This is a genomic window from Paraburkholderia strydomiana, assembly GCF_046030495.1.
Classification (GTDB): domain Bacteria; phylum Pseudomonadota; class Gammaproteobacteria; order Burkholderiales; family Burkholderiaceae; genus Paraburkholderia; species Paraburkholderia strydomiana_A.
On record NZ_JAQQCJ010000003.1, the window covers coordinates 55,888 to 112,153 of the forward strand.

General features: G+C 63.0%; 55 protein-coding genes (2 of these 55 running past the window's edge). 33 read left to right on the top strand and 22 right to left on the bottom strand.

The features are described from left to right. Both PQQ53_RS05500 and msrB read right to left on the bottom strand, forming a co-directional pair. On the bottom strand, positions 1-860 hold the start of the coding sequence (locus PQQ53_RS05500; protein WP_408323392.1) for a cytochrome c biogenesis protein DipZ. Its footprint begins 1,024 nt before the window's first position; the window shows 860 of its 1,884 coding nt (coding positions 1-860); it begins with the start codon at positions 858-860; its stop codon lies beyond the left edge, outside the window. Between the two features lie 44 nt (positions 861-904). After that, positions 905-1,417: a peptide-methionine (R)-S-oxide reductase MsrB gene (msrB, locus tag PQQ53_RS05505; RefSeq protein ID WP_408323393.1), complete on the bottom strand. Its 513-nt coding sequence runs from the start codon at positions 1,415-1,417 to the stop codon at positions 905-907. 251 nt (positions 1,418-1,668) lie between these two features. Here msrB and PQQ53_RS05510 point away from each other — a divergent pair, with 251 nt between their 5' ends. Beyond that, positions 1,669-2,418 carry a response regulator transcription factor gene (locus PQQ53_RS05510; protein WP_408139023.1) on the top strand — a complete coding sequence of 250 codons (750 nt, stop codon included), beginning with the start codon at positions 1,669-1,671 and terminating at the stop codon, positions 2,416-2,418. Beyond that, positions 2,415-3,908, top strand: a complete 1,494-nt coding sequence (locus PQQ53_RS05515) for a HAMP domain-containing sensor histidine kinase (protein ID WP_408323394.1) — start codon at positions 2,415-2,417, stop codon at positions 3,906-3,908. Before PQQ53_RS05510 ends, PQQ53_RS05515 begins: the two co-directional genes overlap by 4 nt. A 7-nt stretch (positions 3,909-3,915) precedes the next feature. On the opposite strand, the gene gabD is transcribed toward PQQ53_RS05515, so the two are convergent. Next, entirely contained in the window at positions 3,916-5,376 is a 1,461-nt protein-coding gene (gabD, locus tag PQQ53_RS05520; RefSeq protein WP_408152000.1) for an NADP-dependent succinate-semialdehyde dehydrogenase, read from the bottom strand. 87 nt (positions 5,377-5,463) lie between these two features. Next, positions 5,464-6,747: a 4-aminobutyrate--2-oxoglutarate transaminase gene (locus tag PQQ53_RS05525; RefSeq protein WP_408139019.1), complete on the bottom strand. Its 1,284-nt coding sequence runs from the start codon at positions 6,745-6,747 to the stop codon at positions 5,464-5,466. Positions 6,748-6,870: 123 nt separating this feature from the next. Between PQQ53_RS05525 and pdxR the strand changes: the two genes are divergently transcribed. Then, positions 6,871-8,403 (top strand): MocR-like pyridoxine biosynthesis transcription factor PdxR, encoded by a 1,533-nt coding sequence (gene pdxR, locus PQQ53_RS05530; protein WP_408323395.1) that lies wholly within the window; start codon positions 6,871-6,873, stop codon positions 8,401-8,403. Positions 8,404-8,433: 30 nt separating this feature from the next. Here pdxR and PQQ53_RS05535 read toward each other — a convergent pair whose 3' ends face one another. After that, positions 8,434-9,270, bottom strand: a complete 837-nt coding sequence (locus tag PQQ53_RS05535) for an EamA family transporter (RefSeq protein WP_408139015.1) — start codon at positions 9,268-9,270, stop codon at positions 8,434-8,436. A gap of 369 nt (positions 9,271-9,639) precedes the next feature. Further along, positions 9,640-10,602, bottom strand: a complete 963-nt coding sequence (locus PQQ53_RS05540) for a 2-hydroxyacid dehydrogenase (protein ID WP_408323533.1) — start codon at positions 10,600-10,602, stop codon at positions 9,640-9,642. Positions 10,603-10,879: 277 nt separating this feature from the next. Between PQQ53_RS05540 and PQQ53_RS05545 the strand changes: the two genes are divergently transcribed. The 4 genes from PQQ53_RS05545 (at position 10,880) to PQQ53_RS05560 (ending at position 14,781) form a co-directional block, all read left to right on the top strand. Next, entirely contained in the window at positions 10,880-11,638 is a 759-nt protein-coding gene (locus PQQ53_RS05545) for an SDR family oxidoreductase (RefSeq protein ID WP_408323396.1), read from the top strand. 54 nt (positions 11,639-11,692) lie between these two features. Next, positions 11,693-13,009, top strand: coding sequence for an MFS transporter (locus PQQ53_RS05550; protein WP_408323397.1), 1,317 nt, complete (start codon positions 11,693-11,695; stop codon positions 13,007-13,009). Positions 13,010-13,035: 26 nt separating this feature from the next. Then, positions 13,036-13,428, top strand: coding sequence for a VOC family protein (locus PQQ53_RS05555; protein ID WP_408323398.1), 393 nt, complete (start codon positions 13,036-13,038; stop codon positions 13,426-13,428). 108 nt (positions 13,429-13,536) lie between these two features. Beyond that, positions 13,537-14,781 (top strand): citrate/2-methylcitrate synthase, encoded by a 1,245-nt coding sequence (locus tag PQQ53_RS05560; protein ID WP_408139547.1) that lies wholly within the window; start codon positions 13,537-13,539, stop codon positions 14,779-14,781. 77 nt (positions 14,782-14,858) lie between these two features. Here PQQ53_RS05560 and PQQ53_RS05565 read toward each other — a convergent pair whose 3' ends face one another. Continuing rightward, a complete protein-coding gene (locus PQQ53_RS05565; protein ID WP_408323399.1) occupies positions 14,859-15,221 on the bottom strand; it encodes an HAD-IA family hydrolase in 363 nt (120 codons plus the stop codon). Positions 15,222-15,311: 90 nt separating this feature from the next. Between PQQ53_RS05565 and PQQ53_RS05570 the strand changes: the two genes are divergently transcribed. Together PQQ53_RS05570 and PQQ53_RS05575 are read left to right on the top strand one after the other, a co-directional pair. Continuing rightward, on the top strand, positions 15,312-15,722 hold the full coding sequence (locus tag PQQ53_RS05570) for a GFA family protein (protein WP_408323400.1): 411 nt from the start codon (positions 15,312-15,314) through the stop codon (positions 15,720-15,722). A 210-nt stretch (positions 15,723-15,932) separates the two neighbouring features. Further along, the gene (locus PQQ53_RS05575; RefSeq protein ID WP_408152006.1) at positions 15,933-16,535 is read left to right on the top strand and encodes a cysteine hydrolase family protein; all 603 of its coding nucleotides are present in this window, start codon (positions 15,933-15,935) and stop codon (positions 16,533-16,535) included. Positions 16,536-16,583: 48 nt separating this feature from the next. On the opposite strand, the gene PQQ53_RS05580 is transcribed toward PQQ53_RS05575, so the two are convergent. Continuing rightward, complete coding sequence (locus PQQ53_RS05580) at positions 16,584-16,748, bottom strand: hypothetical protein (protein WP_408323401.1); 165 nt, start codon at positions 16,746-16,748, stop codon at positions 16,584-16,586. A 13-nt stretch (positions 16,749-16,761) separates the two neighbouring features. Here PQQ53_RS05580 and PQQ53_RS05585 point away from each other — a divergent pair, with 13 nt between their 5' ends. From PQQ53_RS05585 to PQQ53_RS05600, 4 genes are all read left to right on the top strand, one after another. Next, positions 16,762-17,043 carry a hemagglutinin repeat-containing protein gene (locus PQQ53_RS05585; RefSeq protein ID WP_408323402.1) on the top strand — a complete coding sequence of 94 codons (282 nt, stop codon included), beginning with the start codon at positions 16,762-16,764 and terminating at the stop codon, positions 17,041-17,043. A 67-nt stretch (positions 17,044-17,110) separates the two neighbouring features. After that, positions 17,111-17,560: a hypothetical protein gene (locus PQQ53_RS05590; protein ID WP_408323403.1), complete on the top strand. Its 450-nt coding sequence runs from the start codon at positions 17,111-17,113 to the stop codon at positions 17,558-17,560. Between the two features lie 10 nt (positions 17,561-17,570). Then, positions 17,571-17,918 carry an immunity 8 family protein gene (locus PQQ53_RS05595; protein ID WP_408323404.1) on the top strand — a complete coding sequence of 116 codons (348 nt, stop codon included), beginning with the start codon at positions 17,571-17,573 and terminating at the stop codon, positions 17,916-17,918. Between the two features lie 23 nt (positions 17,919-17,941). Next, the gene (locus PQQ53_RS05600; protein ID WP_408323405.1) at positions 17,942-19,693 is read left to right on the top strand and encodes a ShlB/FhaC/HecB family hemolysin secretion/activation protein; all 1,752 of its coding nucleotides are present in this window, start codon (positions 17,942-17,944) and stop codon (positions 19,691-19,693) included. 320 nt (positions 19,694-20,013) lie between these two features. Here the strand turns inward: PQQ53_RS05600 and PQQ53_RS05605 are convergent, their stop codons facing one another. Continuing rightward, positions 20,014-20,430, bottom strand: a complete 417-nt coding sequence (locus tag PQQ53_RS05605) for a hypothetical protein (RefSeq protein ID WP_408323406.1) — start codon at positions 20,428-20,430, stop codon at positions 20,014-20,016. A 528-nt stretch (positions 20,431-20,958) separates the two neighbouring features. Between PQQ53_RS05605 and PQQ53_RS05610 the strand changes: the two genes are divergently transcribed. The 4 genes from PQQ53_RS05610 (at position 20,959) to PQQ53_RS05625 (ending at position 28,884) form a co-directional block, all read left to right on the top strand. Next, positions 20,959-22,002: a M14 family zinc carboxypeptidase gene (locus PQQ53_RS05610; protein ID WP_408138994.1), complete on the top strand. Its 1,044-nt coding sequence runs from the start codon at positions 20,959-20,961 to the stop codon at positions 22,000-22,002. Beyond that, on the top strand, positions 21,999-22,796 hold the full coding sequence (locus PQQ53_RS05615; RefSeq protein WP_408323407.1) for an alpha/beta fold hydrolase: 798 nt from the start codon (positions 21,999-22,001) through the stop codon (positions 22,794-22,796). The genes PQQ53_RS05610 and PQQ53_RS05615 overlap by 4 nt, the downstream gene beginning before the upstream one ends. A gap of 157 nt (positions 22,797-22,953) precedes the next feature. Next, a complete protein-coding gene (locus PQQ53_RS05620) occupies positions 22,954-27,795 on the top strand; it encodes an NAD-glutamate dehydrogenase (protein WP_408323408.1) in 4,842 nt (1,613 codons plus the stop codon). A gap of 168 nt (positions 27,796-27,963) precedes the next feature. Further along, positions 27,964-28,884 (top strand): cation diffusion facilitator family transporter, encoded by a 921-nt coding sequence (locus PQQ53_RS05625; RefSeq protein ID WP_408152013.1) that lies wholly within the window; start codon positions 27,964-27,966, stop codon positions 28,882-28,884. A gap of 67 nt (positions 28,885-28,951) precedes the next feature. On the opposite strand, the gene PQQ53_RS05630 is transcribed toward PQQ53_RS05625, so the two are convergent. Further along, positions 28,952-29,932 carry an aldo/keto reductase gene (locus PQQ53_RS05630; protein ID WP_408152014.1) on the bottom strand — a complete coding sequence of 327 codons (981 nt, stop codon included), beginning with the start codon at positions 29,930-29,932 and terminating at the stop codon, positions 28,952-28,954. A gap of 265 nt (positions 29,933-30,197) precedes the next feature. On the opposite strand from PQQ53_RS05630, the gene PQQ53_RS05635 reads away from it, so the two are divergent. After that, a complete protein-coding gene (locus PQQ53_RS05635; protein ID WP_408323534.1) occupies positions 30,198-31,271 on the top strand; it encodes a purine-nucleoside phosphorylase in 1,074 nt (357 codons plus the stop codon). A 263-nt stretch (positions 31,272-31,534) separates the two neighbouring features. Here PQQ53_RS05635 and PQQ53_RS05640 read toward each other — a convergent pair whose 3' ends face one another. Together PQQ53_RS05640 and PQQ53_RS05645 are read right to left on the bottom strand one after the other, a co-directional pair. After that, positions 31,535-31,846 carry a DUF4148 domain-containing protein gene (locus tag PQQ53_RS05640; RefSeq protein WP_408138982.1) on the bottom strand — a complete coding sequence of 104 codons (312 nt, stop codon included), beginning with the start codon at positions 31,844-31,846 and terminating at the stop codon, positions 31,535-31,537. A gap of 212 nt (positions 31,847-32,058) precedes the next feature. Continuing rightward, complete coding sequence (locus PQQ53_RS05645) at positions 32,059-33,063, bottom strand: LysR family transcriptional regulator (RefSeq protein ID WP_408138981.1); 1,005 nt, start codon at positions 33,061-33,063, stop codon at positions 32,059-32,061. A 174-nt stretch (positions 33,064-33,237) separates the two neighbouring features. On the opposite strand from PQQ53_RS05645, the gene PQQ53_RS05650 reads away from it, so the two are divergent. The 4 genes from PQQ53_RS05650 to PQQ53_RS05665 are packed head-to-tail and all read left to right on the top strand — an operon-like array spanning position 33,238 to position 40,225. Next, positions 33,238-34,092 (top strand): alpha/beta hydrolase, encoded by an 855-nt coding sequence (locus tag PQQ53_RS05650; protein WP_408152016.1) that lies wholly within the window; start codon positions 33,238-33,240, stop codon positions 34,090-34,092. A gap of 34 nt (positions 34,093-34,126) precedes the next feature. Continuing rightward, entirely contained in the window at positions 34,127-35,335 is a 1,209-nt protein-coding gene (locus PQQ53_RS05655; protein ID WP_408152017.1) for an efflux RND transporter periplasmic adaptor subunit, read from the top strand. Positions 35,336-35,391: 56 nt separating this feature from the next. Continuing rightward, positions 35,392-38,577, top strand: a complete 3,186-nt coding sequence (locus tag PQQ53_RS05660; RefSeq protein ID WP_408152018.1) for an efflux RND transporter permease subunit — start codon at positions 35,392-35,394, stop codon at positions 38,575-38,577. A gap of 13 nt (positions 38,578-38,590) precedes the next feature. After that, the gene (locus tag PQQ53_RS05665) at positions 38,591-40,225 is read left to right on the top strand and encodes an efflux transporter outer membrane subunit (protein WP_408152019.1); all 1,635 of its coding nucleotides are present in this window, start codon (positions 38,591-38,593) and stop codon (positions 40,223-40,225) included. Positions 40,226-40,237: 12 nt separating this feature from the next. Here the strand turns inward: PQQ53_RS05665 and PQQ53_RS05670 are convergent, their stop codons facing one another. Next, on the bottom strand, positions 40,238-40,585 hold the full coding sequence (locus PQQ53_RS05670; RefSeq protein WP_408138971.1) for a hypothetical protein: 348 nt from the start codon (positions 40,583-40,585) through the stop codon (positions 40,238-40,240). On the opposite strand from PQQ53_RS05670, the gene PQQ53_RS05675 reads away from it, so the two are divergent. The 6 genes from PQQ53_RS05675 (at position 40,584) to PQQ53_RS05700 (ending at position 47,498) form a co-directional block, all read left to right on the top strand. Continuing rightward, positions 40,584-41,438 carry a MetQ/NlpA family ABC transporter substrate-binding protein gene (locus tag PQQ53_RS05675; RefSeq protein ID WP_408323409.1) on the top strand — a complete coding sequence of 285 codons (855 nt, stop codon included), beginning with the start codon at positions 40,584-40,586 and terminating at the stop codon, positions 41,436-41,438. The genes PQQ53_RS05670 and PQQ53_RS05675 overlap by 2 nt on opposite strands. A 42-nt stretch (positions 41,439-41,480) precedes the next feature. Beyond that, positions 41,481-42,887 carry an LLM class flavin-dependent oxidoreductase gene (locus PQQ53_RS05680; RefSeq protein ID WP_408323410.1) on the top strand — a complete coding sequence of 469 codons (1,407 nt, stop codon included), beginning with the start codon at positions 41,481-41,483 and terminating at the stop codon, positions 42,885-42,887. Between the two features lie 13 nt (positions 42,888-42,900). Next, positions 42,901-44,064: a methionine ABC transporter ATP-binding protein gene (locus PQQ53_RS05685; protein WP_408323411.1), complete on the top strand. Its 1,164-nt coding sequence runs from the start codon at positions 42,901-42,903 to the stop codon at positions 44,062-44,064. After that, on the top strand, positions 44,057-44,713 hold the full coding sequence (locus PQQ53_RS05690) for a methionine ABC transporter permease (RefSeq protein WP_408323412.1): 657 nt from the start codon (positions 44,057-44,059) through the stop codon (positions 44,711-44,713). Before PQQ53_RS05685 ends, PQQ53_RS05690 begins: the two co-directional genes overlap by 8 nt. A 192-nt stretch (positions 44,714-44,905) precedes the next feature. Next, entirely contained in the window at positions 44,906-46,108 is a 1,203-nt protein-coding gene (locus PQQ53_RS05695) for an acyl-CoA dehydrogenase family protein (protein WP_408323413.1), read from the top strand. Between the two features lie 61 nt (positions 46,109-46,169). Continuing rightward, positions 46,170-47,498 carry an Nramp family divalent metal transporter gene (locus tag PQQ53_RS05700; RefSeq protein WP_408139546.1) on the top strand — a complete coding sequence of 443 codons (1,329 nt, stop codon included), beginning with the start codon at positions 46,170-46,172 and terminating at the stop codon, positions 47,496-47,498. Positions 47,499-47,622: 124 nt separating this feature from the next. Here PQQ53_RS05700 and flhC read toward each other — a convergent pair whose 3' ends face one another. The 7 genes from flhC to PQQ53_RS05735 form a co-directional block, all read right to left on the bottom strand. After that, the gene (flhC, locus tag PQQ53_RS05705; RefSeq protein WP_408138960.1) at positions 47,623-48,192 is read right to left on the bottom strand and encodes a flagellar transcriptional regulator FlhC; all 570 of its coding nucleotides are present in this window, start codon (positions 48,190-48,192) and stop codon (positions 47,623-47,625) included. A 14-nt stretch (positions 48,193-48,206) separates the two neighbouring features. Further along, positions 48,207-48,527 carry a flagellar transcriptional regulator FlhD gene (gene flhD / locus PQQ53_RS05710; RefSeq protein WP_042324711.1) on the bottom strand — a complete coding sequence of 107 codons (321 nt, stop codon included), beginning with the start codon at positions 48,525-48,527 and terminating at the stop codon, positions 48,207-48,209. Positions 48,528-49,064: 537 nt separating this feature from the next. Beyond that, the gene (locus PQQ53_RS05715) at positions 49,065-50,288 is read right to left on the bottom strand and encodes a YeeE/YedE family protein (RefSeq protein WP_408323414.1); all 1,224 of its coding nucleotides are present in this window, start codon (positions 50,286-50,288) and stop codon (positions 49,065-49,067) included. A gap of 259 nt (positions 50,289-50,547) precedes the next feature. Beyond that, entirely contained in the window at positions 50,548-51,084 is a 537-nt protein-coding gene (locus PQQ53_RS05720) for a GNAT family N-acetyltransferase (RefSeq protein WP_408152024.1), read from the bottom strand. A gap of 102 nt (positions 51,085-51,186) precedes the next feature. Beyond that, positions 51,187-52,047 carry a helix-turn-helix domain-containing protein gene (locus PQQ53_RS05725; RefSeq protein WP_408323415.1) on the bottom strand — a complete coding sequence of 287 codons (861 nt, stop codon included), beginning with the start codon at positions 52,045-52,047 and terminating at the stop codon, positions 51,187-51,189. Positions 52,048-52,508: 461 nt separating this feature from the next. After that, positions 52,509-52,811 (bottom strand): addiction module antidote protein, encoded by a 303-nt coding sequence (locus tag PQQ53_RS05730; protein ID WP_408138952.1) that lies wholly within the window; start codon positions 52,809-52,811, stop codon positions 52,509-52,511. Next, on the bottom strand, positions 52,808-53,113 hold the full coding sequence (locus tag PQQ53_RS05735) for a type II toxin-antitoxin system RelE/ParE family toxin (protein WP_408138950.1): 306 nt from the start codon (positions 53,111-53,113) through the stop codon (positions 52,808-52,810). The genes PQQ53_RS05730 and PQQ53_RS05735 overlap by 4 nt, the downstream gene beginning before the upstream one ends. Positions 53,114-53,497: 384 nt before the next feature. On the opposite strand from PQQ53_RS05735, the gene PQQ53_RS05740 reads away from it, so the two are divergent. From PQQ53_RS05740 to PQQ53_RS05750, 3 genes are all read left to right on the top strand, one after another. Then, entirely contained in the window at positions 53,498-53,866 is a 369-nt protein-coding gene (locus tag PQQ53_RS05740) for a nuclear transport factor 2 family protein (protein ID WP_408138948.1), read from the top strand. A 28-nt stretch (positions 53,867-53,894) separates the two neighbouring features. Beyond that, complete coding sequence (locus PQQ53_RS05745; protein ID WP_408323416.1) at positions 53,895-54,341, top strand: hypothetical protein; 447 nt, start codon at positions 53,895-53,897, stop codon at positions 54,339-54,341. A 74-nt stretch (positions 54,342-54,415) separates the two neighbouring features. Beyond that, positions 54,416-54,880 (top strand): RbsD/FucU family protein, encoded by a 465-nt coding sequence (locus tag PQQ53_RS05750; RefSeq protein WP_408323417.1) that lies wholly within the window; start codon positions 54,416-54,418, stop codon positions 54,878-54,880. 20 nt (positions 54,881-54,900) lie between these two features. Here the strand turns inward: PQQ53_RS05750 and PQQ53_RS05755 are convergent, their stop codons facing one another. Then, positions 54,901-55,191, bottom strand: coding sequence for a hypothetical protein (locus tag PQQ53_RS05755; RefSeq protein ID WP_408323418.1), 291 nt, complete (start codon positions 55,189-55,191; stop codon positions 54,901-54,903). Between the two features lie 80 nt (positions 55,192-55,271). On the opposite strand from PQQ53_RS05755, the gene PQQ53_RS05760 reads away from it, so the two are divergent. Both PQQ53_RS05760 and PQQ53_RS05765 read left to right on the top strand, forming a co-directional pair. Then, positions 55,272-55,703, top strand: coding sequence for a DoxX family protein (locus tag PQQ53_RS05760; RefSeq protein ID WP_408138944.1), 432 nt, complete (start codon positions 55,272-55,274; stop codon positions 55,701-55,703). Between the two features lie 66 nt (positions 55,704-55,769). Then, positions 55,770-56,042 carry a hypothetical protein gene (locus PQQ53_RS05765; protein ID WP_408138942.1) on the top strand — a complete coding sequence of 91 codons (273 nt, stop codon included), beginning with the start codon at positions 55,770-55,772 and terminating at the stop codon, positions 56,040-56,042. 163 nt (positions 56,043-56,205) lie between these two features. Here PQQ53_RS05765 and PQQ53_RS05770 read toward each other — a convergent pair whose 3' ends face one another. Beyond that, on the bottom strand, positions 56,206-56,266 hold the 3' portion of the coding sequence (locus tag PQQ53_RS05770) for an MFS transporter (RefSeq protein ID WP_408323535.1). Its footprint extends 1,436 nt past the window's final position; the window shows 61 of its 1,497 coding nt (coding positions 1,437-1,497); its start codon lies off the right edge, out of view; it ends in the stop codon at positions 56,206-56,208.

Here is a 56,266-nt window from a genome sequence, read left to right on the forward strand (position 1 = left end):
GCGGAGGTGTCCACGGCGGTGGCGCTCGTGTCGGCATCGGCAGCAGTCGGGGTGGCGCTGCGCATCATCGCGCCGCCGGCGTCAGCGTTGGTGTCAGCGCCAGCGTCCGCGACGACCGGCTTTGCCCGCATCGCGCCGGGCGAGAGCCGGTCCACGAGTTTCTGTTCGAGACCGCCGGTGGCGACCGTCGATACCCTTGCCAGCACGCCGGTGTCGAGTCCGAGCGAGATCGCCACGACGCCCAGCAGCATCGCCGCGCCGATCCCACGGCGAATCCATTCGCCCGCGCCGAGCGAACGCTTCATCGCCGTGAACACCCGGCCGCCGATCAGCAGCGCCACCGCGAGCGAGGTCGCGGCGCCCGCGGCATAGGCCGCGAGCAACAGCGTCGTGCCGACGCTCGCGCCACGCAGCGCCGCGCCGGTCAGCACCAGCCCGAGGATCGGCCCGGCGCACGGCGCCCACAGCAAGCCGGTCGCGATGCCGAGCAGAAACGACGAACCTGCGCGGACCTGCTGGCCGTCGGCCTGCGCGAAATTCGACAGACGGTTGCCCGCGCTCACGAACGGGCGCATCAGATGATCGGCGAAACGCGGCAGCAGCAGCGTCAGGCCGAACACGGCGAGCAACGCGATGGCGAGCCAGCGGCCATACTGGTTGGCTTGCGTGACCCAGCCCCCGCCGACCGCGGCGAGCGTCGCGACGAGCGCGAACGTGAGCGCCATGCCGGCGAGCAAGGGCAGGCCGCTGCGCACGAAGGGCTGATCGGCGCGCGCGAAAACGAACGGCAGGACCGGCAGAATGCACGGACTGAGGATCGTCAGAGCGCCGCCGAGGTAGGCGAGAACGATGAGTAGCATGGCGATTCCGGACTTGATGGTGGTCGTTCAGTGGGCGTGCCGGATCAGGTGGCAGCCGGTGTAAAGGTCATCGCGACGCCGTTCATGCAGTAGCGCAGGCCGGTCGGCTGCGGGCCGTCGTCGAAGACGTGGCCGAGATGGCCGCCGCAGCGCCGGCAATGCACCTCCGTGCGCGACACGCCGAACGAGCGGTCCTCGCGGGTCGCCACCGCGTGATCGAGCGGCGCCCAGAAACTCGGCCAGCCGGTATGGCTGTCGAACTTCGTGCGCGACGCGAACAGGTCCCGCCGGCAACCCGCGCAAGCGAACACGCCGGGACGATGCTCGTCGTTCAGCGGGCTGCTGTACGGCCGCTCGGTGCCTTCGTGGCGGAGTACGGCATACTGGGCCGGCGTCAGCGACTCGCGCCATTGCGCGTCCGTGCGGATGATTTCGAAGCTTTCACCCGGCGCGGCGCTGTCCGCCGGCGCGGCGGCGAGCGGCCGCCAGCGGCTCGCGGCGGCCAGCGCGGCGAGCGCCGCCGCACCTGAAAAGAAGAAGCGCCTTCTGCTTTGCATGATGAGCCCCTCGATGGGTAATCGCGCGAGGTTGCGCGCGTGTCCTGAAAGTGGCCTCATCGTAGGGCGGCGCCGGTGTCGAAGTCCTCACGAAAAGTTAAATTAAATGTGATAACTCGCCGCCCGAAAATTTTGCACAATGACGGCACGGCCCGCGCCGGCTGAAGCGGTTTTCCGCCTGCGCGCCGAATCCTGCTCCCGCGTGTTCTCCGCGTGTTCCTATATGCTCCCGCAAGCACCCGAACCTTTCCATGGACCAACCAAAGCGCATCCTGATCGTCGAAGACGACGTCGACATCGCCAACGTCCTGAGCCTTCATCTGCGCGATGAACGTTATGAAGTGGTGCACAGCGCCGACGGCAACGAAGGGCTGCGCCTGCTGGAGCAAGGCGGCTGGGACGCGCTGATCCTCGATCTGATGCTGCCCGGCGTCGATGGTCTGGAAATCTGCCGGCGCGCGCGGGCAATGACGCGTTACACGCCGATCATCATCACCAGCGCGCGCTCGAGCGAAGTGCACCGCATTCTCGGCCTCGAACTCGGCGCCGACGACTACCTCGCCAAGCCGTTCTCCGTGCTCGAACTGGTGGCGCGCGTGAAGGCGCTGCTGCGGCGCGTCGAAGCGCTCGCGAAGGATTCGCGCGTCGACGCGGGCACCCTGCAGATCGCCGGCCTGACGATCGATCCGCTCCCGCGCGAGGCCGCGGTCGACGGCAAGCCGATCGAACTGACGCCGCGTGAATTCGACCTGCTGTATTTCTTCGCGCAGCATCCCGGCAAGGTGTTCTCGCGGATGGATCTGCTCAACGCCGTGTGGGGTTATCAGCACGAGGGTTACGAGCACACGGTGAACACCCATATCAACCGCTTGCGCGCGAAGATCGAGGCCGATCCGGCCCAGCCCGAGCGCATCCTCACCGTCTGGGGACGCGGCTACAAGCTGGCCGTGACCGGCGGCGACGCGCCGGCGCAGGCCGCCACGCACAAGGACGCGCCGTGAATCTGACGCTGACCCAGCGGCTCTCGCTCGTTTTCTCCGTGCTGTTGCTCGCGTGTTGCGGGGCGTCGGCGTGGCTGCAGATCCGTTCGAGCGATCTGCACGAAAAAGAAGTGGTGCAGAGCCTGTCGAAAAACCTCGCCGACCATATCGCGCACCGCACCACGCTGATGGACGCGAGCGGTCTGCGGCCCGACGCGGTGCGCCAGTTGTTCGGCCAGTTGATGATGGTCAATCCGAGCGTCGAGGTTTATCTGCTCGACAACCAGGGGCGCATCGAAGGCGACGACGCGCCCGCGGGGCACGTCAAGCGCGAGCAGGTGGACCTGACGCCGATCCGGCGCTTCATCGCGGGCGATGCGTTGCCGATCGTCGGCGACGACCCGCGCAGCGTCGACGGCAAGAAGGTGTTCAGCGCCGCGCCGCTGCAAACGAACGGGCAGCCGCCGTCCGGCTACATCTACGTGGTCCTGCTCGGTGAAGAGCACGACGCGCTCGCCGCGCGAGTCGCGGCCAGTTCGGTGCTGCGCACCACGTTGTGGTCGATGGCGCTGGTCGCGGCGCTGGGGTTGCTCGCGGGCTTGACCGCGTTCGGCTTGATCACGCGGCCGCTGCGCCGTCTCACGGAGGCGATGCGCCGCTTCGACGCGGACGGCGCGCCGGACGTGCAGCCGAGCGTGCCGCGCTCGGCGCCGGCCGGACAGCGCGACGAAATCGCCGTGCTCGAAACGACTTTCGCGCAGATGGCGCGGCGCATCGGCGACCAGTGGCGCGCGCTGACGCGGCAGGACCAGCAGCGGCGCGAACTGATCGCGAATATCTCGCACGATTTGCGCACGCCGTTGACGTCGCTGCACGGCTATCTGGAGACGCTGTCGCTGAAGGCCGACTCGCTCGGCGAACCAGAGCGCTCCCGTTATCTGGCGATCGCGCTCGCGCAGAGCGTCAAGGTGGGGCGGCTCGCACAGACGCTATTCGAACTGGCGCGGCTCGAACACGGCAACGTGCAGCTGGTGCTCGAACCGTTCTCGCTGGTCGATCTGGTGCAGGACGTATTCCAGAAATTCGAGTTGCCCGCCGAGGCGCGGCATATCCGCTTGCGGGCAGGCATTCCGCCGCGCCTGCCGAACGTGTGCGCCGATCTGGGGATGATCGAGCGTGTGCTGACGAACCTGCTCGACAACGCGATTCGCCACACGCCCGCCGAAGGCGCGATCGACGTCGATCTGGCTTACAAGGACGGCAAGGTGGAGGTGAGCGTCAGCGATACCGGACCGGGCATTCCGGCGGCGCAGCGCGAGGGTTTGTTCGAGCGTCCGTTCAGCGCGAGCGGCGCGCATCGTGGCGGCGGGCTCGGCTTGCTGATCGTGCAGCGCATGCTGCAACTGCATCACAGTCAGATACGTTTGCTCGATCGGGATGGACCGGGTACGACGTTCCGCTTCGAACTGCCGACGGCGGATCAACCGAGCGCCACCGGCGCCCGGTTCTAACCCGCGTTCAGATGCCGCCGACGCACAGGTACTTGATGACCACGTAGTCGTCGATACCGTAGTGCGAGCCCTCGCGGCCGAGGCCCGATTGCTTGACGCCGCCGAACGGCGCGACTTCGTTCGAGATGAGTCCGGTATTGATGCCCACCATGCCGTATTCGAGCGCCTCGGCGACGCGCCACACGCGGCCGATATCGCGGCTGTAGAAATACGATGCGAGGCCGAACTCGGTGTCGTTGGCGAGGCGGATTACTTCGGCATCCGATGAAAAGCGGAACAGCGGCGCGAGCGGCCCGAAGGTCTCGTCGCGCGCCACCTTCATGGCCGGCGTGACATCGGCGAGTACGGTCGGCTCGAAGAAGCCGTGACCGAGCGCATGACGCCGGCCGCCGGTGACGACACGCGCGCCTTGCGCGAGCGCGTCTTCGATATGCGACTCGACCTTGCGCACCGCCGCTTCGTTGATCAGCGGACCTTGCGTGACGCCGTCTTCGGTGCCACCGCCGACCTTCAATTGCTCGACGGCGACGCGCAGTTTTTCGGCGAACGCGTCGTAGACCTTGTCGTGCACATAGAAGCGATTCGTGCACACGCAGGTCTGGCCGCTGTTGCGATACTTCGATGCGATCGCGCCGGCCACCGCGGCATCCAGATCGGCGTCGTCGAACACGATGAACGGCGCGTTGCCGCCCAGTTCGAGCGACACCTTCTTGACCGTCGGCGCGCACTGCGCCATCAGCAGACGGCCGACCGGCGTCGAGCCGGTGAACGACAGTTTGCGCACGACCGGGTTGCCGGTCAGTTCCGCGCCGATCGCTTTCGGCTCGCCGGTCACGACGTTGAACACGCCGCGCGGCACGCCCGCGCGCTCGGCCAGCACGGCGAGCGCGAGCGCGGAGAGCGGCGTGGCCTCGGCCGGTTTGACGATGATCGGACAGCCTGCCGCCAGTGCCGGTCCGACCTTGCGGGTGATCATCGCGGCGGGGAAGTTCCACGGCGTGATCGCCGCGCAGACGCCGACCGGTTCCTTCGTCACCACGATGCGTTTGTCGCTCGCGGGCGTGGGAATGGTGTCGCCGTTCACGCGCTTGCCTTGTTCCGCGAACCATTCGAGAAACGATGCGGCGTAGTGGATTTCGCCTTTGGCTTCGGCGAGCGGCTTGCCTTGCTCGGTGGTCAGGATCAGCGCGAGATCGTCGGCGTTCTCCAGCATCAGGTCGTGCCATTTGCGCAGGATCGCGGCGCGCTGTTTGGCGGTGAGGGCGCGCCATGCAGGCCACGCGGCGTTGGCGGCGTCGATCGCGCGGCGGGTTTCCGCCGTGCTCATCTGCGGCACCTTCGCGATGGTTTCGCCCGTTGCCGGGTTGTCGACGTCGAACGTCGCGCCGTTGTCGGCGCTTTGCCATTCACCCGCGATGTACGCGCGCGTTTGCAGCAGAGTCGGGTCTTTCAGGGGCAAAGTGGTCATCTGTCGTTTGCTTTCGTGGTGAGCGTGTCGAGTCAGGTTGTCATGCGGAGACTGGAAAAGGCCTTGAAGCAGGCCTTGAAGCCGCCGTTAAACCGCCACCGCCACGCTTTCCTTCAACACGTCTTCGAGAATCGCCATCGCTTCGTCGAACACGGTGTCCTGAATCGTCAGCGGGAACAGGAAGCGCACCACGTTCGAGTAGACGCCGCACACCAGCAGCAGCAACCCGCGTTCGAGCGCGCGCGCCTGCACGCGCTTCGTGAAGTCCGCGTCCGGCTCCGTGCCGCCCGGCTTGCAGAACTCGACCGCCACCATCGCGCCCGGCCCGCGCACGTCGGCGATCTGCGGCACGTCGCGTTGCAGCGCGTTCAGCTTCGCCTTGACGCGTTCGCCGAGCACCGTGGCGCGCTCGCACAGCCGCTCTTCGTCGATGATGTCGAGCACCGCGTGCGCCGCCGCCAGCGCGAGCGGATTGCCCGCATAGGTGCCGCCGAGACCGCCCGGCGCGGCCGCGTCCATCACGTCGGCGCGGCCGACCACGCCCGACAGCGGCATGCCGCCCGCGAGGCTCTTGGCCATCGTCATCAGGTCGGGCACCACGTCGTAGTGATGCATCGCGAACAGCTTGCCGGTACGGGCGAAACCGGTCTGCACTTCATCGGCGATCAGCAGGATGCCGTGCTCGTTGCACAGCTTGCGCAACGCGCGCACGAACTCGACCGGCGCGGGATAGAAACCGCCTTCGCCCTGCACCGGTTCGAAGATGATCGCGGCCACGCGCTTCGGATCGATGTCGGCCTTGAACAGGAATTCGATGGCCTTCAGCGAGTCGGCGGTGCTCACACCGTGCAGCGGATTCGGGAACGGCGCATGGAACACGTCCGACGGGAACGGCCCGAAGCCGCTCTTGTACGGCGCGACCTTGCCGGTCAAGGCCATGCCCATCAGCGTGCGACCGTGGAACGCGCCGGTGAACGCGATGACGCCCGGCCGGCCGGTGGCGGCGCGGGCGATCTTGATCGCGTTTTCGACGGCTTCGGCGCCGGTCGTGAAGAAGGCGGTCTTCTTCGGATAGTCGCCCGGCGCGCGCTGATTGATCTTCTCGGCCAGTTCGACATACGACGCGTACGGCACGATCTGATACGCGGTGTGCGTGAAATGATCGAGCTGGTCGCGAATCGCCGCGACGATCTTCGGATGACGGTGGCCGGTGTTGCACACCGCGATGCCCGCGGCGAAGTCGATGAAGCGGCGCCCCTCGATGTCCCACAGCTCCGCGTTCTCGGCGCGCTCGGCATAGAAATCGCACATCACGCCGACACCGCGCGGCGTGGCGGCGTCCTTGCGGCTCTTCAGTTCGGCATTCTTCATGGTCATCTCCTTCGCTCCCGGTTTTTCGCGGACGCCTCGCCCACGGCGCGGCACATGCAGCGACTATAATGAGATTTGGCCCTTAACTTCAGAGCCATTTCAATAAAAATGTAGGAGCCAATCATGCGCACGAGCGTGCTGTCGGACTGGCTGGCGCAGCGTCTGGACCGGGGCAACGGTCAGCCGATCTATCGCCAGTTGCACCGGCTGTTGCAGCAGGCGATCCTGTCGCGCGAATTGCCGGCGGGCAGCAAGGTGCCGTCGTCGCGGCTGCTCGCGCAGGAATTGGGCATCGGGCGCAATACCGTCACGCAGGTGTACGAGCAACTGGTGCTCGAAGGCTACGTCAGTTCGGCGACCGGGCGCGGCACGTTTGTCGCCGATAGTGCGCCGGACGAGATCGTCGGCGCGCCCGATGCCGACCCGGCGCAGGCGCGCGGTGCGGCTTCGACACCAGCCGGCGCAGCGTCGCCATTGCCGCAGCCCGCGACGCGCGCGCTGTCCACGCGCGGCGCGCGGCTGATCGCGGGCGCGGGCGTGTCGAAGCGTCAGTGGGGCGCGTTCATGCCGGGTGTGCCGGACGTCACGAAGTTTCCGGCACGCGTGTGGAGCCGTCTGCACAACAAGTACTGGCGCAGGCTGCGCCCGGACCTGCTCACTTACGCGCCGGGCGGCGGGCTGCCCGCGCTGCGTCACGCGCTGGCCGACTATCTGCGCACCTCACGCTCGGTGCGTTGCACGCCCGAGCAGATCATCATCACGACCGGGATTCATCAATCGGTCGATCTTGCCGTGCGCCTGCTGTCCGATCCGGGTGACGTGATCTGGACCGAAGACCCGTGTTACTGGGGCGTGCGCAGCGTGCTGCATGTGTCCGGCCTGCAGTCGCGGCCGATTGCCGTCGACGTCGAAGGCATCGCACCTTGCGCCGACGATCTCGCGCAGCCGCCCAAGCTGATGCTCGTCACGCCGTCGCATCAGTATCCGCTCGGCATGGTGATGAGCCTCGCGCGGCGGCGCATGTTGCTCGAATATGCGCGGCAGCATCAATGCTGGATCATCGAGGACGACTACGACAGCGAGTTCCGTTATGGGAGCCGGCCGCTCGCGTCGCTGCAAGGGTTGGATACGTCGGGGCAGGTGATTTATGTGGGCAGCTTCGGCAAGACGCTGTTTCCGGGGTTGCGCATCGGCTATCTGGTCGTGCCGGAGGCGCTCGCGGAGAGCTTCGCCACGGCGAGCGCGGAGCTGTATCGGGAGGGCCAGTTGCTGCAACAGGCGATGCTCGCGGAGTTCATCGCCGAGGGGCATTTCACGTCGCATATTCGCAGGATGCGCACGCTGTATGGACAGCGGCGGCAGACATTGCTCGACGCCGCGTCGAGGCGTTATGGCGATGCGTTGCCGGCGGTGGGCGGTGATGCCGGTCTGCATCTGGTGATGCAGTTGCCCGAGGGCAGCGATGATCGCCGCGTGGCGGCCGCCGCACTGGAGCGCAATATCATCGTACGGCCGTTGTCGGGGTATTACGCGCAGCCGTCGCTGGCGCCATCGGGGTTGCTGATCGGCTATGCGTGTGTGCCGGATGAAGAGATCGCGCCGGCCTTCGACACGCTCGCCGAGGCGATCGACGCGACACTGCCGCAGTTTGCGTGAGGGTGGGGCGCCACGCATCGCCGACATCCGTCATATCCGTATCAACACAGCGCCGAGCGTCACCAGTGCGCACGCCACGATGCGCCGCGCGGTCAGCTTCTCGCGCATGAACAGCCAGCCGATCAGCACCGCGAAGATCGAACTCAACTCGCGCAGCGCCGAGACCATCGCGATCGGCAGATAGCGGTAAGCCTCGATGATCAGGCAATACGCCGCCAGCGCGAGCACGCCCGCCGTGATGCCCTTGAGCACGACCGTCCGGCCGATGAAGAGCCCCTTGGCGCCGCCGCGCCAATGCCAGGCGAGCAGAAACTGCGGGATGTTCCAGATCAGATAGACCCACATGATGTAGCTCAGGCCGTTGCCCGCTACGCGCGCGCCGATGCCGTCGACCACCGAATACGTGGAGATGAAGAGTCCGGTCAGCAGCGCGAACGGCACGCTCTCGCCGGAAAAGCGCATGCCGCGGCGAAACGCCAGCGAGACGATGCCGAGCGACACCAGCGCCACCCCGATCGCCGCCAGCGGCTTGAGCGCCTCGTTGGCGAACACCAGCGCGCCGACGAACACGAGCATCGGCGACAGGCCGCGCGCAATCGGATAGATCTGGCCGAAGTCGCCGCTTCGGTACGCCCGGATCAGCGCGAGCAGATAGCCGCACTCCAGCAAGGCCGACGCGAAGATAAACGGCCATGCCGCCGGCGCGGGCATCGGCAGCACGATCACGCCGATCGCGCTGATGACCACATACGGTATCGCCATCATGCCGAGCACCCAGATGCGGTCTTCGGAGAGATGCAGAAACGCGTTCCAGGTGGCGTGAAGCAGCGCGGAGAACAGCACCAGCAGGACGACAAAGGGTTCCATCGACTACCAGGGAAGGAGGAGGAAAGACCGGGAGCCCGGCCGCAAGCCCGTGATTATTCCAGCAGAACGCCGGAATGAAGGAGTGGACGACTAAAGCGAAGGGGCTTTATGTGGAGAAACGCGGCGATTTATGGCGTGAGATAAGGTGAGGCTGCGGGGTTGCGGGGCAGTTGGTGCTGCCGTGCGGCGGCGGCGGTGGCGGCGAGCTGAGCGGAGGTTGGCGAAGCTCGCGCCGCGCCTTGCCCGCGCCGCTTCACCGGAGCGCCTGCGCCGCCGTCGCTAACGACTGTGGCTTGCGGTTGGCGAGTGGTCGAAGAATGTTCTCGCCACTCGCGCATTGTGGGCTCTGATCCGTAGAGATGCCTGGTCTCAGACCGGGTTCAAGGCGGCCCGCCCATCCAGCACCGCCGCGACATTGTCCAGCGCCGTAAAACCCATCTGGTCGCGGGTCTCCATCGTGGCGCTGGCCATATGGGGCGTCAGGAATACGTTGTCGAGTTCTGCGAAGCGCTTGTCGACATTGGGCTCGTTCCGGTAGACGTCCAGACCCGCGCCGAACAGATGCCCCGACGTCAGCGCTTCATGGAGCGCATTTTCGTCCACCAGCCCGCCACGCGCCGCGTTGACGAATACCGCGCCCTTGGGCAGGCGTTGGAACTCTTTGTTCGTCATCAGCGGGACACCGCCGCCCGGCACGTGCAGCGTCAGCACCTGGCAGTGCGGCAGCATGTCGTCGAGGCTCGCGTAAAACGCCGCGCCATTTTCCAGCGACGCCGGCGCGCGGCTGATGTCCGTGTAGATCACGCGCATGCCGAAACCCTGCGCACGCTTCGCAACCGCCCGGCCGATGCGCCCGAATCCGACGATGCCGAGCGTCTTGCCATTCACCCGCGTACCGAGCATCTCGGTCATGCCGAACGATTTGCCCCAGCCGTTACGCATGATTCGCTCGTATTCCGACGCGCGGCGGCAGGCCGCCAGCACGAGCAGCATGGAGAAATCGGCGGTGCATTCGGTCAACGCGTCGGGGGCGTTGGTGACGACGATGCCTCTTTCGCGGGCGGCGGGCACATCCATGTGATCGAAGCCTGCGCTCGCGTTCGCGATGATCTTGACCGTCGAGGGCAGTGCGGCAATGTGTTCCGCCTGCAAACCGGACTTTTTACCGATCAGTACGGCCGGCACCTCGTGCTTCTTGCAAAAGTCGACGACAGACCACGAGTCCATATCGGACTCGGTCACGAAGGCATGGAATTCGGTCTCGGCGCGATTCGCCACGGCTGTGGGGACCTTACGCGCAATCAACAGCCTGGTGCGGTGATTTTCCGGCATGGTTTTTCCTTGGATGAACAGACGTCGAGAGACTACGAAACCGCGGACGAGGCCGTCAATGTTGATTCGATGAATCAACTTATCGAACGTGATTCGTCTCCTGTTCGCCGCGACGTACCCTGCGGCTCGCTGCCGGCAACGTGCGCATCAGGAAAACCCTAATGCGGTCCCCATCGGTAGGGCGCTCAGATGTTGATTCAATGAATCAAGATTGCTCGCCCCTGACGTGGATGCAACTCTCTTTCCATGTTCAATTGAATTGTCGGGAGGAAGTGAAATGCCTGCATCGAAGAAGTTCGCCGCTGTGACGGGCGCCGGCTCCGGTATCGGCCGCGCTGCCGCCGTGGCGCTCGCGCATGCCGGATTCGCTGTCGCGCTGATTGGGCGCAGAGCCGAGCCGCTGCTGGAAACGAAGGAAACAATCGGTATGGCCGGTGGAGAAGCACAAGTATTTCAGGCCGACGTTGCCGATGCGGCATCGGTCGAGCACGCGTTTTCGCGAATCGCCCAGGCATTCGGCCGGCTCGACGTGCTTTTCAACAACGCGGGCCGTAACGCGGGGGCCGTGCCGCTCGAAGACTACGAAGTCGATTTCTGGAACGATGTCGTGGCCACCAATCTGACCGGCGTCTTCTTGTGCGCTCAGGCCGCCTATCGCTTGATGAAAGCGCAATCGCCTCAAGGCGGACGCATCATCAACAATGGATCGATCTCCGCTCATTCGCCCAGGCCGCATACGATCGCCTATTCAGCCACAAAACATGCGGTCACCGGCATCACTAAATCGATCGCGCTGGACGGACGTGCATTCAACATCGCCTGCGGCCAGATCGACATCGGCAACGCGGCCACCTCACTCACGGAACGCATGAATCGCGGCGTACAGCAGGCGGACGGCCGCATGGCGCCTGAAGCGAGAATGGATGTGACGCACGTTGCGAATGCGGTCGTTCATATGGCCAGTCTTCCGCTCGAAGCGAATATGCTCAACATGACCATCATGGCGAGCGCGATGCCGTTCGTCGGCCGCGGATAAGTTGACCTTGCGCCAAGTATAAAAAAACAGCAGGCTCGTATTATGGAGACACCGATGAAAGTCGTAGAGGAACAAACATTGTCGGCGCGAAACCCGGCGTACGCGGATTCCACGAAACGCACGAGGGTCCGCTACGTCGTGCTCTCGATGTTGCTCGTCGCAACCATCCTCAATTATGTGGACCGCTCGGCGCTGGGCATCGTTGCGCCCAGCCTGTCGAAGAGCCTCTCGCTCAACAAGATGCAGATGGGCGAGCTGTTCGCGGCATTCGGCGTCGCCTATTCGATCGCGCTCGTGCCCGGCGGCGTGCTGACCGACATTCTCGGTTCGCGCCTCGCCTATGCGTTGTCTCTCGTCGGCTGGTCGTTCGCCACGCTGACGCAAGGCCTCGCGACCGGTTATCACATGCTGCTCGGCTCGCGGCTCGCCACCGGCGCAATGGAAGCACCCGCGTTTCCTTCGAACGCACGCGCCGTGACGTTGTGGTTTCCCGCCCGGGAACGCGGCTTCGCCACCAGCGTTTACGTGATGGGGCAATACATCGGAACGCCCTTGTTTACCGGCCTGTTGTTGTGGATATCCGCCGCGTACGGTTGGCGTACGGTGTTTTTCGTCACGGGCGGCTTCGGCATTCTGTTCAGTCTGATCTGGTATTGGATCTATCGCGATCCGCATCGCCACGCGGGCGTGAATGCCGCCGAGATGCAATACATCAATGAAGGCTCCACGGCGGCGCGCAAGCCGCGCGAGAAGTTCAACTGGCGCATGGCGCTCAAGCTGCTCAGCTATCGGCAGATTCTCGCCATCTGCCTCGGGAAGTTCTGCAATAACACCCTGCTGGTCTTCTTCACCACGTGGTTCATGACGTATCTGATCGAAGCGCGTCACATGTCGATGATCAAGGTCGGGATTTTCCAGGCACTGCCTTTTATCGGCGCGACGATCGGCATTCTCGCTGCGGGCTCCCTGTCGGACTTTTTCATCCGGCGCGGGGTGTCGATTTCCACCGCGCGCAAAGCGCCGCTCATCATCGGCACGTTGCTCGGCGCGTCGATCGTGCTCGTGAATTTCGTGGAGTCGAACGAGGTGGTGATCGCCATCCTGACCGTTGCGTTCTTCGCGCAGGGCGTCGGGTCCATGTCGTGGGCCGCGGTCTCTGAAATCGCACCTCGACAGTACGTGGGACTGACCAGCAGTATCACCAGCCTCGCAGCCAATATCGCGGGCGTCACCACGCCGCTCATGATCGGCTACATCACCCAGCACACCGGCCACTTCTATTGGGCCCTCAACCTGATGGGCGCGATATGCCTGCTCGGCACGCTCTCGTACTCCGTGCTGCTGGGGAAGCTTTCCCGCATCGAACTGTGATGCTTTTGACTTTCCGGTGAAATCGAATGATTGAATTCAAGTGGGACCATCTGCAATTGTGTTCGGCGGACGCCGAGGCGACCGCCGCATGGTTTGCGCGCTGTCTGAACGCCGAGATCATGCGGCGCCCGGGGCGAGTGGATTTGCGAATCGGCGGCATCAACCTGTTCATCACACCGGTGACGGACGCGCCGATCGCGCGGCCGGCTCACGGCGAGCGCAAGCAGGGCATCGATCATTTCGGGGTGACCGTGGATGATCTCGATGCCGCGTTCGCGCATCTGCTGGATTGCGACGCGGAAATCGTCGAGCCCGTCAAACAGGTTCGGCCCGGTGTAAGAGCATGCTTCGTGCGATCGCCGGGCGACATCCTCGTCGAAATACTGGAGCGGCGGCCCGCGGAGATGACTTTTACCTGAAAAGACGTCAGTATTGACGCTGAGTCGGATCGCGCCCGCTTGCGAGGCGCGATCCGCATCGTGACTGCCACGCTTTCCGTTCCACCGCATCACCGCGCTTGCCACCCCATGCAAAACTGGATCACTCTGACTGAAGCGGCTCGACAACTCGGAGTGCGCCCGCAGACCATCTATGCCTACGTCAGTCGAGGCACGATCGCCGTCATGCCGGATCCGCACGACCCGCGCAAGAGTCTCTATCGTGCCGAGGACGTCGCCGGCTTGTGCCGCAAGAAGCAGGTGGGGCGCAAGCGCGAGGCGCTCGCCGCCGGGACGATATTCGGCGCGGAGCCCTGCATTTACAGCAGCATCACCGCCTTTTCGAAAGGGCGGCCGTATTACCGGGGACGGGACACCATCCGGCTTGCGGAAACGGCGACGCTCGAGGACGTGGCCGCCATTCTCTGGAATGCACGTGCGTCCGTTTCCTTCGACAGCGGGGATTTGCCGCTGCAGGGTGACGAACGCGGCAGGCAATGCGCGTTCACATCGCTGGCCGCGCTCGCGGCCTGCGGGCACTCGACCCTCGGACGCACCGACAGCGCACTGCATGTCGAGGCCGGCCGGCTCGTGGCGCTCATTGCGCAAGCGTTCGGCGCGCAATGTGACACGACTGCGCGACTGACACATGAACGGCTCGCGCTCGGTTGGGGCCAGGACCGCGACGGTGCCGAACTCATCCGCAGGGCCATGGTTCTCGTGGCCGACCATGAGATGACGAGTTCGGCGTTCGCCGCCCGGATTACCGCTTCCACCGGTGCATCGTTGCCAGGGTGCCTGCTCACGGGACTCGCGACGGTCTCCGGGCCGCTGCATGGCGATGCGTCAGGGCGCGTGCGTGCCGTGTTCGACGACGTCGGAAGACTCGGTGCGGATCAGGTCGTTGCCCATCATTTGCAGTCGGCTATTCCAATTCCGGGGTTCGGGCATCACCTGTATCCGGACGGCGATCCGCGGGCGAGCGCATTGCTCGAAGTACTGGGTCCGCCGCGGGAGATCACGTCGTTCATCGACAAGGTGGTGGCGTTGACCGGGCTCAAGCCGAATATCGACGTTGCGCTGGCTACGTTGGCGGCGCAGTTGACGTTGCCGCGCGATGCGTCGTTCGCGCTGTTTGCAACGGCACGCAGTGTGGGGCTGCTTGCGCATTCTATCGAGCAGTTGCGGGTGGGCAAGGTAATACGGCCGCGAGGTCGTTATACCGGGCGCGCGTTGGAGGATATGGACTCCGCGCTACCGGCGGAAGATCGCGGGAGTGCGATTGATCCGGCTACCTTGGACAGGAATCGGGTGTTTAAGGTGGTTGAGCGTTGAAGGGCGGCTGAGCTGGGCTCACGCTTGGCATCAATCACCACGTTCATCTTCTGGAGTGTGACGTGCACCACCGTATGTCAGCGGTCTAACAGACTGTATCCGCAAAGTTCATCGGCAAGTGTTTGAGCGCAAGTGAATGTATGCCCGTAAAGCCCGGGTCGACGTGCACCGGTCACGTTGACTGCCAGGTCGTCGATGAAAAGAGCTTCGGCTGGCGTTACCCCAAGCACCTCAAGGCATCCGTGAAACACGTGCACAGATGGCTTCGCTGCCCTGAACGACGCCGATGCAAACACGTTGGCCCCGAAGAGTTCGGCGATTTCGGGGCACAAGAAAGAAATGTGTGTCGATACGAGTTGCGGATTGTTAGTCAGCACGGCGATACGGCATCGGGCTGAGATCTCCGCTGCCAAGGCCAGCACCGAAAGGTTGGCGGACATTGATCCGTGGCGTGCGCACGCGATGTAAAGGAATAGCGTCCCAACATCCCGACAAACGAATCGCACGATCACGTCAACTGGAGAAGATCCATGTCAAGTCCCTGGACGGGATGTTGCCTTTGCGGCGCCGTGCAGTACGAAGCGCGGGGCGCCTCACTCGCGCAGCTCATCTGTCATTGCCGGGATTGTCAGCGCGCTTCAGGCTCGGCCGGCTTGCCTGTTGTCGTAGTGAAAGCCGCGGACTTTTCATTCAAAGGAGAAATCAAGGCTTATACGATGATCGGCGGCAGCGGGATGCCAACAACGCGCAATTCCTGCGCACATTGTGGCAGCCTGCTATTTGGCACGCCGCATCACGCACCGGAAATCGTGACCATCTATGCCGGAACGCTTGATGATCCCTCGCGGTTCAAGGCCGAATTCGTTCAATTCACGTCTGAACGCCATCAACTGGACGGCAACCAAGCGGAGATTCCCCAGCATTTGGGAAGGGTGCCCTAGCTGACACAATCAAAGATGCAAGCTCTCCACAAACAGACGCTCGAGCGATTCGCCGCTGATTGCATCGGCTAAGGTTGCCGCGGTTCATTTCCCTGATGCTTCACGTCATGGTGGCCGTGGTAGAGTCGAATAGCTTTCTTTGTCGCGTAGCCTCGATGTCGGCCACGCATCAAATCTGAATCCGTCGATCCGTCAGATCGTCAACAAGGCATGGGAGGCGCCGCCGCGGCGCAAAGCGTGAACATGCAGATTCCAGCGATCGTTCCAGCCCAAACCGCTTTAGTGGTCATGCATTATCAGACCGACATTCTCGAGTTATTTCCATCGGTCGCGCCCACGTTGATAGCCAATACGCGCAAGCTATGTGATGCTGCGCGGACCAAAGGTGTCAGCGTCTATTTCGCCAGGATCCACTTTAGCCCGGGCTATCCGGAAGTCAGTCCGTTGAACAGGAACGGGCAGGGGATCAAGCAACTGGGTCTATTCATCGACGACCAGATCTCGCCGGAACTCGCCCCGCAGGCCACCGAACCGGTCATCATCGCGCATCGTGCGAGCGTGTTCTTTGGCACCGATCTGCAGGTTCGGCTGTCCGCGCAAGGTATAGATACGCTGCTCATGGTGGGCATAGCGTCGACCGGTGTCGTGCTCTCGTCGGTTGCGTACGCGAGCGATGCGGACTTCCGTCTGTTCACGGTCAAGGATTGCTGCTACGACCCGGATCAGATCGTGCACGAGCATCTTTTTTCTACGGCGTTCGATTCGCGCACGACAGTACTCTCGCTCGCGGATGCCTTGTTGCTCCTTGGCTAGCGTAGCGATTCGGTGACGGCACCCAAAGGCTCGCCAAAGCGTCGCAATCTACTGCTGCGCAGTACAGACGAAAACAAGATCATATGAAGCGAAGCTATCGGGCGCTATATCGCCCGCTTCACTCGCGAGCGTAATCGCGCGATCAAGCGAATCCCAATCGAGCGCTTCGATCAGGAGCAGACCCGCGAATTCTCCTTCTGAACTTCGGCGCATGGACTTTTCCTGTGTGGCAATCGACGTCGCCTCGTTCTTCACGGCATTATCTGGACATTCGCAATCCAATCGCTACTTGCCAACGTGTTTAACAATGAGCGCCGGTCAGGACCTGCATATCACGGGCAGCGAAGTAATCGCAGCACAAAACGTGTCCGGCAAGGCGGCCAACGTCATCATCGATGCGGCCACCAACACCTCACATCATGACGATTCGCGGGAGATGAAACAGAGCGGGTTCACGCTCGGGTTGTCGGGCAGCGGAGGAGGCAGCTCACGATCTGGAGAACGCTGAGGCCAAGTTGCGCGCGCTGGTCGGCCAAGGCTCGGCGATGACTCCGCAGGGTGAGCCTGCGAGTGTCTTGCCGACGACTTCCCTGACGGCAGGTGCTGCGGCGATGGGGGGCAATAAGGCCGTTACATCTGGTGGTATAGCGAACTCATCGACAGTTTCGGGACTAAAAGGGCAGTTAGCCAGTCAGAATCTGGCGAATATTGCCGCGCAAGATTCAAGACTAGCAGCGGCGGTAAGCGGAAGTGGTACGTCAAATCCAAACTTCTCACTTGGGACTGGTTCGGGCGCAGAAGCAAATGCGTTGGGTCAAGCTTGGGTCGGCGACGGTGCGACTAGAACGAGCGACGGCTCTGGATTGGTAAGTGCTGACGGAACGCGTGTTTATCGGTTTCCCACCGAGAAAACTTCGCCCTATGCAACGACAGGTGCACAGGCAAACTTCGAGACTTACAATATCAATCCGGTGACCGGTGCGCGCACAAAGGTTAGCAACGGCCACCTCAATGTAAAAGACTAAGGAACACGTGATGCACGCGGCCATAAAAAGCATTTCAAATGATGAAATCGATGTTGCGAAGTTTTCTCCCGAAAATCCGACATGTTTTTCTTTGAATCTTCGTATCCGAATCGGTGCTAATGAAACGGCCGGATCTGATGACTTTGAACTTTGCGTATGCACCCCAGAATGGCTTCATCAGACGACATGGGAGCCACGGTGGGGACGGCATTTATTGATCGTTCGGGAGTACGACTTTTCAGCTATTGAGCAGTGTATTCAAAGTTATGTAGCCGACTGCAAGGGCGATAGTTGGAATATCGTAGCTGGAAAGCTCGCGCGTGTTTTTGCTTGGGAGTTTGAGGACTACCAAGAGTGAACGGAATTAGGATTTGATCAATAATGATAATCAGAATGAGGCTGGCGGCATTGCCGTTCACAGCCCTGGTATCACTCGCGCACGCGCAGCAGACCCCGACCCCAGCCGACACCGCAGCAGCGGCCCGTGCCAATGCCGAACAGAACCAGCAGGTGCAGGAACAGCGCGACGCACAGCAGCGCGCCGCGGCGGTGAATGCGCCTTCCGTGCGTTCAACAGTTGAGCGCGCCTCCGACTGGCCTGAACTGCCGGTCGAAACGCCATGCTTTCGCATCGACTCGTTCGCGCTCGACGTGCCTGCGACGTTGCCAGAGGCGGCACGCGCGCAGGGCGCGTCAGCGCCACCCCTGGACCGCTTTGCTTTCGCGCGCGAATGGCTCGACCACTACAAGGGGCAGTGCGTCGGCAAGTCGGGACTCGATACGCTCACAAAGGGGTTGCAGAAAACCATCCTGAGCCGTGGCTACATCACCACGCGCGTACTGCTGCCCGAACAGGACCTGTCAACCGGGACGCTCAAGGTCGCGCTGGTGCCGGGTGTGATCGGCAAGGTTCGCTTTGCCGACCCTGCCACGCGCGGCTCGTGGAAGTCCGCATTCCCGACCCGCGACGGCAACGTGCTGAATCTGCGCGACCTCGAACAGGGACTTGAGCAGATGAAGCGCGTTAGCAGTCAGGACGTTTCGATGCAGATCGTCCCGACCGACATCCCCGGCGAAAGCGACGTGGTACTCGATTTGAAGCGCACGAAGCCTTGGACCGTAGTCGCGTCGGTGGACAACTCCGGCACGCGCGCTACCGGCAAGCTGCAAGGCAACCTGAGCCTTGGCATCGACAACCCGCTCGGGCTGAACGACATCTTCAATGTGGGTGTGAGTCAGGACCTTGAATTCGGCGACAAGGGTCTCGGCTCGCATGGCTGGAACGGCTCGTATTCGGTTCCGTGGGGCTACTGGACCGGTACGCTCTCGGCTTATACGAACACGTACTATCAGCAGATCGCGGGCGCGAACACGACTTTCGTGTCTAGCGGCAATTCCCAGACGGTGGACTTCAAACTTCAGCGCGTTCTCATGCGCAACCAGAACAACATACTCGGCGCGCAGTTCCGGCTGACGAAGCGCTTTGGCGAAAGCTTCATCGAGGATACGGATATCCCGCAGCAGCACCGCAACAACACCTTCATCGAAGCGGGTCTGACCGATCGCCATTACTTTGGCCACGCGCAGTTCGACGGCAGTCTCGTATACCGCCAGGGCATCGGCGGACTCGGCGCGACACCGGACTACTACGAGAATGGCCCTACGTACCGCTTCCATATGGCCGTGCTCGACGCGAACCTGTCGGTGCCGTTCCAGATCGCAACCCAGCCATTGCGCTACGTGACGAGTGTTCATGGCCAGTTCACCAACAACACGCTCAACTACATCGATGACCTGACGATAGGCAGCCGCTACACGGTGCGCGGTTTCGACGGCGAAACGATGCTGGCGGCAGAGTGCGGTTTTTTCTGGCGCAATGAATTGCAGTTGCCAATCGGCTCGACCGGCCAGTCGCTCTATGCAGGCATCGACTACGGCCATGTGTTCGGCCCGAGCGCCGCGTATCTCGTCGGTACGCAACTCGCGGGTGCAGTGATCGGTTTGCGTGGTGGCGTGCCGTCGCGATTTGGGGGGCTTTCGTACGACCTGTTCGCCGGAACGCCCATTTACGAACCCGCTGGCTTTCCGACCGCACGCGTGACGCTCGGTTTCCAGGCGACGGTGCAGTTCTAACGTCGAACCGTATCACTTTCAAACGCTGGGCACGCGGTGCGTCTGGGGGGCCACAGAGAGGAAACAATGCAAACCAACAAAATCAGGATAACGAACCGGATTCAGACCTGCACGGCGACTCTCGCCGTCGCAACGGCAGTAATGCTTGCTGCTTGCGGTGGTAGTAGCAATAGCGACAGCTCCCCGATCACGTCCAACTCGCCATCTGCAGTAACCCATCAAACTCGACCGGCCCGTCGAGCACCGCTGCAACCTTCTTCGATAGCGTCTTCCTCAAGGATAGCGGCACGGGATTCTTCCAGTTCGGTGCGAACTTAGACTCATCGAAGGGCACGCCCACCGCAACCGGCCGCACCCAGTTCTACGTCAACTCGGACAGTGACGCGAACTTTGCCGAAGTTGGCAGCGTCATCCTTGGCCCCTATACACAGGAACACGACGATCAGGCGTACATCAGCGCTGAGGGTGCAGTCACGTCGAGCAGCACCCCGTACATCGATATCGGCAGTAGTTCGAAAATCTTCCAGATACTGCCACAGGGCTATCAGCTCGGCATGAATGGCATGTCCTCGGCGCTGTATGAAGTTACAGTCACGCCACAGGATGTGTCCGGCCTGCCCGTGTCCCAGGCAATCGACAAGGACGAAGGACCGTCGACAAATGGCCTGTCCGTCTGTCGGGCGGGCGATCACCTCCTGGACATCGAAGCCATACCGCTCGCGCAGATCGTCCGTCAAGCGCACAGGCTGACAGATCACGATGCAGCAGATCAGTCAAACGGATACCAAAGATGCGCGAGAGCGGCGCGGCAAGTACTGACACGCGCACCTTTCGCACTTCCAGCGCCCATAACAGTGCGCGCACGCGCCGCCGTTCCTGACGGGGCGTATTGAGCGTCATGGCTTCCAGCGATGCAAGCCGGTTCCACTGGCAAAGTGACAGAATGGGATTCACGTTCCTGCTGAAACACATTTGCCTCTCCCAAAGAGAACGCCCGCACAATTGGCGGACGTTCTCTCAGGCGGGCAAGCGGACTGGGCGCGTGCAATCTGGGCTCGTCTAGCAGTCCATATGCACCTCGGCGGATTCGGGCACGCGGGCCCTCGGTCGTGCAGGATCAGGAATCGTGCCCGTATAGACGTTTCTCAGTCGGAAAATATTCCCTGAGGGTTTGCCCTATATTTGACTCGCGATGAGGCGTCGTACGAAGCGGCTATATTGGCGGGCAGCATCAGAGTGACCCAAAACGGCCCTTCGAGTGAATTATGACCAAAGCCAAAGCGCTGAGTTTGATACCCGACAGCTTCGCCGAATACGACGACCTGAAGGCGCTGCTCGACGAAGGCTCGCGGTGGTTCGACACGCGTAGCGTCGCTACCGTGGAGGTCCGCAATCGCAAGTTTGAACTCTTCGTCGCTAGCGTCGGAAGCAATGACCCGCAAGCACCAGCCGTCGGGTTTTTCGGCGGAATTCACGGGCTTGAGCGTATCGGCACACGGCTCGTGCTGGAATATATGCGGTCGCTCATTTCTCGACTGGAGTGGGACGACCTGCTCATGCAGCAGCTCGAAAAGATACGTATTTATTGCGTACCTCTCGTCAACCCCGGCGGCATGTGGTCCGCCACCCGCGCAAATCCGAACGGCGTCGACCTGATGCGCAATGCGCCACAGAACGCCGACGCACGCGTGCCGCTGCTCGCTGGGGGGCAACGGCTGGGCGCATGGCTGCCGTGGTATCGCGGCCGCGACGGCGAGCCGATGGAGCCGGAAGCCGCCGCGTTGCTGCATGTCGTCGAAACGCAACTGGCCGCGCGGCCTTTGAGCATCGCGCTCGATTGCCACTCGGGTTACGGCTGGAGCGACAGCATCTGGTTTCCGTACGCGCGAACCCGCAAGTCGATGCCGCACTTGCCGGAGATGTACGTGTTGAAAACGATGTTCGAGCGTGCGCATCCGCATCACGGCTATGCGTTCGAACCGCAGAGCCATCAATACCTGTTGCATGGCGATCTATGGGACTTCGCGTACGACCGCGCGCCCGCGCCCAACATCTTCCTGCCGATGACCCTCGAACTCGGTTCATGGCTCTGGATCAAGAAAAACCCGCGCCAGCTGTTTTCGCGTCAGGGCATGTTCAACCCGGTCAAGGCGCATCGCACCGCGCGCGTGTTGCGCCGTCATGCGAACCTGCTCGACTTTCTGGCGCGCGCGGCGTTTTCGTCGCAGCGCTGGCTGCCGCAAGGCAACCGCCGCGAGCAACTGCTGCAAAGCGCAATCGACCACTGGTATAAATCGGACGCCGTATGAGCGCGTGGATTCTGCTGCGCGGCCTGACGCGCGAAACGCGCCACTGGGGCCGCTTGCCCGATGCGCTGCGCGATGCGGTCGACGGTGGCCTGCTGCCGATCGATCTGCCCGGCAACGGCGCATTCGCGCACCTGCGCTCGCCAGCCACGGTCGCGCAGATGGTCGGCTTCGTCCGCCATGCTGCTTGGCAAACCGGCGTGCCCGGTCCGTATCGCGTGCTTGCGATGTCGCTCGGCGGCATGGTGGCAACGGACTGGGCGCAGCGGCATCCTGAGGAGATCGAACGGCTCGTGCTGATCAATACCAGCATGCGGCCGTTCAGCCGCGTGCACGAGCGGCTGCGGCCGTCGGCATGGCCCGGCGTGCTGGGTGTGGCCTCACACTGGAGCGACGCGCCGCGCGTCGAGCGCGGCATTCATCGGCTGACGTGCAATCGGGTCGACGATCTGGACGCGGACCTTGACACGTGGAGCGCGATTCGCCGCAGCGCGCCGGTGAGCCGCGGCAATGCGCTCCGACAGCTGTGGGCCGCCGCGCGTTTTGCTGCAGCCGCTGCCGCACCGCATTGCCCAGTGCTGATTCTGTCTTCGCGGGCGGACAAACTGGTCGATCCGGCATGCTCAGCAAAGCTCGCGGCGGCGTGGCGTGTGCCGCTGCGCGAGCATCCGTGGGCCGGTCACGACCTGCCTCACGACGATCCCGCCTGGACAGCCGAACAGGTGCGCGCATGGCTCGACGCGGCGCAACCGCCCGAACCCGCGCCCACGCAGGCCGTACCGAAACCCGTGATTTAAGCAGCCGGCTGTGCAACTGCAGCATCCGTCACGGTCAGCGGGTATTACCTAACTGCGGTCGTCGCCGGATTCGAGGCGGCAGGCGCATAATTCCCCTTCGGACGATGCATGTGAATCACGCCTTACTCGCCATAGCCGCTAGCCGGGGGAGTCGATCATGCAAGCAAAGAACGAAGAAGCCGTTACGCACCTGCTGAACGATGTCGTCGAATTTGCGCGTGGGCGGCTGCCCGAGCCGACCTTCACCATCGTCGAGCCCTTTCTGCGGCACTACTACGATTTCGTCGATGCGGACGATCTGCAAAGCCGTTCGATCGCCGATCTGTACGGTGCCGCGCTCGCGCACTGGCAAACCGCGCAGCGCTTCGTGCCAGGCGCCGAACGGCTGCGTGTCTATAACCCGATTCTCGAACAGCACGGCTGGCACTCGGATCACACCGTGATCGAGATCGTCAACGACGACATGCCGTTCCTTGTCGATTCCGTGTCGATGGCAGTCAACCGGCAGGGGCTCGCGCTGCATTCGGTCGTGCATCCGGTGTTTCGCATCTGGCGCGGCGCCGAAGGCGGCATCGCGCGAGTCAGCCAGGGCGCGGAAGAAGCCACCGATACGCGCTCGCATCTGACCTCGTTCATTCACTTCGAAGTGGACCGTTGCGGCGATGCCGCGAAACTCGACGCGCTGCGCGACGAGATCGCCGGCGTGCTGCGCGACGTGCGCGCGGCGGTCGAGGACTGGCCGAAAATCGTCGAACTCGCGCGCGTGACGGTCAAGGGCATGAAGGCAGGCGAGGCGGGACCCGAAGGTGTCGAAGCACGCGCGTTTCTCGAATGGATGATCGCGGATCATTTCACCTTCCTCGGCCAGCGCGACTATGAACTGGTGCAGGTCGACAACGGCTACGGCCTGCGCGCGGTGCCGGGCTCCGGTCTCGGCATTCTGCGCGACGCGATGCGGCCCGCCGGCGCCGCCGAAGTCACCGCATTGCCGCCGGCCGCGGCCGAGATCATCGCCAGTTCGTTGCCGATCTTTCTGACCAAGGCCAATTCGCGGGCCACCGTGCACCGGCCCGGCTATCTCGACTACGTGGGCGTCAAGCTGACCGGCGCGGACGGCAAGGTGACCGGCGAGCGGCGCTTCATTGGCCTTTACACGTCCACCGCTTATTTCGTATCGGCTGCCGAGATTCCGATCGTGCGGCGCAAATGCGCGAATATCGTGAGACGCGCCGGTTTTCTGCCGAAAGGTCATCTGGCGAAATCGCTGGTGACGGTGCTCGAAACCTATCCGCGCGACGAACTGTTTCAGGCCGACGAAGACCAGCTCTACGAGATCGCGCTCGGCGTGCTGCGTTTGCAGGAGCATCAGCGCACGCGCCTGTTCGTGCGGCGCGACCGCTTCGATCGCTTCGTGTCGTGTCTCGTGTTCGTGCCGCGCGACAAGTACAACACGGACCTGCGGCAACGCATCGCGAATCTGCTGGCCGCCGCGTTCAATGGGGAGAGCGTCGAATTCACGCCGCTGCTGTCGGAGTCGACACTCGCGCGAATTCACTTCGTCGTGCATGCGAAACCGGGCGGCATGCCCGATGTCGATACGCGAGAACTGGAGGCGCGGCTCGTGCAGGTCGCGCGCCGCTGGCAGGACGATCTCGCGGATGCGTTGCTCGACGCGTACGGCGAAGAGCAGGGCAACCGTCTGCTGCAACACTATGCGGATTCGTTTCCGGCCGGCTATCGCGATGATTACCCGGCGCGCACGGCGGTGCGCGATATCGAACTGATCGAACGCGTGCAGGGCAGCGAGCGGCTCGCGATGAACCTGTATCGCCCGATCGAAGCAAGCCCTCGCGCATTCCGCTTCAAGGTGTATCGCGCGGGGCAGCCGATCGCTTTGTCGCGCAGCTTGCCGATGCTCGAACATCTGGGCGTGCGGGTCGATGAAGAGCGGCCCTATCTGATCGAGGCGGTGGGCGCCACGCCCGCGTGGATTCACGACTTCGGTCTCGAACTCGCTGACGACGCGGAGTTCGATATCGAACGCGTGAAGGATCTGTTCGAAGAGGCGTTCGAGCAGGTATGGACCGGCGCGATCGAAAGCGACGACTTCAATCGTCTCGTGCTGCGCGCACAGCTGAATGCGCGCGAGGTGACGATTCTGCGCGCGTATGCGAAGTACCTGCGCCAGGTCGGCTCGACGTTCAGCGACGCGTATATCGAGCGCGCGGTGACCGGCAATCCGGCCATTGCGCGGATGCTGGTCGAACTGTTCATCGCGCGTTTCGATCCGGTGTTTGGCGACACGCGCGAGGCGCGCGTCGACGGCTGGCTGCGCACGATCGACAGCGCGCTCGATCAGGTGCCGAATCTCGACGAGGACCGCATACTGCGCCAGTTTCTTGGCGTGATCAGGGCGACCAAGCGCACGAACTACTATCGCTTCGACACCGATGGACGCCCCAAACCGTATCTGTCCTTCAAGTTCGATCCCGCGCAGGTGCCCGGCTTGCCCGAGCCGAAACCGATGTTCGAGATCTGGGTGTATTCGCCGCGAGTGGAAGGCGTGCATCTGCGCGGTGGCCGCGTGGCGCGCGGCGGCTTGCGCTGGTCGGATCGGCGTGAGGACTTCCGCACGGAAGTGCTCGGTCTGATGAAGGCGCAGATGGTGAAGAACGTGGTGATCGTGCCGGTCGGCTCGAAGGGCGGTTTTGTCGTGAAGAATCCGCCGCCGCAGAGCGAGCGCGATGCGTGGATGCGCGAAGGGGTCGCGTGCTATCAGACTTTTTTGCGTGGCCTGCTCGATCTGACCGACAACCTCGCGGGCACGGACGTGGTGCCGCCACCCGACGTGGTGCGCCACGATCCCGACGATCCCTATCTGGTCGTCGCCGCCGACAAGGGCACAGCCACGTTCTCCGACTACGCGAACGCGATCTCGCAGGAGTACGGCTTCTGGCTCGACGACGCGTTTGCGTCGGGCGGCTCCGTTGGCTACGACCACAAGAAAATGGCGATCACCGCGCGCGGCGCATGGGAGTCGGTCAAACGGCACTTCCGTGAAATGGGCGTGGATACGCAGACGATGGACTTCACGGTAGTCGGTGTCGGCGACATGTCGGGCGACGTGTTCGGCAACGGCATGCTGTTGTCGCCGCATATCAAACTGGTGGCCGCGTTCGATCACCGGCATATCTTTCTCGACCCGAATCCCGAGCCGGCCGCGAGCCTCGCCGAACGCGGGCGGCTCTTCATGCTCGACCGTTCGAGCTGGGCCGACTACGATCCGTCGCTGATCTCCGCGGGCGGCGGCGTGTTTGCGCGCAGCGCCAAGACAATTCCGCTGTCGTCGGCGGTGCAGTCGGTGCTCGGCATCAGCGCGCCGGCGCTTGCGCCCGCCGAACTGATGCGCGCGATTTTGCAGGCGCCGGTCGATCTGCTTTATAACGGCGGCATCGGCACCTACGTGAAGGCGAGCCGCGAAACGCATCTGCAGGTAGGCGACCGCGCGAACGACGCGATCCGCGTGAACGGCGCCGATCTGCACTGCAAGGTGGTGGCCGAAGGCGGCAATCTCGGTCTGACGCAACTCGGGCGCATCGAATTCGCGCAGCGCGGCGGCCGCCTCAATACCGATGCAATCGATAATTCCGCGGGTGTCGACTGCTCGGATCACGAGGTCAACATCAAGATTCTGCTGGGCCTCGTGGTAGCCGATGGCGAGATGACCGGGAAACAGCGCAATGCGCTGCTCGCCGAAATGACCGACGAAGTCGGCCTGCTCGTCTTGCAGGACAACTACTATCAGACCCAGGCGTTGTCGATCGCGGGGCGCTACGGTGTCGAACTGCTCGATGCCGAAGCGCGGCTGATGCGCTACCTCGAACGCGCGGGGCGGCTGAACCGCGTGATCGAATTCCTGCCGACCGATGACGAAGTCGCCGAACGGGCCGCCGCGAAACAGGGGCTCACGACGCCCGAGCGCGCGGTGTTGCTCGCGTACAGCAAGATGTGGCTGTACGACGCGCTGCTCGACTCGTCGATGCCGGAAGATCCGCTCGTCAGCGACATGCTGGTCGAATACTTCCCGAAACCACTGCGGCAGCGCTTCAGTGTGCCGATGCAGCGTCACCCGTTGCGCCGCGAAATCCTCGCGACGCATTTGACCAACGCATTGGTGAACCGGGTCGGCTGCGAGTTCGTGCATCGGCTGATGGAAGAGACCGATGCACGGCCGGGCGACATCGTGCGCGCGTGCATCATGGCGCGCGACGTGTTCGATCTCGACGACGTATGGCGCAGCATCGACGCGCTCGACAATCGCGTCGCCGACGACGTGCAGGCGCGCATGTTCGTCGAAGTCGCGCGGCTCGTCGAGCGTTCGGCGCTGTGGTTTTTGCGGCATCTGCAATCCGGCGCGGTCGGCAACGATGATGTAGCCGGCCTGCTCGCACGTTGCCGCGACGCGGCGCAGCGGCTCGCGCCGCAATGGCCGGTGCTGTTGCCGGCCGCCGATCTCGAAGCGCTGTCTGAACGCCAGCGCGTGCTGGCCGATGCGGGCGTGGACAGCGAACTGGCGGTGCGGATCGCGAGCGGCGAAATCTCGGCGGCGTTGCTCGACATCGCCGAGGTGGCGTCGACCTGCGGACGCAGTCTCGAACTGGTGGCGGGGGTGTACTTCGAACTCGGCACGCTGCTGAACTACGGTTGGATCAGCGAGCGTGCGGCCGCTTTGCCGGCGCCTTCGCACTGGGACATGCTGGCGCGCGCGACCGCGCTGGCCGAACTCGCACGGCTCAAACGCGCGCTGACCACGAGCGCGCTGGCCGGCGCGGACGACGCGTCGACGCCGGATGCGCTGGTGCACGCATGGCGTGACAAGCGCGCCGCTCAACTCGAACGCTACACGCGCCTGCTGACCGATCTGCGCGCCACGGGCGGGGCGAGTCTGTCGATGCTGCTGGTGATCGTGCGGGAAATGGCGGCGCTGGAGCGGGCCTAGGGGGCCGCGCGGGCCGCGGCGGCGCGCAGGCGGCGGGGACACCGTCGAGTATCAGCAGGAGTGTGGTGCAAACAACGCCGGGGTTGGACGCATGCCGCCCGGCGTGTCCATAATACGGATTCTTGCTAACCGAAAGCACTCTGCAAACTCACGGCCCCCATCCCGACGATGAAAGAAGAATCGCCGAAAGCCATTTTCTACGCGCTCGCCGCCAACCTCGGCATCGCCATCTGCAAGTTCGCCGCGGCGTCGTTCACGGGCTCCGGTTCGATGTTCGCCGAAGCCATTCACTCGACCGCCGATTGCGGCAATCAACTGTTGCTGCTGTTCGGGCTGCGCCAGGCGCGCAGACCCGCGAGCCCGTTGCATCCGATGGGCCGCGGACGCGAAATCAACTTCTATTCGCTGCTCGTCGCGTTGCTGCTGTTCTTTGTTGGCGGTGCGTTTTCCGTGTACGAGGGCGTGCATCGACTGTTCACGCGCGAGCCGTTGCAGTTCGCGTATGTCGCGTTGGCGGTGCTCGGAGTGTCGGTGGTGCTCGAGGCGTTGTCGTTGTGGGGAGCGGTCAAGGAGATCCGCAGGAAGCATCCGGACAAGGGCATGTGGCGCTGGTTTCGTGAGACGCGCGAATCCGAACTGCTGGTCGTCGCGGGCGAGGATATCGCCGCTCTGGCTGGTCTCGCGATCGCGTTCGTTGCCGTGTTGCTCACGATGGTGACCGGTAATCCCGTTTGGGATGCGTTGGGCTCTATCGGCGTCGGTTTGCTGCTGATGCTGATCTCGTGGCTGGTGGCGCGCGAAGTGAAGTCGATGATCGTCGGCGAATCGGCGAGCCCGGAAGTGCGCGGCGCGATCGAAGCGCATCTGCGCGCGCGCGCCGAGATTCGCGGCATCGTCAATATGATTACGCTGCAATGGGGACGTCACGTGGTGGTGGCGGTGCAGGCGGAAATGATCGATTACGCGAGCGGGCGCGCGATGGTCGATGCGATCAATGTGATCGAGGAGGATTTGCAGGCGACGTTTCCGCAGGTGCGCTGGGTGTTCTTCGAACCGGAAGTGGCGCGCAGCGAGGCGGCTTCTGCATGAAAAGAAGCCGGCGGATTCCATGGTGGTTTCCTGCCGGCTTGCGTGCTTGAACTTGAAGCGGCTCCGCTTATTTGAAGCCGGTCACCGCGTGCGGAACATAGAGTTCTTCAAGCTGCTGAATCTCTTGCGCGCTGAGATTCAACGAAAGCGCGGCAACCGCATCGTCCAGGTGATGCAGCTTGGTCGCGCCGACAATCGGCGCGGTAATCGGCTTCTTCTGCAACACCCACGCTAGTGCCACTTGCGCGCGCGGCACACCGCGTTCCTTCGCGATCTGGCTGACCCGCTCGACAATGCGCCGATCCGCGTCTTCCGTGTGCGCGTACAGCGTGCGGCCGAACTCATCGGTCTCGGAGCGCGCGCTCTCGGTGTTCCAATCACGCGTCAGACGTCCGCGTGCGAGCGGGCTCCACGGAATCACGCCGACGCCTTCGCTTTCGCACAGCGGCAGCATTTCGCGCTCTTCCTCGCGGTACAGCAGATTCACGTAATTCTGCATCGTCACGAAACGGGTCCAGCCGTTGCGCTCGGCGACGTGCAGCGCCTTGGCGAATTGCCACGCGTACATCGACGACGCGCCGATATAGCGGGCCTTGCCGGCTTTCACGACGTCGTGCAGCGCTTCCATGGTTTCTTCGATCGGCGTGTCGTAGTCCCAGCGATGGATCTGGTACAGGTCGACGTAATCGGTCCCGAGACGCCGCAGGCTGTGATCGATTTCCGCCATGATCGCCTTGCGCGAGAGGCCCGCGCCATTCGGGCCTTTGTGCATGCGGCTATTCACCTTGGTGGCGAGCACGATCTCGTCGCGCTTCGCAAAGTCCTTCAGCGCGCGGCCGACGATTTCTTCACTGGTGCCGTCCGAATAGACATTTGCAGTGTCGAAGAAATTGATGCCGTGATCGAGCGCCTGCTTGATGAAAGGCCGTGCGGCTTCGTCGTCGAGCGACCAGGGATGGGTGCCGCGCGAAGGCACGCCATAGCTCATGCAACCGAGACAAAGACGCGATACATCGAGGCCGGTGCGGCCGAGTTTCACATAGTCCATCGTGGTGCTCCTGTTGTGAACTGCACAAAGGCGGTGCGCTCTCCGGGAGTTTTCCTTCGGAGGCGGGCTGCGGATTCCGATTATAGGGAAATGGCGTGAACAACGTCGTGAGCCCGGGCACCGTGCCGTGTCCGCTGTTTACATTTGCCGTACAGGGCATCGTTCATCACGTAGTGGCAAATAATTTCTTCGCACCTATACTTCTTTCGGCTTGAAAGCAGCACTCTCTCCCAACCTGCATCACAAGCATAAAAGGAAGAACATGATGCTGACTCGCTCACTCGGCGCGTTCTGCGCCGTTGCACTTGCGGCTTGCGCCGCCTTTTCGTCCGGACCGGCCAGCGCGGACGACAACGACGCTGCCTCTCACGGCAACGGCGGCTCACATGGGCAGCCCGTCAAGGTGATGATCATTTCGATGTTCGGCCCCGAAGGCCAGGTGTGGCTCGATCGGCTCGGGCCATGGCGCGATATCACGGTGGATGGCTTGTCACCCGATTACCCGGCGGTTCATTGCAACAAGCAGGATATCTGCGTGATGACCACCGGCATGGGGCACACCAACGCGGCGGCGTCGATCATGGCGCTGAGCTTCTCGCCGCGTTTCGATTTGCGGCACACGTACTTCATGGTCGCCGGCATTGCCGGGATCGATCCGCAGCAGGGCACGGTGGGCTCGGCCGCTTGGGCGAAGTATCTGGTCGACTTCGGCATTCAGTGGGAGATCGACGCACGCGAGATTCCGCCTGGCTGGAACACGGGTTATCTGGGAATCAACACGACGAGCCCTTCGGACAAGCCGCCGCTCGACTATCGCACCGAAGTATTCCAGTTGAACACCCAACTCGCCGATACGGCATTTTCGTTGTCGCGCAGCGTCGTGTTGTCCGATAGCGCGCAGGCTCAGGCCGCTCGCGCGAAATATTCCTATGCGCCGGCCAATCGCCCGCCGTCGGTCATTCAATGCGATACGCTGGCTGGCGATACGTGGTGGTCCGGCACGCAGCTCGGCCAGCGCGCCCGCGACTGGACGAAGATTCTGACCGATGGCAAAGGCGTCTACTGCACGACGCAGCAGGAGGACAATGCCACCTACGAAGCGCTCAAGCGTGCGGCCTCGGTGCATAAGGTCGATCTGAATCGCGTCGCGGTATTGCGCGCGGGCTCCGATTTCGACCGCCCCTACGATGGCCAGACGAGCGCGGATAACCTGCTCAACTATGCGGCGCAAGGCGGCTTTACGATCGCTATCGAGAACCTGTTCCGCTCAGGCAATCCGCTGGTGCAGGACATCGTCACGCATTGGGGCGAGTGGCGCGAAGGTGTACCGAAACGATAATGGCCAATCACTTCGATAGATCCGGATAGCAATGTGCCCGCGGAGCAATACCGCGGGCACACGTACAACGCTTACCGCAAACTTCAAACGGCCGGTCACGCTCAATGTTGTGGCGCGCGATACGGCGTCCACACTGGCGTGTCGGTATCCCAGTTGTCCAGTTCGGATGGTGTCATGATGAGCTCCTTTTTGAAGAGTGCATGAATGACGCCGCAATGATGATTTATTTTGGAAACCGAATCATTGTGGCGTCTTTGTCTGTCTTACTGACCCTTGGCGACGCGTGTGACGTCGCCGCTCGTGCTTTCCTGCAGTGCGATACGTGCGGCCTGTGTCTGTCCGATCAAGCCTTTGTTCGGATAGCTGGTGCGATTCAATGCGGGTAGCGAACCGTCACGATAAGCGGCGACCAGTTCCGCCTTCACTTCGGCACGCGTTTTCGCGCTCGCGCTCGGCGTGGGTGGCGTTTCATAAGTGCCGGCGCGACCGATACCACCGCCGCCGTTGCTTTGTGCGAACACGGATGTGCTTGCAAGCAGAGAAAGAGCGAGACCTGCGAGAAGATTGCGTTTCATGATTCACTCCTGATTCGTTTGCAGCACGAGGAGTGCTGCGGCAGGGTGAAATGTAGACTTTGAGCGAGTGCGGATAAATCGCACTTTCGCGAAATGAATTGTCGCGATTCCGGAACAATCGAGTTAAAGCCATTGATGGAATAAAAAAACCGCGGCATTAGAGCCGCGGTTGGAATTCAGTGTTCCAGATTCCGTACTTCAATTTCAGTGCATCACGCGACCCATTCGGTAATCACCGGCGTGTCGAGCATCGGCGCGGACTCGCGTTCTTCGAAAGTGCGTTTCGTGCAGGTCGCGTCGAGACTGCCGCGTCCGCTCAGCAACGGGCAACGGTCGAACAGCTCCGCGATCCAGTCTACGAAAACACGGACTTTAGGCGACAGATGACGACTGTGCGGATAGACTGCGGAAATCGGCATCGGCAAGGGCTTCAGCTCCGGCAACACTTCCACCAGCTGACCCGAGCGCAGATGCGGCAGCACCATGAAGAGCGCCGGCTGAATCAGGCCGAAACTTTCGAGTCCGCACGTCACGTAGGCGTCCGCGTCGTTCACCGACACGATGCTTTTCATCTTCACTTCGACTTCTTTGCCCTCAACCATGAAGGCCCAATCGATCGTGCGCCCCGTACGGCTCGAAAAGTAATTAACTGCTTTGTGATTCTCCAGGTCTTCGAGCGAAGACGGCATGCCTGCACGCGCAATGTAGTCGGGGGCTGCGCAGGTCACGCCCTCGAACAGGCCAATACGCCGCGCCACCAGCGAGGAATCCTGTAGCGCGCCCACGCGCACCACGCAATCCACGCCTTCCTGCAACAGATCGACCGGCCGGTCCGACAGGCCGAGTTGCAGGTCGATGTCCGGATAGCGCGTGTGGAATTCACACAGCGAAGGAATCACCAGCAGGCGCCCGATCGAACCCGGCATGTCGATGCGCAGCTTGCCGTGCGGCTTTTTATTGCCGCTCTGAAAACTGGCTTCGGTCTCTTCGACGTCGGCGAGGATACGCACGCAGCGTTCGTAGTACGCCGCGCCGTCCGGCGTGAGCGACAGACGCCGCGTGGTCCGATGCATCAGACGCGTGCCGAGGAACGCTTCGAGGTTCTGAATAATCGTGGTGACGGATGCGCGCGGCAGGTCGAGCGTTTCCGCTGCGCGGGTAAAGCTGTTGGTGTCGACGACTCGCGTGAACACTTGCATGGCCTGAAGCCGGTCCATTGCAAACCTCCAGAAGGGGCGGGCGCACCGGGCGGAAATCGAATCCGCAGAGCAATCGCACTCGATTGTTCAGGGGCGCCGAATTGTGTTGCCGGATTATAGGCATTTATTTACGACTCTGCTGAACCCACAATTCGCACCATTGAAAGTTCTATGCGCATTGCGCAGCCCGACATGGATGCATTTAAACCGCCGTACTCTTTCGCGCCCGCCGCCAACAGCCCGGTAGCCGCAGACAGCACGGCACTCGACATCACCGACGTACAGATTGAGGGACACGCACAGGACATCACACTGCGTTTGTACCGGCAGGCGAAGAAAACCGCATTGCCCGTGCTGCTTTATTTCCACGGCGGCGGCTTTACGAAGGGTTCGATCGACCAGGCCGACTTCGCCGCGCGTTATTTCGCAGAACACTTACCGGCGCTGGTCGTGTCGGTCGGTTATTCGCTCGCGCCGCAGTTTCCGTTTCCGGCCGCGCCAGAAGACGCCCACCGCGCGGCGCTGTGGGTGCAGACGCGGGCGCGGGCGTTCGGCGGCAATAGCAGAAAGGTCGGCGTAGCGGGCCACGACGCGGGCGGACAGTTGGCCAACTGCCTCGCGTTCATCGCGCGCGATCGCGGCGACGTGCAGATTGCCGCGCAGGCGCTGTTCGGGCCGATGCTCGATCCAAGCCTCACGCGTCTGGGTGACGAACAGCGTTTGGGCTCCGACATCACGGCAAAAGAGTGCGCGGCATGTTATCGCGCGTATCTGCCGCAGGCGTCGCAACGCATGCACCCGTACGCGGCGCCGCTCGAATCGGCGCGGCTCGCGGGCCTGCCTGCCACGCTGATCGCGACCGCGCAGAACGACGTGCTGCATGTGGAAGCGGAGAAGTACGCAAGCAGTCTGATCGACGCGGGTGTGCTGACCCAGGTGGTCCGCTATCCGAGCGTTTCGCACGCCGCGCTGGCCGATCATCCGCCCGCTTTGCAGGAAGCGGTGCGCTTTTTTCAGTGGCGCTTCGATGCGCGCGCCCATCGATAAACAGAATTTCAATCAACGATACCGGGAGCTTCACATGACCATCCTTCCTCTTTCCCGCCGCCGCGTGGCGATTGCCGCGCTAGTCGTCATCGCCGTCGCCGGGCTCGGCACGTTCGGCGCGATCCGCGTCGATGCGAGTTCGCCCGCCGCGCCGACCATCGTGCCGGAAGTCGATGTCGCCACCGTGGTGCAAAAAACGATCACCGACTGGCAGAGCTATTCGGGCCGTCTCGAAGCGGTCGAAAAAGTGGACGTCCGTTCGCAGGTGCCGGGCACGATCGTCTCGGTCAACTTCAAGGACGGCGCGCTCGTGAAGAAAGGCGACACGCTGTTCGTGATCGATCCGCGCCCGTACGCCGCCGAAGTGGATCGCGCCGAGGCGCAGCTCGCGGCCGCGCAGGCGCGCACGGGCTACACGCAAAGCGACTGGGAGCGCGCGCAGCGCCTGATCGCCGACAACGCGATCGCCAAGCGCGACTATGACGAGAAGCAGAACGCCGCGCGCGAGGCGAGCGCGAATCTGAAGGCCGCGCAAGCCGCGCTCGAAACCGCACGCATCAACCTCGGCTATACGAAGATCGTGGCGCCGGTGGCGGGGCGCGTATCGCGCGCGGAAATCACGGTGGGCAACGTGGTGTCGGCGGGCGCGAGTTCGGCGCCGCTGACCACGCTGGTGTCGGTATCGCCAATCTACGCATCGTTCGACGCGGACGAACAAACCTACCTGCAATACCTGAGCCGCGCAAAAGACGGCAGCAAGGTGCCGGTGGAACTGGGTCTCGCGGATGAAAGCGGCTACTCGCGCAGCGGCACGATCGAATCGGTCGACAACCGGCTCGACACGTCGTCGGGCACGATCCGGGTGCGTGCACGTTTCGATAACCAGGACGGTGCATTGATTCCCGGTTTGTACGCACGCGTGAAGGTGGGCGGCAGCGCGCCGCACCCGGCGCTGCTGATCGACGATGCGGCGGTCGGCACGGATCAGGACAAGAAGTTCGTGCTGGTGGTCGATCAGGGCAATCACGTGGTGTACCGCGAAGTCGCGGTGGGCGGCATGCAGGGCAACCTGCGCGTCGTCAAGGACGGACTGAAGGGCGGCGACCGCATCGTCGTCAATGGTATTCAGCGCGTGCGGCCGGGTGACTCGGTGCGTGCGCACATGGTGCCGATGACGACCGACCAGGATCCGAACAGCGCGCCGCTCGCGCAAACGCGTGCGAAAGCGGACAAGAATTCGTGAGCCCCGTGCGCCGCGGCACGCTAGCGCGGCGCATGCTCCAACGTTAAGAGCTTCCCATGAACATATCCAAATTCTTCATTGATCGACCGATCTTTGCCGGGGTGCTATCGGTATTGATCCTGCTGGGGGGCATCATTTCGCTCTTCAAGCTGCCCATTTCGGAGTATCCGGAAGTGGTACCGCCGTCGGTGGTGGTGCACGCGCAGTATCCGGGCGCGAATCCGAAGGTGATCGCCGAGGCGGTGGCTTCGCCGCTCGAAGAACAGATCAACGGTGTCGAGAACATGCTGTACATGCAGTCGCAGGCGAATAGCGACGGCAATCTGACGCTCACGGTCACGTTCAAGCTCGGCACCAATCCGGACCTCGCGACGCAGCTGGTGCAGAACCGCGTCAACCAGGCGCTGCCGCGCCTGCCGGAAGACGTGCAACGGCTTGGCGTGACGACCATCAAGAGTTCGCCGACGCTGACGATGGTGGTCCACCTGATCTCGCCGAACAACCGCTACGACATGACGTATCTGCGCAATTACGCGCTGCTGAACGTCAAGGATCGGCTCGCGCGGATTCAGGGCGTCGGCGAAGTGCAGTTGTGGGGTTCGGGCGACTACGCGATGCGTGTGTGGCTCGATCCGCAGAAAGTCGCGCAACGTGGGTTGACGGCGACCGAAGTGGTCAACGCGATTCGTGAGCAGAACATTCAGGTGGCGGCCGGTGTGATCGGCGCATCGCCTTCGGTGCCGGGCACGCAATTGCAGTTGTCGGTGAATGCGCGCGGCCGTTTGAAGACCGAGGGCGAATTCGGCGACATCATCGTGAAGACCGCGCCGGATGGCGGCGTGACCTATCTGCGCGATATCGCGCGCGTCGAACTCGCGGCGTCGGAATACGGTCTGCGTTCGCTGCTCGACAACAAGCCGGCGGTCGCGCTCGCCATCAACCAGGCGCCGGGTGCGAACTCGCTCGCGATTTCCGAACAGGTTCGTGCGGCGATGAAAGAACTCGCCGAAGACATGCCTGCCGGCGTCGAATACCGGATCGTCTACGACCCGACACAGTTCGTGCGCTCGAGTATCGAGGCCGTGGTGCATACGCTGCTCGAAGCGATTGCTCTGGTGGTGATCGTCGTGATCGTGTTCCTGCAGACGTGGCGCGCGTCGATCATTCCGTTGATCGCGGTGCCGGTGTCGATTGTCGGGACTTTTTCGCTGCTGCTCGCCTTCGGCTTCTCGATCAATGCGTTGTCATTGTTCGGTATGGTGCTCGCCATCGGGATCGTGGTGGACGATGCGATCGTGGTGGTGGAGAACGTCGAGCGAAACATCGAAAATGGGCTGAGTGCACGCGATGCGACGTATAAGGCGATGCGCGAGGTGAGCGGGCCGATCATCGCGATTGCGTTGACGCTGGTCGCCGTGTTCGTGCCGCTCGCCTTCATGACGGGTCTCACGGGTCAGTTCTACAAGCAGTTCGCGATGACCATCGCAATCTCGACGGTGATCTCGGCGTTCAATTCGCTGACCCTGTCGCCGGCGTTGTCCGCACTGCTGTTGCGCAGCCATGGCGAGAAAGAAGACTTCCTGACGCGGGCGATGAACCGTGTACTCGGCGGCTTCTTCAAGCGTTTCAACAAGGTCTTCCATCGCGGTTCGGAAGCGTATGGCCGGGGCGTGACGGGTGTGCTCCGCCGCAAGGGTGCCATGCTCGCGGTGTACGCGATCCTGCTGGGCGCAACCGTGCTCATCTCGCGCGTGGTGCCGGGCGGTTTCGTGCCGGCGCAGGACAAGGAGTATCTGATCGCGTTCGCGCAGTTGCCGAACGGTGCGTCGCTCGATCGCACGGAGAAAGTGATTCGCGATATGAGCGCCATTGCGCTGAAGCAGCCTGGCGTGGAAAGCGCGGTGGCTTTCCCCGGTTTGTCGGTGAATGGCTTTACCAATAGTTCGAGCGCGGGCATCGTGTTCGTGACGCTCAAGCCATTCAAGGAGCGTGGCAACAAGAAGCTCTCCGCCGGTGCGATTGCCGGTGCGTTGAACCAGCAGTACGCCGCGATCAAGGATTCGTTCGTTGCGGTGTTTCCGCCGCCGCCGGTGCTCGGTCTCGGCACGCTCGGCGGCTTCAAGATGCAACTGGAGGATCACGGCGCAGTCGGTTATGCGGAGTTGAACAAGGCGGCGGAAGCGTTCGTGAAGCGCGCGGCGCAAGCGCCAGAACTCGGCCCGACCTTCTCGAGCTATCAGATCAACGTGCCGCAACTGAACGTCGACCTGGATCGCGTGAAGGCCAAGCAACTCGGCGTGCCGGTCACGGACGTGTTCAACACGATGCAGATCTATCTTGGCTCGCTGTATGTGAACGACTTCAACCGTTTCGGCCGCGTGTATCAGGTGCGGGTGCAGGCGGATGCGCCGTTCCGTCAACGTGCCGACGACATCCTGCAACTGAAGACGCGCAATGCGGCTGGCGACATGGTGCCGTTGTCGTCGCTGGTGACGGTGACGCCGACCTATGGTCCGGAAATGGTGGTGCGTTACAACGGCTACACGGCGGCCGACATCAACGGCGGACCCGCGCCCGGCTTCTCGTCGGGGCAGGCGCAAGCCGCGGCCGAGCGCGTGGCGGCCGAAGTGCTGCCGCACGGCGTGAAGCTGGAATGGACCGACCTCACGTATCAGCAGATTCTTGCTGGCAATGCAGGTATGTGGGTGTTCCCGATCAGCGTGCTGCTCGTGTTCCTCGTGCTCGCGGCGCTATATGAAAGTTTGACGTTGCCGCTCGCCGTGATCCTGATCGTGCCGATGAGCGTGCTGTCCGCGCTGACCGGTGTATGGCTCACCGGCGGGGACAACAACATTTTCACGCAGATCGGTTTGATGGTGCTGGTGGGGTTATCGGCGAAGAACGCGATTCTGATCGTCGAGTTTGCTCGCGAACTCGAACATGACGGACACACGCCGCTGTCGGCGGCGATCGAGGCGAGCCGCCTGCGTCTGCGGCCGATTCTGATGACGTCGATCGCATTCATCATGGGTGTGGTGCCGCTGGTGCTGTCGAGCGGAGCCGGTTCGGAGATGCGTCATGCGATGGGTATCGCCGTGTTCTTCGGCATGCTCGGCGTCACGCTGTTCGGTCTGATGCTGACCCCTGTGTTCTATGTGGTGCTGCGTACGCTGGCAGGCGGGACGATTCACGTCGCGCAGAAGGATTCGCCGCACTATGGCGCGCCGGTGACGGACGCGTGAGGAGAAAACAATAATGAAACGCTTTGAATCTGGACCGCACTCGCGCTTTGACACGTTGGGCGGGTGGGGCCGAGCGGCGGTCAGCGGTTTGCTGGTTGCGCTGCTCGCCGCCTGCTCGGTGGAACCGACGTATAAGCGGCCGGACGTGGATACGCCGGTCGCGTTCAAGGAAGCGCCTGCTGCGGCGTCGGCAACTTCCGCTGCGTCCGCGCCTTCCGCGCAGGACGTCGGCACATGGAAGCAGGCTCAGCCCGCCGACGACGCGCATCGCGGCGAATGGTGGACGATTTTCGGCGACCCGCAATTGAATGCGCTCGAAGAGCAGGCGGCTGCCGCGAATCAGGATCTGAAGGCAGCGGCGGCGCGTGTCCAGCAGGCGCGCGCGGTGACGCGGGCAGCGAAATCGGACTGGTTTCCGAAGATCGATGCGGGCTTCGGTCCGACGCGTGAGCGTGCATCGGCGGCCTCGCAATTCCAGCCGGACAGCGCGGGCGGCACGACGGGCACGATCTGGCGCGCGCAGGTGGGCGCGTCGTACGAAGCGGATCTGTTCGGGCGTGTCGGCTCGAACGTGAACGCGTCGCGTGCGGACGAGCAGCAGAGCGAAGCGCTGTTCCGTTCGGTGCAACTGTCGTTGCAGGCCGATGTCGCGCAGAACTACTTCCAGTTGCGCGAGCTCGATAAGGATCAGGAGCTGTACCGCCGCACCGTCGCGTTGCGTGAGGACACGCTGAAGCTGGTCGAACGTCGTTTCAAGGAAGGCGATATCGGCGAGCTGGATGTGTCTCGCTCGCGCAACGAACTCGCGAGCGCGCGTGCCGATGCGGTCGGCGTCGCGCGTCAGCGTGCGGCGTCCGAGCACAGCCTTGCGATTTTGCTCGGCAAGCCGCCGGCGGACTTTTCGTTCGCGGAAGCGCCGCTCGCGCCGGTGACGGCGCGCGTGCCGGCCGGTTTGCCTTCGGCGTTGCTTGAACGGCGGCCGGATATTTCGGCGGCGGAACGGGCGATGCAGGCGGCGAATGCGCGCGTGGGGCTAGCGAAGTCCGCGTTCTTCCCGAAGCTCGATATCACCGGCGCGGCTGGTTTTGAATCGGCGACGCTCGGCGATCTGTTCATGTGGTCGAGCCGCGCGTTCATTCTCGGTCCGCTGGCGGGTACCGCATTGACGCTGCCGCTGTTCGACGGTGGCCGTCGCAAGGCGAATCTCGCGCAAGCGCGCTCGAAGTATGACGAGGATGTCGCGCAGTATCGTCAGCAGGTGCTGGTGGCGTTCCGTGAGGTCGAGGACAACCTTGCCGATCTGCGTCTGCTCGACGACCAGATGCGTGAGCAGAACGACGCGGTGCAGGCCTCGCAGCGGGCGGCGCATCTGTCGCGCACACAGTACACGGAGGGTGCGGTCAGTTATCTGGATGTGATCGACGGTGAGCGGCAGGTGCTGATTTCGCAGTTGCAGGCGAGCCATCTGTCGGGCACGCAGGCGGTAGCGACGGTGAATCTGATTCGCGCGCTGGGCGGCGGTTGGGGAGAGGTGACTGCGCAGGATACCGCGGTTGGGGCGGTTGCGCCGGCTGCGGGTTCTGATGCGGCGTCGCCTTTGGCATCGGCTTCGACCTCAGCCTTGCCGCAACAGGTGGCAAAGCGCTAACTGATTGACTCTTCAGCACCGCAACGTAACAAACGCCGGGTCGCGCAACAGCGCGACCCGGCGTTTTTTCATCCAAATCGTTTTTATCGATTTCCTTTCGAAAATCCGTTCGTAGACCGCCGGATGGCTGCCCTCTATGATGATTCGCACCTCATCAGGAGAGAGGCGATGACCTGTCCGACCTTCCGCTGTCCGCGCTGATCGCCCCGCGCGTTTGACCGCCGCCACGCGGCGCTCAAGCCATACGTTGCACCTTTCCGCTGCCCGATGTTTGCCGGCCTGTCTGAGCGCGCCTCTGCGCAGGCCGTTGGATCGGCTCGTCCCGAGATAACACCACGCCCAATTCTGCGAGTTCATCATGAGCATTTTCCTGTCCACCGTGCGGCGCTTTTTACGCGCTTCCCACACGTCGATTCTCACGCTGACCGGTGCATTGACATTCGCTTCCGTGCTCGCACTGCCAGCCTCACTAGCGTTTGCCGCCGATGCGCCGACGCTCAAAATCGGCACCTCCACGAGTCCCCAGATCGAGGCGCTCAAGATCGCCGTGCGCGAGGCGAAGGAGCAGGGGCTCGACGTGAAGCTCATTGAGTTCACCGATTGGAACACGCCGAACGCGGCGCTCGCGAACAAGGACATCGACGTCAACTACTTTCAGCACATTCCCTTTCTCGAGAACGCGAAAAAACAGGGCGGCTATAACTTCGTCGCGATTGCGCCGGGCACGATCATGAAGATCGGCCTGTATTCGAAGAAGATCAAACGGTTCGACGAGTTGAAGGACGGCGCGACGGTGGCGATCGCCAACGATCCGGTGAATGGTGGGCGTGGTCTGTTGCTACTGCAACGCGCCGGCCTCATCAAGCTGAAACCGGGCATCGACTATCGCGCGACGACGCTCGACATCGTCGAGAATCCGAAGCACCTGAAAATCGTCCAGCTCGAAGCGTCGCAACTCGCGCGTTCGCTCGACGACGTCGATCTCGCGCAGGGCTACCCGAGCTTCATCAAGCTTGCGGGCACTACCGACCCGAATAGCGCATTGCTGTTCGACGGCCTCGAAAACAAGAACTACGCGATCCAGTGGGTCGTGCGTCCGGAAAGTGCGAACGATCCGCGCATCCGCAAGTTCATCTCGATCTACCAGCATTCGCCGGCCGTGCGCGCCGCGCTCGACAAAGCGTTCGGCAACCTCTATGCCGTCGCGTGGTAAGCATTGTGCGCAGCCGTAGCTGAAAACGACAGGAGCCGTACGATGGCGAAAAAGAAGATTCTGCTGAACGCGTTCAACATGAATGCCGTCGGCCATATCAATCATGGATTGTGGACGCATCCGCGCGATCGTTCGGCGCATTACACGGACCTCGACTATTGGACGAGTCTCGCGCAAACGCTGGAGCGCGGCAAATTCGACGGGATCTTTCTCGCTGATATCGTCGGTGTGTACGACGTTTATCAGGGCGGACCCGATACGCCGTTGCGCGAGTCGGTGCAGATTCCGATCAACGATCCGTCGCTGATCGTGCCGGCGATGGCGCACGTGACGAAACATATCGGCTTCGGCGTCACGTCGAATCTGACCTACGAGCCGCCGTATCTGTTCGCGCGGCGCATGTCGACGCTCGATCATCTGACCAAAGGACGCGTGGGCTGGAACATCGTCACGGGCTATCTGGATAGCGCTGCGCGCGGCATGGGCCTCGCGCAGCAGCTCAATCACGACGACCGCTACGACCGCGCCGAAGACTACATGGACGTGGTCTACAAGCTCTGGGAGCAGAGCTGGGAAGACGATGCGGTGGTGCGCGACCGCGCGGCGCGCATCTTCTCGCATCCGGACAAGGTACACCGCGTGAAGCACGACGGCCCGTACTATTCGATCGACGCGATTCATCTGAGCGAGCCGTCGCCGCAGCGTACGCCCGTGCTGTATCAGGCGGGCTCGTCGAGCCGGGGCGTGGAATTCGCGGCGCGTCACGCCGAATGTGTGTTCGTCAGCGGACAGAACAAACAGTTGACGCGCTCGATCGTCGACGACATCCGCTCGCGTGCGGTGAGTTTCGGGCGCGCGCCGGACGACATCAAAATCTTTGCGGGCATTACCGTTGTAGTCGGCGAAACAGAACGCGCGGCGCAGGAAAAATTCGCCGAGTACCGGCGTTATGCGAGTGCCGAAGGCGGCATCGCGCATTTCTCGAGTTCGACTGGTATCGATTTCTCGCAGTACGAACTGGATGAGCCGATCTCCTATGTGAAGACAGAGTCGATGCAATCGGCCATTGAAGCGATTTCGAAGAAGAGCGTGAACGGCGTGTGGACCAAGCGCAAGGTACTCGAACAGATGACGCTCGGTGGCCGCGCGAAGCCGGTGGTCGGCTCGCCGCAACAGATCGCGGACGAACTGGTGTCGTGGATCGACGAAGCCGGTGTCGACGGTTTCAATCTGACACGCACGGTGATGCCCGAATCGTTCGAAGACTTCGTGAATTGGGTGGTACCGGAGTTGCAGAATCGCGGCGTCTACAAGGAGGATTACGACCCCGCGCCCACGCTGCGCGAGAAGCTGTTCGGCGGCGGCCGTGCGCGGCTGCCCGAGGTGCATGCCGGTGCGCGGCATCGGCGGCAAGCACAGGTTACCTTGAAAGCCGTCGTGCAAGCGTGACAGGAGCGAAGCAATGGCGAATCTTTTCGACGTGACGCAATTCATTGAAGACGCGCCGTCCCTCGCGATGAAGCCGGGGCCGGACGACGGCGCGGCGACGCAAGCCGCCGTGGTGTTCGACGACGTGGGCAAGGTGTTCGCCAGCGCACGCGGCGAGCCGACGACGGCACTTGCGAACGTCTCGTTGCAGGTGACGCGTGGTGAGGTGTTCGGCATGATCGGCCGCAGCGGTGCGGGCAAGTCGACCTTGCTGCGGCTCGTCAACGGCCTGGAAAAGCCGAGTTCCGGCGCGGTGCGTGTGAACGGCGTGAGCGTGGGCGAACTCGACGAGCGCGGGTTGGTGACGTTGCGCCGACGCATCGGCATGGTGTTTCAGCATTTCAATCTGCTCTCCGCGAAAACCGTGCGGGAGAACATCGCGTTGCCGCTGAAAATCGCCGGTGTGCCGAAAGCGGCGATCGATAAAAAGGTCGATGCGCTGCTCGAACTGGTGGGTTTGTCAGCCAAGCGTGACGCGTATCCGGCGAGCCTGTCCGGCGGCCAGAAACAGCGGGTCGGCATTGCCCGCGCGCTGGTCACCGACCCGGACATTCTGCTCTGCGACGAAGCCACGTCCGCACTCGACCCTGAAACCACTCAGGCCATTCTCGCGTTGCTGCGCGATATCAATCGGCGGCTGAATCTGACCATCGTTCTGATCACGCATGAAATGGAAGTGATTCGCGAGGTTTGTGACACCGTTGCGGTGATCGAGCGCGGTGAGGTTGTCGAACACGGCCCGGTGTGGCGCGTATTCGGCGATCCGCAGCATGACGCGACGCGTGCGCTGCTTCGTACGCTGGTGCACGACCTGCCCGCGGACCTGGCCGAGCGCGTCAAGCCCGTGCGCGATCTCGCGCAAGACGACGCGCGCATTCTGCTGGACGTGCGCTTCACCGGCGCCGATGCACACGAGCCGGATCTCGGCGCGCTAGCGGCGGCATTGAGCTTCGATGGCGGGCAAGTGAATTTCGTCCACGGCGGGATCGACCGGATTCAGGGGCGTGCGCAAGGGCGTCTGGTGGTATCGGCGCAAGTGAGGGCGGATGCGGACAGACCCGCGCAAATACAGGTCGCCACGCTGCTCGAGCGGGCGCGCCGCTACGCCAACCATGTCGAGGTGCTCGGCTATGTCTGATCTCTGGCTCTCCGAACTGGCCGGCGCGATTCGCGACACCATCGTGATGGTGGGTGCGTCCGCGTTCATTGCCGCGCTGGTGGGCATTCCGCTCGCATTGGTGCTGGTCGGCACGACGCGCGGCGGCATCTGCGAAAAGCGCGCGGTCAATAGTGTGCTCGGTGCGCTCGTCAACGCGTTTCGCTCCACGCCGTTCATCATTCTGCTGGTGGCGCTGTTGCCGCTCACGCGTGTTCTCATCGGCACGACGATCGGCGTATGGGCGGCGATCGTGCCGCTCAGCATTGCGGCGATTCCGTTCTTTGCCCGCATCGCCGAAGTGAGCCTGAGGGAGGTGGATCGTGGGTTGATCGAAGCCGCGCAGGCGATGGGCGCGCAACGCCGGCACATCGTCTGGCATGTGCTGCTGCCCGAGGCGTTGCCGGGCATTCTCGGCGGCTTCACGATTACCGTGGTGGCGATGATCGGCTCTTCGGCGATGGCGGGCGCGGTCGGGGCGGGCGGCCTCGGCGATCTGGCGATCCGTTACGGCTATCAGCGTTTCGACACGACCGTGATGGTCACGGTGATCGTGCTGCTGATCGTGATCGTGACGGCGGTTCAGTTCGTCGGCGACCGTTTCGTGCGGCGGCTCGCGCAACGAACGTAACAGTCGCAGTCCGTAATATGATTGGCCGATAGGTGCGTGCATACCGGCTATCGCGTGCCGGCATCGCTGCCTGTCATGCTGGCTGACGCAGCAGGCGCCGACGCGGTGCCCGCATGTGTGTCCGTCGAGCAGATCAAAATTGTGTGAGACGCGACTGTTGCCGCTTACCCAACTTTTTCACATGGACATTGCATGAACGAACCTCGTCATGCCGACGCATTGCAAACGCGTCAGGCATCGGCCGCACCGGTAGCGCGCGATCTTGCCGGTCTGCTCGACGCGTTGCGTGCGAGCGCGGCGCAGCGCGATCGCGAAGGCGGCCACGCCGCGCAGGAAAAGCAATGGATCGCCGACGCGGGTCTGCTCACGCTCGCGGTGCCGCGTGAATTCGGCGGCCCCGGCGCGCGTTGGCCCGATATCTACGACACGATCCGGCAGATCGCGCGGGTCGACAGTGCGCTCGCGCATCTGCTGGGCTTCACCTGCCTGCAGGTGGTGAGCGTCAATGTCTGGGGCAATCCGGAGCAGCGCACGCGCTATCTGAACGGCACGGTCGAACATCGCTGGTGGTGGGGCAATGCGGTGAATCCTCTCGACACGCGGCTAGTCGCAACGGCAACAGGCGACGGCGGCTATCGGCTCGATGGACAGAAGGGTTTTTGCTCCGGCACGCGCGGCTCGCAGATGATGACGGTCTCCGCACACGATCCGGTCAGCGGCAAGCCGGTGTTCGCAGTCGTGCCGACCGGGCGCGAGGGCATCACCGTCCACGAAGACTGGAACCCGATTGGCCAGCGGCAGACCGATAGCGGCAGCGTGTCGTTCGCGCGGGTGCGGGTCGAGCCGCATGAAGTGCTCGAGCGCGCCGACACGCCGTACGCGAGTTTGCGCACGCTGATTTCGCAGCAGGTGTTGACCAATCTGTTCGTGGGCATCGCGCAGGGCGCGCTCGACGAAGCCCGCGCGTACGTCACCCAGCACGGCAGGCCGTGGATCACCTCAGGCGTCGACAAGGCCACCGACGATCCCTATCTGATCCAGCGCTTCGGCGAGATGCGCCTGCAGGCGGTGAGTGCCGAGGCGTTGGCCACGCGCGCCGCCTACGCACTCGACGACGCCTGGCGGCAAGGCCCGTCGTTGTCCGCCGAAGCCCGCGCGCAAGTCGCGCTCGCAACGTCGGAGGCGAAGATCGTCGCGCATCGCGCCGCGCTCGACGTCAGCGAAACACTGTTCGACGCCTGCGGCGCGCGCGCCGCGCATGCGCCGCTCGCGCTCGACCGTTTCTGGCGCAACGCCCGCGTGCATACATTGCATGATCCGCTCGACTATCGCGTGCGCGACGTCGGCCGCTATGCACTGAGCGGGACATTGCCCGAGGTTTCTTTGTACACTTGAGGCGGTTCGCGGCGGCTTCTCACGAGGCGCCGTGGTTGATTCCCTTCAAGAGATCTCCGGCTTGCTGTTCAAACTACCGACCACCGCTACGGCGCCGTTTTGCCCATCCGAGGTGCAAGGCTCGGTTGCCGTCTCGCAAGGCGCGCCCTTCTGGAAGAAGATCCTGCAATTCGCAGGCCCCGGCCTGCTGGTTTCGATCGGCTATATGGACCCGGGCAACTGGGCCACCGCGATCGAAGCCGGCTCGCGCTATGGCTACAGCCTGCTGTTCGTCGTGCTTCTGTCGAGCCTCGCGGCGATGGCGCTGCAATGTCTGAGCATGCGCTTAGGCATCGCCACCGGGCGCGACCTCGCGCAATTGTCCGCCGCGCGTTATTCGCCCACGGTCGTGCGAGTGCAGTGGCTGCTTGCGGAACTGTCGATCGTGGCCTGCGATCTCGCCGAAGTGCTCGGCGGCGCGCTCGCGTTCCATTTGCTCTTCAATTGCTCGCTGACTACCGGCGTGCTGCTGACCGCGTTCGACACGCTGATCGTGCTCGGCCTGAAGGGCAAGAACTTCCGCGATCTCGAAGCGATCATGCTCGGCCTGATCGCGACGATCGGCGTGGGCTACATCATCGAGCTCGCGCTGGTGCAGCCGCATTGGCCGTCGGTCGCGCAAGGACTGATTCCGTCGTGGCAGGCGCTCAATTCGCGCGAGCCGATGTATCTGGCGATCGGCATTCTCGGCGCGACGGTGATGCCGCACAACCTGTATCTGCATTCGTCGATCGTGCAAACGCGTGCGGTGAAGCGCGATTCGGCAGGCATCCGCTCGGCGATCAGCATGTCGCGAATCGACACCATCGCGTCGCTGCTGCTCGCGTTGCTGATCAATATGGCAATCCTGATTCTTGCCGCCGCGGCGTTTCATGCGACCGGCCACACCGAGGTGACGCAGATCGAAGATGCTTACCGGCTGCTCGCGCCGATCGTCGGCACCGGCTTTGCGGCCGTGCTGTTCGCCATCACGCTGCTTGCGTCGGGGCAAAGCTCCACGTTCACCGGCACGGTGGCGGGGCAGGTCATCATGGAAGGCTTCCTGAAGCTGAAGATTCCGTGCTGGCAGCGGCGGTTCATCACGCGTGCGCTGGCATTGATTCCCGCGTTGATCGGCGTGCAGATGCTGGGCAACGGCGCGGTCGGCCAATTGCTGGTCGCAAGCCAGGTCGTGCTGAGCCTGCAACTGCCGTTCGCGCTCTATCCGCTGATTCGCATGACCAACGACCGCGCGTTGATGGGCGAGTTCGCCAACCGGCTGCCGACCCGGCTTCTCGCGTGGTTGCTGTTCGGCGCGATCAGTGCTGCGAACCTTTGGCTCGTCGTGCAGACGGTGGGATTGGCCGGCTGATTCACCAACGTGACAGGCGTCGATGGGCGCCGTGATGGCAAAAAAAATCCGCACACTGTGCGGATTTTTTTTCAAGGCTTCGGTTCGAGTCGGGCCGGACCAGCCCTCGTCGAGTCACTTCGAATCAGGCGGCTTGCGCGACCTGCGCCGCTTCGAGCGCTTCCTGGCGAGCGGCTGCGGCTTTCTTCGTCTTGCCGGCGCGCGACGGCGGCTGGCAAGCGCCGCACACCACGTTGTGCTGCAGATCGTGCTTGTGCGCGACGAACTTGCCGGTGCAACGGCAGCACTTGGTCAACTGCAGGATCTCGGCGTCGAAGAAACGCACCAACGTCCATGCGCGCGTCAAGTCGAGCACCGGCTCGGTCTCGCTGTGCTGGCAATGTTCCAGATACAGCCGATACCCTTTGGTCAGGGCATCCAGATGCGAGCAACGCGCTTCCTTCTTCAGGAACAGGTACGTGTTGTAGAACAGCGACGCGTGAATGTTCGCGAGCCACGTCATATACCAGTCCGCCGAGAACGGCAGCATGCCCTTGGGCGGCGATACGCCCTTGACCTCGCGATACAGGCGGATCATGCGGTCGCGCGAGAGCGTCAATTCGCTTTCGAGCACCTGCATGCGGGCGCCGAGTTCGATCAGCGCGATCGCGCGGAATACTTCTTGTGCGTCTTCCGTCAGGCTACGCTTGAGCATCGCAGTCACCTCGATTAAGCAAACTGCTCGGCGGGCTGGCCTGCAAGCAGGATCGCCGCGTGAGTCGGTGCAACTGCTGCGTGCTTTGTCGTTTGCGTCAACGCCGACAACATCGAGTGGTCGTTGAAGCGGAAGAAGCACAGAAGCTGATCGGAAGAAGCCAGCTTGACGATCTGCGCGAGCGAGAGCCCCGCCAGCAAATCGGCCAGTTCCGACGACAGTCCCAGGCGGAACATACCGACCGGTTTGTCCTCGCGCAACATGCGTTGCGCAAGCATGATGTAAGACAAGTTGATCTCGCGGATTGAATCCAGCGTCTCGCTGCTACGGTCCATTTTCTCTGTTTCCGAAGCCCCGAATTACTATGTCGGCCTTCTTTTTTTTGGCCGTTATGTCATTTGTGCCTCGCCGGAAACGCAGCCCTCCGGCTACTGTCACCACCTGATACAGATGGCGACTTTTTGATACATCGCGTTACATTTCGTAACAGCTTGGGACGAATTGTATGAAGGGTAAAACAAGAAATCAATCCCTTCTAAAAAAAATATCTCAAAAAGATGCATCAATTTTCGGTAAGTTTTTCACGCTGCTGTAATCGACGATGCTTAGCGGATTTTTTTCGACCCGAGATTTCCCTCTAAACGACGAAACGCTTTGTAATACAGTGGGTTAGCTCGGTTGCCCGGGCGAGGAGCTGAAAGCCGGGGAGAGTCGGTAATTCTGCTTGAATAAAAAAGCAAGAAAGAAGCGAGCGCCAAGGCCGTGTAATAAATACCTAGCTTTGGCACTGCGTGGGGACACATCAAAGATGTAACTTGTTGGTGCGGCCCCGGTTACAACCGAAGCCGCGTTTGTAACGTTCTTTGTAACGTCTAGCAACCCGTCTGACGCACACGTTCCACTTCGAGGCCAAACGCCGGCCGCAGGCGTGTGCCGAGGACGTTGCCGGCGAACGCTGCGACGAGCCAGAGCCAGCCGTGCAGGCTGCCTGACACGATGCCGCTGAAGTACGCGCCGATGTTACAACCATAGGCAAGACGGGCGCCGTAGCCCAGCATCAGGCCGCCGACCACCGCCGCGAACAGCGAGCGCGCCGGCACTTTCCACACTGGCGCGTAACGGCCGGCGAGCGCCGCAGCCGTCATCGCGCCAAGGACGATGCCGAAGTCCATCACCGACGTGACGTCATGTGTAACCGGGGCAGCCAGCGAGCCCGCATTCGCGTGAGCGGCCCAATACGGCCAGCTGGCCACGTCGATGCCGAGCGCCGCGAAGATCTTGGCGCCCCACAGCGCGAACGCCGACGTCACGCCCCACGGACGGCCCGACAGCGCCAAGGTGGCGAAGTTGAGCAGAACCAGCGCGATCGCGCCGACGAACAGCGGCCACGGGCCATGCAGCCACGGCGACGCGTGAGGTTGACGGGACGGCTCATTGACTAGCCGGCCATGGCGGCGCCGCTCGACCAGCACAGTGAGCGACGCGATGGCCGCGAAAACGATCAGATTCAGCACGATGGCCCAGCCTGCGCCGAGGGTCGTCACCATCGAGAGCGGTTTGAGCGACGGCAGCGCGGTCCAGAACGGCATATGCGCGGTCGCAACGACCGAGCCGATGATAAACGCTGCCAGCGTGACGAGCATGCGGGTGCTGCCGCCGCCCACCGTATACAACGTGCCGGACGCGCAGCCGCCGCCCAACTGCATGCCAACGCCGAACATGAACGCGCCGACCACCACGGACGTGCCGGCCGGAGCGACGAGCCCGACCACCGGATGGCCGAACAGCGTGCCGGCGGCGAGCGCTGGGAAAAACAGCAATACGCCGAGGGCGAGCATCAGCATCTGGGCACGCAAACCGGCGCCGCGGCCATCGGCGATGAAGACCCGCCAGGCCGACGTAAAGCCGAACGCGGCGTGATAAAGCGACATCCCCAGCAGGGCGCCGACGATGTAGAGCGCCGCCTGGCGGCCACTGACGGTTTGCGCCAGATAGATCGCGCCGAGCGCGATGAGAACGAGTGCCGCGCCAAGCGGTTTCGGATTGATATCGAAACGGCGCGGCACGCGTGGGAGCAGAGTGGAGAGGTCGGACATGGTGAGTTGACTGACAAACGGCTGATCAAAGGCTGCCCGAAGGCGGGCGGGGAGACAATTTGAGGCGGGTGTGGCGGGGAAAGCCAATCGAAAACGATAGCATGGATCGCGCAAGGGATGGGCGGCTGGGTTGAGGTGCCGGGCGCGCAACCACTTGGAAGCTCACGCGCGAACGCCGGCACTCAGATGCTCGGCCCCGCGTCGGTACCGCCGGCGCGGATCTCGCCGGTAGGCCGTGCGTGCCGCGCGTCCACCTCCATCACATAAACCGCATCATCAGATCAGTGTCGTAAAAAACGCCATCGACATTCAGCCCCTCGACTTCCCGGCCGTACTGACGAAAGCCCACCGACTCATAGAGTTTGCGCGCCGCCCCGTTGCTGCTGTCGACCATCAACTGAAGTTGCCGCAAACCGTCGACGCGCTCCGCTCGTGCCAGCAATTCGTTGAGCAACGCGCGCCCGACGCCACGGCCTGTGGCTTCCGGCGCGACGTACATGCCGACGACGGCAGCTTTGTGCCGCTCCCTCGCGCGCGGGTTGCGCGCCAATCCGACCACACCTATCAGCGGCGTATCGGACGATAGAAAAGCGCCCAGCAGAAAGTCACCCTCGGCGGCGTGCAAGCCCTGCAAGCTCGCATCGTGCTGCGCCGCACCCTTCGCCAGCGCTTCCTCGTAACTCTGGCCGAACAATTCCGGATGCGCCTTCAGCCCGCGTAGACGAAGCTGGAAATAGGCGTCGCGATCGGCGGGTCCGAGTTGGCGTACGAGTATGGCGGCGTCGTTCAAGCGCATCTTCTTGTACCTCTATACGGGGGCTTGCGTGAGAATGGCCACGAGCTAAAAGGCCCGGACTGCGAGCCCGCTTCCCGATAGCGCGCAAGCGCTTTGGAAAGTCTATCGCTCAGCTTCCGCGCGTTGGCTTTCGGCAAACTCGCGCAATGCCGCGGCGGTTTGTTGATCGGCGGGAAAGAACGCCTCGATCGCAAGTTCCGATAGCGTGACGTCCACTGGCGTACCGAACACGGTGGTCGTGCTGAAAAACGACAGCACGCCGATCGGCGTGCGCAGCCGTAGTGGCACGGCGATCTGACTGACGGCGGTGTCGTCCTTATCAGCTGCATCCGCGCCCGGCGGCGCGGGATACGCGGCCAGCTCGTCGCGTAGCGCGCTCAAGGTCTCGTCGCCGCTCACGTCGATCTGACGTTGCAGCCGCGTCAGCACATGCTCCCGCCACGCATGCCAGTTGACGATGGACGCCGCGATACCGTCCGGATGCAAGCTCAGTCGCAGCGCGTTGACCGGCGGCTTGAGCAGTTCGGGACTGGCGCCGGCCAGCAGCGGCGCGAGCGCGTTGTTTGCCGCAACGATGGTCCAGTGCCTGTCGATCGCGAGCGCAGGGTAGGGCTCGTGGCCTTTGAGCACCAGCTCGACGGCCTCGCGCGCGGCAGCCAGTTGCGGATCGGACAACGCACGCTCGCGAAACAGCGGCGCATAACCCGCCGCGACCAGCAGCGCATTGCGTGCCCGCAGCGGCACGTCGAGACGTTCGGCAAGATGCATGACCATTTCCCGGCTAGGCACCGCGCGGCCCGATTCGACGAAGCTCAGATGCCGGGTCGAGATCTCGGCTTCAGTGGCGAGCAGCAACTGACTCATGCGGCGCCGCTGCCGCCATTCGCGCAGCAGGTCGCCGACCGTACGACCGGCCTTCGATGCGTGCGAAGGAACCGTTTGCGCAAGAGAAAGTGTGTTCATGCGATCGATGATAGCCAAAGCATCCGAGCAATCCATTACCTGACAGGTAATGCGGGAGTGCCGCGACCGACGTCCCGCCCAAGGCGCCCGGAATTCGTCCGGAATGGTATCCGGCTAGTTTAACTTCAACCTGTTCTCTACCGCGCGTGTGCCTACGCGTTTCCGTCATGGCGGGGGGCTTACTCAAGAACGTGCCGCGAACAGGGCGCCGCTCCCGGTCGGCGTCGCCGCTATCACTTGCGCGGGTGAAGATCCAGCAGTGCGAATCGTGATGCGTACCGCTTTCCACGGCGTGACGTCCGAATCGCAAGGCCTCTTCCCAGTCGTGGTGCTTCTCTGCGCGCTCACGCGTCGTGCGTCCCGTCCAGATGTTCTTGCCGCTGACTTTGACGACGTTCAGACCATATCAATCACTGAGTGTGGTTGCGGAATACGAGCTTGCACAAGATAGTCAGTGCGACTCAGGCGGGCGCCACGCCTTCGGGCACGGCGTTGAGCTTGACGCCGAGTGCGCGAAGTAGTTTGAACACCGTGTCCATACGCGGTTTGGAACCGGGCGCGAGCGTTTTGTAGAGGCTTTCGCGCCCGAGTCCGGCGTCAGCCGCAACCTTCGCTATGCCGCGCGCTTTTGCGATGTCGGCGATTGCCGCGAGAAGGAGGTCGGCGTCGCCTTCTTCGAGTGCTGCGTTCAGATACTCAGCGATCATTTCCTCGCTGTCGAGGTAGTGCGATGCGTCGAACCGTGCCGTTTTGATCTTGCTCATGATCGATCCTCTCTGATTGTTGTCCACATTGTTTTGGCATGCTTGATATCGGCCTGCTGCGTGGACTTGTTGCCACCGCAAAGCAGCAGATACACCATGCGCCCTTCACGCGCGTAGTAGACCCGGTAACCCGGACCGCAATCTATGCGCATCTCGAACACGCCTTCTTCCAGCAACCTCACGTCGCCGAAATTCCCTCGCTCCGCGCGCCGGACCCGCACGAGGATTTTCGCCCTTGCGCGTAGATCTGGGAGTTCCGCCAGCCAGGTGTCGAACACCTCGGTGCGGTTGACCGTGTACACAGGCGGTGTGCCGATCTGTTTGTGATTGTATCCCTGTGGATACGTCGATGCAAGTGAGAAAATCATATTGATAAAGCGGCTTGCCGCCGCACCCCGTTCGTTGCTTCACATGCTGCGCGCTGTCTCCGCGCGGCCCCCTTTTGCCACATGAGGTTAGCGGTCTGCTCGGCTCCTGACGATTCGGCCAGATGGCTAATCCGATGGACAAACACAGACGCAAGGCACCGTAAAAAGGCGGGTGTTCGCCCGTGCCGGTGCACCCGAATCCTTACCTCCCACGTAATCGACGCCGCGCTTGCGAGCGATCAATCTTCACTCCGAGCCCGCCGCATACGACGTGTCTGCCGAGCGTAGTGCTCAGTCATGCCCACAAGGAGTCTTGAGATGAATGCGCATACCGATCTGATCGACCGTTATTTCGACGTCTGGAACGAGACCGATGGCGCGCGCCGTCGCGAGTTGATCGCCGCGACATGGAGCGCCGAAGCCGACTATCGCGATCCGCTGCTCGCCGGCACGGGCCACGACGGCATCGACGCGATGATTCGCGCGGTGCATGAACGCTTCCCGCAGCACGTGTTTCGCCGCACGACCGAGGTCGACGGTTTTGCGAACCGGCTGCGCTTTTCGTGGGAACTGACCACGCCCGCAGGCGACGCGATCGTCAAGGGATCGGACTTCGGTGTAGTGGATGCGCACGGCCGTCTGCAGGCAGTCACCGGTTTCCTCGACGAGGCGCCCGGCGGCGCCTGAGCCGCGCATTTCTTCACGGAGACGAGTCATGCACGAGCCTTTCGCCCCAACGCCGGTTCAAACCCTCATCGCGTTCGCGCGCCTGTCGACGGCCGTCGACGCGTGGTCCAGCGCCATCGCCGGCTTCGCGCTGCTGGCCGGCGCGCGGGCGTTCATGTTCATCGCGTTGCTGGGCTGGCGCGAGCCGGTGTTGGGCGGCGCGGGGCTCGTGTTGCTCGCGCTGATCGGCTGGCTGCGGTGGCAGTGCGGCTGCACAGCCAGCGCCGCTCCGGATGCCGCGCGGCGTGGCGGCCTGCCGATGTGCAGCGTCGACAGGGAGGGCGGCGGCGCTCTCGTAGCGGTCGGCGGCGTCCAGCCGCGTTGCGCTGAGGCTCGCAACGTTGCTTGCTACAATCGATCGTCGCAATGCGATGTGTGCGATGCAACGCGCTGCAGCCGCACGACCGTCTTCGGGCAAGCCCGAACCCAGCGGTGAGCACGTGCGCGTCGCGCTACCCAACCCCGACGGCAAGCCCGTCGATCGGGGCAACCGGACAACAAGGAGACACCGTGCTGAAGAATCTCGACCCGCTGCTGAACGCCGATATCCTGCATGCGCTGCGCTCGATGGGCCATGGCGACGAACTCGTCATCTGCGACGCGAACTTCCCGGGCACGTCGGTTGCGCAGGGGACCGTGCTCGGCAAGTTGCTTCACCTCGACGGCGTAAGTTCGCCGCGTGCGATTCGCGCGGTGCTCTCGGTGATGCCGCTGGACACATTCATCGAGCAGCCCGCGTCGCGGATGGAGGTGGTGGGCGAGCCGCATACGATTCCGGCGGTGCAGCGCGAAGCCCAGGCCGAGGTCAATGCAGCGGAAGGGCGCGAGGTGCCGTTTGCCTCGATCGAACGCTTCGCTTTTTATGAGCGGGCGCGCAAGGCGTATTGCGTGATCGCGACCGGCGAGGAGCGGGGCTATGGTTGCTTCGTCTTCACGAAAGGCGTCCTGCTCGCGCCGGATGCACCCCGCTCGTGATTTGAGGCGCGATAGCGCCATCACGTGAAGCGGTAAGCCGCAAAGCGGAAGCTGCACGCTGCGGCGACGACCGCATGCGAACTTCCGCTCTGCTCGCAATTGCCGTGATCCTGACGGCAATCTGATTGAAGTCCCGACCTATCCGACGCCTGGCTGAAGCCTCGCCAAAGCTTGGCCAAAGCGACGACATGCGCATCCGGGATGCCTGTCAGCAGCGGCCGTTCGCGGCGCGCCCGGACGCCTTTTTCTTCTCCGCGACCCGGCGCGTGTCGCGCGGCGCAAGCTCGCCCGAGCTTGGAAAACGCGGCCATTGCACATATGCTCAGGTGCTAAGCGGGGAACTGCGGCTGGTCGGGCGGGTCTGCTGCTTATTCATTTACAGGAGTCCCTCATGTCGCGTCCCGTCGATTCCGGCGTTATTTTCATTGCACGTATCGCCCTTGCAGTGCTGTTTCTGTGGAGTGGTGTGATGAAACTGCTGGGTTATGCGGGCTTTGTCGGCTATCTGCATTCGAAGGGGGTGCCGTTCGTGCAGGTTGCCGCGCCGATCGCAACCGCAGTCGAAGTGCTCGGCGGTCTGCTGCTGATCATCGGCTTCAAGGTGCGCCCCCTTGCGCTGATCCTCGCCGTATACACGGTGGCCACCGCGGTGCTGGGCCACGATTTCTGGAATGTGGTCGATCCCGCCTTGCAGCGTGACATGGTGATTCATTTCTGGAAGAACATTGGCATCGCCGGCGGTTTCCTGCTGCTGTTCGTGACCGGCGCAGGGCGCATGAGCGTCGACGGCGCGCGCGCGCCGCGCGGCGGCCTGGGTCTCTGATGCCGCCCGTGGTTCGGTAGTCGGCGCCGCGGCTTTCGATTCTGGCTGTAATCAAGGGAGAACATAATGATTCAAACTTTCGAGCAAACCATTGCTGGCAAGGTCACGCAGTTGTGCGCGAGTCTCGGCGAAGGACCCACGCCGCATCGCGTGATCATTAGCCTTGCCGATTCGGCGAAGACCCTGGTGGTGCTGGATGCGTCCGGATTCATCAGCGCGATCAAGGCCGAAATCGAGGAGCCGGAGAAATTGATCGCCGACGCGATCACCAAGGCGCAAAGCGAAGGATTGATCGAGCGCGCGATCGATACCGGCGTGATTCAGGAGGCGACGCTGTAAGCACGGTGGTGGCGATGGGTGTTGCGTGACCCCCGGCGTTGCGCTGCGAGTTGTCCGTCACTATCCCCCGTCGTGCGCAAGCATCGCGGGGGTGTTTTTTGCACGAACAGGACGGCGAAGTTGACGGCCGCAAAAGAGCAGAACGGCTATCCGGCCCAGGCCTTCAACGGGATTCGCCGATTCGCGTCGAGTCCCGCTCTTGCGTCATCTCGCGCGAGCCCGCA

Bases quoted from the DNA above. Each gene is read 5' to 3' on its own strand.
- msrB (WP_408323393.1), bottom strand. From the start codon at position 1,417: ATGCAAAGCAGAAGGCGCTTCTTCTTTTCAGGTGCGGCGGCGCTCGCC.
- PQQ53_RS05510 (WP_408139023.1), top strand. From the start codon at position 1,669: ATGGACCAACCAAAGCGCATCCTGATCGTCGAAGACGACGTCGACATC.
- gabD (WP_408152000.1), bottom strand. From the start codon at position 5,376: ATGACCACTTTGCCCCTGAAAGACCCGACTCTGCTGCAAACGCGCGCG.
- PQQ53_RS05525 (WP_408139019.1), bottom strand. From the start codon at position 6,747: ATGAAGAATGCCGAACTGAAGAGCCGCAAGGACGCCGCCACGCCGCGC.
- pdxR (WP_408323395.1), top strand. From the start codon at position 6,871: ATGCGCACGAGCGTGCTGTCGGACTGGCTGGCGCAGCGTCTGGACCGG.
- PQQ53_RS05535 (WP_408139015.1), bottom strand. From the start codon at position 9,270: ATGGAACCCTTTGTCGTCCTGCTGGTGCTGTTCTCCGCGCTGCTTCAC.
- PQQ53_RS05540 (WP_408323533.1), bottom strand. From the start codon at position 10,602: ATGCCGGAAAATCACCGCACCAGGCTGTTGATTGCGCGTAAGGTCCCC.
- PQQ53_RS05545 (WP_408323396.1), top strand. From the start codon at position 10,880: ATGCCTGCATCGAAGAAGTTCGCCGCTGTGACGGGCGCCGGCTCCGGT.
- PQQ53_RS05550 (WP_408323397.1), top strand. From the start codon at position 11,693: ATGAAAGTCGTAGAGGAACAAACATTGTCGGCGCGAAACCCGGCGTAC.
- PQQ53_RS05555 (WP_408323398.1), top strand. From the start codon at position 13,036: ATGATTGAATTCAAGTGGGACCATCTGCAATTGTGTTCGGCGGACGCC.
- PQQ53_RS05560 (WP_408139547.1), top strand. From the start codon at position 13,537: ATGCAAAACTGGATCACTCTGACTGAAGCGGCTCGACAACTCGGAGTG.
- PQQ53_RS05565 (WP_408323399.1), bottom strand. From the start codon at position 15,221: ATGTCCGCCAACCTTTCGGTGCTGGCCTTGGCAGCGGAGATCTCAGCC.
- PQQ53_RS05570 (WP_408323400.1), top strand. From the start codon at position 15,312: ATGTCAAGTCCCTGGACGGGATGTTGCCTTTGCGGCGCCGTGCAGTAC.
- PQQ53_RS05575 (WP_408152006.1), top strand. From the start codon at position 15,933: ATGGGAGGCGCCGCCGCGGCGCAAAGCGTGAACATGCAGATTCCAGCG.
- PQQ53_RS05580 (WP_408323401.1), bottom strand. From the start codon at position 16,748: ATGCGCCGAAGTTCAGAAGGAGAATTCGCGGGTCTGCTCCTGATCGAA.
- PQQ53_RS05595 (WP_408323404.1), top strand. From the start codon at position 17,571: ATGCACGCGGCCATAAAAAGCATTTCAAATGATGAAATCGATGTTGCG.
- PQQ53_RS05600 (WP_408323405.1), top strand. From the start codon at position 17,942: ATGATAATCAGAATGAGGCTGGCGGCATTGCCGTTCACAGCCCTGGTA.
- PQQ53_RS05610 (WP_408138994.1), top strand. From the start codon at position 20,959: ATGACCAAAGCCAAAGCGCTGAGTTTGATACCCGACAGCTTCGCCGAA.
- PQQ53_RS05615 (WP_408323407.1), top strand. From the start codon at position 21,999: ATGAGCGCGTGGATTCTGCTGCGCGGCCTGACGCGCGAAACGCGCCAC.
- PQQ53_RS05620 (WP_408323408.1), top strand. From the start codon at position 22,954: ATGCAAGCAAAGAACGAAGAAGCCGTTACGCACCTGCTGAACGATGTC.
- PQQ53_RS05625 (WP_408152013.1), top strand. From the start codon at position 27,964: ATGAAAGAAGAATCGCCGAAAGCCATTTTCTACGCGCTCGCCGCCAAC.
- PQQ53_RS05630 (WP_408152014.1), bottom strand. From the start codon at position 29,932: ATGGACTATGTGAAACTCGGCCGCACCGGCCTCGATGTATCGCGTCTT.
- PQQ53_RS05635 (WP_408323534.1), top strand. From the start codon at position 30,198: ATGCTGACTCGCTCACTCGGCGCGTTCTGCGCCGTTGCACTTGCGGCT.
- PQQ53_RS05640 (WP_408138982.1), bottom strand. From the start codon at position 31,846: ATGAAACGCAATCTTCTCGCAGGTCTCGCTCTTTCTCTGCTTGCAAGC.
- PQQ53_RS05645 (WP_408138981.1), bottom strand. From the start codon at position 33,063: ATGGACCGGCTTCAGGCCATGCAAGTGTTCACGCGAGTCGTCGACACC.
- PQQ53_RS05650 (WP_408152016.1), top strand. From the start codon at position 33,238: ATGGATGCATTTAAACCGCCGTACTCTTTCGCGCCCGCCGCCAACAGC.
- PQQ53_RS05655 (WP_408152017.1), top strand. From the start codon at position 34,127: ATGACCATCCTTCCTCTTTCCCGCCGCCGCGTGGCGATTGCCGCGCTA.
- PQQ53_RS05660 (WP_408152018.1), top strand. From the start codon at position 35,392: ATGAACATATCCAAATTCTTCATTGATCGACCGATCTTTGCCGGGGTG.
- PQQ53_RS05665 (WP_408152019.1), top strand. From the start codon at position 38,591: ATGAAACGCTTTGAATCTGGACCGCACTCGCGCTTTGACACGTTGGGC.
- PQQ53_RS05675 (WP_408323409.1), top strand. From the start codon at position 40,584: ATGAGCATTTTCCTGTCCACCGTGCGGCGCTTTTTACGCGCTTCCCAC.
- PQQ53_RS05670 (WP_408138971.1), bottom strand. From the start codon at position 40,585: ATGATGAACTCGCAGAATTGGGCGTGGTGTTATCTCGGGACGAGCCGA.
- PQQ53_RS05680 (WP_408323410.1), top strand. From the start codon at position 41,481: ATGGCGAAAAAGAAGATTCTGCTGAACGCGTTCAACATGAATGCCGTC.
- PQQ53_RS05685 (WP_408323411.1), top strand. From the start codon at position 42,901: ATGGCGAATCTTTTCGACGTGACGCAATTCATTGAAGACGCGCCGTCC.
- PQQ53_RS05690 (WP_408323412.1), top strand. From the start codon at position 44,057: ATGTCTGATCTCTGGCTCTCCGAACTGGCCGGCGCGATTCGCGACACC.
- PQQ53_RS05695 (WP_408323413.1), top strand. From the start codon at position 44,906: ATGAACGAACCTCGTCATGCCGACGCATTGCAAACGCGTCAGGCATCG.
- flhC (WP_408138960.1), bottom strand. From the start codon at position 48,192: ATGCTCAAGCGTAGCCTGACGGAAGACGCACAAGAAGTATTCCGCGCG.
- flhD (WP_042324711.1), bottom strand. From the start codon at position 48,527: ATGGACCGTAGCAGCGAGACGCTGGATTCAATCCGCGAGATCAACTTG.
- PQQ53_RS05715 (WP_408323414.1), bottom strand. From the start codon at position 50,288: ATGTCCGACCTCTCCACTCTGCTCCCACGCGTGCCGCGCCGTTTCGAT.
- PQQ53_RS05720 (WP_408152024.1), bottom strand. From the start codon at position 51,084: ATGCGCTTGAACGACGCCGCCATACTCGTACGCCAACTCGGACCCGCC.
- PQQ53_RS05725 (WP_408323415.1), bottom strand. From the start codon at position 52,047: ATGAACACACTTTCTCTTGCGCAAACGGTTCCTTCGCACGCATCGAAG.
- PQQ53_RS05730 (WP_408138952.1), bottom strand. From the start codon at position 52,811: ATGAGCAAGATCAAAACGGCACGGTTCGACGCATCGCACTACCTCGAC.
- PQQ53_RS05740 (WP_408138948.1), top strand. From the start codon at position 53,498: ATGAATGCGCATACCGATCTGATCGACCGTTATTTCGACGTCTGGAAC.
- PQQ53_RS05745 (WP_408323416.1), top strand. From the start codon at position 53,895: ATGCACGAGCCTTTCGCCCCAACGCCGGTTCAAACCCTCATCGCGTTC.
- PQQ53_RS05755 (WP_408323418.1), bottom strand. From the start codon at position 55,191: ATGGCCGCGTTTTCCAAGCTCGGGCGAGCTTGCGCCGCGCGACACGCG.
- PQQ53_RS05760 (WP_408138944.1), top strand. From the start codon at position 55,272: ATGTCGCGTCCCGTCGATTCCGGCGTTATTTTCATTGCACGTATCGCC.
- PQQ53_RS05765 (WP_408138942.1), top strand. From the start codon at position 55,770: ATGATTCAAACTTTCGAGCAAACCATTGCTGGCAAGGTCACGCAGTTG.